A 57,671-nucleotide genomic window follows, 5' to 3' on the forward strand; every position below is an offset into this window, starting at 1 on the left:
CCCGCTCACGAAGGTCCATCGAATAAGGAACTGCCATTCGCTGCGGCCTCCTCCGCCGCAGCTATCTTGAATCACTTCTCAATCGATTTGGGAATCCAACGATTCAACCAAAAATCACCCTGCTCTAAGTCCGCCAAGGCTGTCCGCTCAGTCCTGTGGCGCGTTGGGATCCACCGGCTGGTCGAAGAAATCGGTGCTGCCGTCGCCGGTTTCTGGCGGCAGAGCGGCATCCGGATCAGGCGCCGCCGCCTGTCCCTTCTTGCCCTTGGCAGGCTTGGTATCCGGCTGCGCCGTCACGACGGGCGGAGGCGGTGGATCGCTGGTCTTGCCGCCCTTGCAGTCCTTGAGCCAGACATCGTAGACGGGATGCTCGACACCATTGAGGCCTGGGCTGGAGGCAAACATCCAGCCATTGAACAGGCGCTCGACCTTCTTGCTGAGGGTGAGTTCGTCGATCTCGACGAAACTCGTGGTTTGCGGATCCTCATTGGCCGAGCGGCTGTAGCACACGCGCGGAGTCACGCTGAGCGCCCCGAACTTCACCGTCTGTCCAACCGGTGCCTCGAAGGTACTGATTTCGCCGGAGATCTTGTCGAGGCCGGTGAACACCGCGGTGGGATTGGCGATGCGTTCGGCCCGGGCGGCGGAACTGTCCAGGATCAAGCCGAGGCAGGCCGCGCTTGCCATGGCAAGGCAACGCGAGCGGCCGATCGGGGGAAGGAAGGCAAGCGGACGCAAAAGCAAAGGGATCCGTGTCTGGACGAGTCGAGAAGCGATAGCGCGCCATCGGGGCGAAAAGACGGCCACAGACATGGCCACACCCCAGCCATACGGTGCGTCAGTCCCCGGGCGACCAGGCCTGGTAATCGCCGGTCGCGGCTTGGCGGTGGCCATGGGAAAGCATCGAACCCTTGGGGTGATAGGCGTTCACCGTGCCGGTCTGGTTCGGGCGATGCTGCTTTTGCCATTCGCGCGGCTTGTATTCGGTCTCGCTCGGCGGGGTGTCGATCTGAAGGTGCATCCAGCCCCACCAGCCCGGCGGAATCGCCGTGGCCTCGGCATAGCCGTTATACTGCACCCAGCGGCGCTGCACGCCGATGGTCGGATCCACGGCGCCGCCCTTGGTGCGGTAGTAGACATTGCCGAACTCGTCCTCGCCCACGCGCTCGCCCTTCCGCGAGGTCCAGAAGCGGGTTCCGATCGTGGAGCCGTTCCACCACGTGAAGATCTGCAGAAGCGTTTTCATCGAGGGCTGCCGTTTCGTATTCCGTTGCAAGTCTTATGGCCAAGCGCGGCGGCGATGTCCACCGTTGCGCAACGTGTCATCAGCGATTTCTGACGCAAACGGCACGTCGGCAGGCTCTACAGCCGCGCGATCGCCCGCGCGATCAGGTCGAAATAGCCCTCGGCGTCGATGCCGCCCAGGACGAAGGCATTCTTCGGACGGTCGGTGACGCCCCACCAGTCGATCACCGTCATGCCCTGGGTGAGCTGAGATTCCGTCTCGATCTCGACATTGCAGGAACGGCCGGTGAAGAGCCCAGGCTCGAGCAGCCAGGCGATCACGCAGGGATCATGCAGCGGCCCGCCTTCCGAGCCGTATTTCTGGACGTCGAAACGCTCGAAGAAATCGAGCCAACCGACCGCAGCTTCGGACACTTTCGAACCGATCTTCCGGATCCTGTCGACGCGCGGGCGCGTGGTGAGCGCCTTGTGCGTCACGTCGAGGGGCGCCATGGTGATCGGAACGCCAGCAGCGAAAACCGCTTTGGCGGCATGGGGATCGACGAAAATGTTGAACTCGGCTGCCGGCGTCATGTTGCCGCCCTCGAAGCAGCCGCCGCCCATCAGCACGATCTCCTTGATGCGCGGGGCGATGCGCGGCTCGCGCAGCAGCGCCAGCGCGATGTTGGTGAGAGGGCCGAGCGGGCAGAGCGTGATGGTGCCGGAGGGGCGCGTCATCAGGGTCTCGACGATGAAGTCGACGCCATGGCGCGGGCTGAGCGGCATGGTGGGCTCGGGCAGGTCCGCCCCGTCGAGGCCGGTCTTGCCATGCACATGTTCGGCGGTGACCAGCGGGCGCAGCAGCGGCCGGTCCGCCCCGGCGCAGACCGTGATGTCGCGCCGCCCCGCAAGTTCGCAAACGACGCGAGCGTTGCGGCTCGTCAGGGCCAGCGGCACATTGCCCGCCACCGTGGTGATGCCCAGCACCTCGAGCTCGGGACTTCCAAGCGCCAGCAGCAGCGCCAGGGCGTCGTCCTGGCCGGGATCGGTGTCGATGATGATGGAACGGGGCATGGCAGACTCGGTAGCGATAGGGAGGGCCGGACCATGGACCGGCGACGGCCGGCGTGCAAGGCAGCGAAGACACGGGTCTCAGGCCGGCGGCGCCCCGCCCGCTGCATCGAGCTTCTCCTCCAGTCGCTTGACCAATTGCATCAGCTCCGCGACCTGGGTCTCGCGCAGGAGGTCGATCTTCTCATGCAGCAATTCGATCTCCAGTTCCGCCTTGGTGTTGACGTCGTAGTCATGCGTTGCGGCGGCCCGGTCGATGGCGGCCTGCCGGTTCTGGCTCATCATGATGAAGGGCGCGGCATAGGCGGCCTGGAACGACAGCGCCAGGTTGAGCAGGATGAAGGGATAGGGATCCCAATGCTGCATGAACGCGACGACATTCAGCACCACCCAGGCCGCCAGTACGGCCGACTGCACGATGATGAAAGGCCAGCTTCCCATGGTGGCGGCGACGGCATCGGCGATGCGGGCGCCGAGGGGCAAGCCGGCCGGAGCCGACCGCCGCTGCGCACGCCGCTCCTGGCGCAATCGATGCAGGAGCGTGCGCTCCTCGTCATGGAGCTGATGGGCTTTGGCGGTGAGGCTCATCTTCCCGTTCTTTCCGACTCTGCTTGCGAGAAGGCGATGCTACAAGCTTCTGTGCGCGGACGCAGGATCCTGTCGCGCTTAATCCCATGCGATGGCGTGGGATTAAGCGCGATCTGAAACCATGGAGCAGGAGGCTATATCATGGCGGGAGAATCCCACCGCATCGTGGTGGTCGGGGCCGGCTTCGGCGGGCTGGAGGCCATCCATCATCTCAAGGGTGCAGCGGTCGAGATCACGCTGGTCGACCGGCGCAACCACCATATCTTCCAACCCCTGCTCTATCAGGTCGCCACCGCCTCTTTGTCCACCTCCGAGATCGCCTGGCCGATTCGCCATCTCATGCGCGGGCGACCGGAGGTGACCACGCTGCTCGGCGAAGTCACCGGCGTCGACGCAACCGCGCGCCGGGTGCGCCTGAAGGACGGCGCGCAACTCGCCTACGACACGCTGATTCTGGCGACAGGCGCGCGCCATGCCTATTTCGGCCATGACGAATGGGAGCCCTACGCCCCCGGCCTGAAGGCGATCGAGGACGCCACCACAATTCGCCGGCGCATTCTCATCGCCTTCGAGAAGGCGGAACGCGAGACAGACCCCGCGGTGCAGGATGCCCTACTCACTTTCGTGATCGTCGGCGCCGGGCCGACCGGCGTGGAACTCGCCGGCACCATCGCCGAGCTGGCGCGCGACACGCTGGCTCCCGATTTTCGGCGGATCGACACCCACAAGGCTCGGGTCGTGCTGGTGGAAGCCGGGCCTCGCGTACTGGCAGGTTATCCTGATGACCTGTCCGACTACACGAAACAATCGCTGGAAAGCCTTGGCGTCGAGGTCGTTCTCGGCGCTGCGGTCACCGAATGCACGGCCGACGGTGTCATCTATGGCGGCAAGCTGCTGCCGGCGCGCACCATCGTCTGGGCCGCCGGCGTACGCGCCTCCCCCGCCGCCGAATGGCTCGGCGTCCCGGCGGACCGCAACGGCCGAATCATCGTCGAGCCGGGCCTGACCGTTCCCGGTCACCCCGAGATCTTCGCTATCGGCGACACCGTCAGCCTTGCCGGTCCTGACGGCAAGCCGGTCCCCGGCATCGCGCCGGCCGCCAAGCAGGCCGGTGTCTATGTCGCCCGCGTGATTCGGGCTCGCCTGGCGGGCGACCCTGCCCCACCCCCTTTCCGCTACAAGCATCAGGGCAGCTTGGCGCAGATCGGCAAGAAGCGCGCGGTGATCGACTTCGGCTGGATCAAGCTGCGCGGCGCGCTCGCCTGGTGGATCTGGGGCATCGCCCACATCTATTTCCTGATCAGCGTGCGCTCCCGCCTCAGCGTCGCGCTGAGCTGGCTGTGGATCCACACGCGCAATCAGCGGAGCGCCCGCCTGATCACCCAGGGCGGAGACGAGGACGAATCGCGCGCCCGAAGCGGGTGAAGGAACGAGGCGCCCCGATTCGTCCTTCACGCCCTCCCACGCTTGCCCTTACGGCAAGCCTTCGGCGATCTCTCCACAAGGGCTTGTGTGCCATTTTGGATCAACCGCCGGGGATGGTAAATGAAACATGACCGGAACATGGCAATTCAAAGACAGGTTGAAGGCGGCAATTTCGCCAGAGATTCCGGAACCTTGAAGGCTGTGGCTCAAGCTTGTCCCCGATTTCCACAGCTTCTACTATATGTAGATAGGCACTCATTTTGCCGGCACTAAATCTTGACGCCCATCCCCATGAGTCCTACCTATTGAGTCACAGTCGGAAACGTCGGCGGCGGGGGTGACCTCGCGGGATTGCGGGGCAGGAGCCCGGCATTCGAACGTTGGCAGGGCCATGTACTCACCGACGAGTAAACAGGATGTCAGACAGATTTCGAACCGAGCCGTAACGATGGCACGGCGCGGATTTTTGCGTCTAATTTTCGGGGCAGAACGCAATGCGGATTGAACGGCTTTACACCAAGAAGGGGCAGTCCCCCTACGCGTCCATCGCGTTCCGGACGGCGACGAGCGAGATCCGGAACCCGGATGGCTCGATCGTCTTCCGGCTGGAGGGCATCGCCGTGCCGGAGGCCTGGAGCCAGGTCGCCGCCGACATCCTGGCGCAGAAATATTTCCGCAAGGCGGGCGTGCCCGCCCGCACCAAGCGCGTGGAAGAAAACGCCGTGCCGTCCTGGCTCTGGCGCACCATCCCCGACAAGAAGGCTCTGGCCGCCCTCCCCGAGGCCGAGCGCTATGTTGGCGAGACGGATTCGCGCCAGGTCTTCGACCGCCTCGCCGGCACCTGGACCTATTGGGGCTGGAAAGGCGGCTATTTCGACAGCGAGGACGATGCCCAGGCCTTCTTCGACGAGCATCGCTACATGCTCGCCATGCAGATGGTCGCGCCCAATTCGCCGCAATGGTTCAACACCGGCCTGCATTGGGCCTATGGCATCGACGGCCCCGGCCAGGGCCATTTCTATGTCGACTACAAGACCGGCAAGCTGACCTCCTCGACCTCGGCCTACGAGCATCCCCAGCCGCATGCCTGCTTCATCCAGTCGGTTGCCGACGACCTCGTCAACGAGGGCGGCATCATGGATTTGTGGGTGCGCGAGGCGCGCCTGTTCAAATATGGCTCGGGCACCGGCTCCAACTTCTCGGCCCTGCGCAGCGAGGGTGAAAAGCTCTCGGGCGGCGGGCGCTCTTCCGGCCTGATGTCCTTCCTCAAGATCGGCGACCGCGCCGCCGGCGCCATCAAGTCGGGCGGCACCACGCGCCGCGCCGCCAAGATGGTGGTGGTCGATGCCGACCATCCCGATATCGAGACCTATATCGACTGGAAGGTTCGCGAGGAGCAGAAGGTCGCTGCGCTCGTCACCGGCTCCAAGATCGTGCAGAAGCACCTGAAGGCGGTGATGCGCGCCTGCGTGCAATGCGAAGGCCCGGGCGAGGACTGCTTCGACCCCGAGCGCAACCCTGCCCTCAAGCGTGAGATCAAGGCGGCCCGCCGCGCCCTGGTGTCGGACAACTACATCAAGCGGGTCATCCAGTTCGCCAAGCAGGGCTACAAGGACATCGCCTTCGACACCTACGACACCGACTGGGATTCGGAAGCCTATCTCACGGTATCCGGCCAGAACTCCAACAATTCGGTACGCGTGGACGATGCCTTCCTCAACGCGGTCGAGAAGGATGGCGACTGGGAGCTGAAGGCCCGCATCACCGGCAAGACGGTGAAGACGCTGAAGGCCCGCGACCTGTGGGAGAAGATCGGGCACGCCGCCTGGGCCTCCGCCGATCCGGGCATCCAGTTCCACACCACCATCAATGACTGGCACACCTGCTCGGTTTCGGGGCCGATCCGCGCCTCCAATCCGTGCTCGGAATACATGTTCCTCGACGACACGGCCTGCAATCTCGCCTCGCTGAACCTGCTGCAGTTCCGCAACGCTGACGGCAGCTTCAACCTGGCCTCCTACGAGCATGCCGTTCGCCTGTGGACGATCGTGCTCGAAATCTCGGTGATGATGGCGCAGTTCCCGTCCAAGGCGATCGCGGAACTGTCCTATCGCTACCGCACGCTGGGCCTGGGCTATGCCAATATCGGCGGCCTGCTGATGACTTCCGGCATCCCCTATGATTCCGATGCCGGCCGCGCGCTCGGCGGCGCCTTCTCGGCGATCATGACCGGCGTCGCCTATGCAACCTCGGCCGAGATGGCCAAGGAGCTTGGCCCCTTCCCCGGTTTCGAGCCGAACCGCGAAGCGATGCTGCGCGTCATCCGCAACCATCGTCGCGCCGCCCATGGCGAGAGCACCGGCTATGAGGCGTTGTCCACCACGCCGGTCGCCCTCGACCTCGCCTCCCTCGCCGCTCTCGGCGACAATGGCAAGGCCATCGCCGAACATGCCAAGGCCGCCTGGGACAACGCCCTCGAGCTCGGCGAAGCCCATGGCTACCGCAACGCCCAGGCGACGGTGATCGCGCCCACCGGCACGATCGGCCTCGTCATGGATTGCGACACCACCGGTATCGAGCCCGATTTCGCTCTGGTGAAGTTCAAGAAGCTGGCCGGCGGCGGCTACTTCAAGATCATCAACCGCGCCGTTCCCGCGGCCCTGCGCACCCTCGGTTATTCGGAAGCCGACATCGCCGAGATCGAGGCCTATGCCGTCGGCCATGCCTCGCTGCGTCAGGCTCCGGCCATCAATCACACCTCGCTGGCCGCCAAGGGCTTCACCGAGGAAAAGCTCGCCGTGGTCGAGAAGGCCCTCGCCTCGGCCTTCGACATCAAGTTCGTCTTCAACAAGTGGACGCTGGGCGAGGACTTCATCACCGGTACGCTCGGCGTCCCGGCCGAGAAGCTCAACGAGCCGTCCTTCGACCTCCTCGTCCATCTCGGCTTCGCCAAGGCGGATATCGAGAAGGCCAACATCCATGTCTGCGGCGCCATGACCCTGGAAGGCGCCCCGCATCTGAAGGCCGAGCACCTGCCGGTGTTCGACTGCGCCAATCCCTGCGGACGCCTTGGCAAGCGCTTCCTCTCGGTCGAAAGCCACATCCGTATGATGGCGGCGGCGCAGCCCTTCATTTCGGGCGCGATCTCCAAGACCATCAACATGCCCAACGATGCGACGGTGGAGGACTGCAAGACTTCCTATATGCTGTCCTGGCGCCTGGCGCTGAAGGCCAACGCCCTCTATCGCGACGGCTCCAAGCTCTCCCAGCCGCTGAACTCTCAGCTTCTGGCCGACGAGGATGAGGCCGATGCGGTGGAAGAGCATCTCGAGCGCCCCGTGCCCGCCCGGGCGGCCCAGGTCGCCGAGAAGATCGTCGAGCGCATCATCGAGCGGGTGGAAGTGGCGCGCGAGCGCGAGAAGATGCCCGATCGCCGCAAGGGCTACACCCAGAAGGCGGTGGTGGGCGGCCACAAGATCTATCTGCGCACCGGCGAATATGACGACGGTCGCCTCGGCGAGATCTTCATCGACATGCACAAGGAAGGCGCCTCCTTCCGCGCGATGATGAACAATTTCGCCATCGCCATCTCGCTCGGCCTGCAATATGGCGTGCCGCTGGAGGAATATGTCGAAGCCTTCACCTTCACGCGCTTCGAGCCCTCGGGCTTCGTGCAGGGCAACGACTCGATCAAGAACGCCACCTCCATTCTGGACTACGTGTTCCGCGAGCTCGCCATCTCCTATATCGGCCGCTACGACCTCGCCCATGTCGTGCCGGACGAGGACGGCCATGCCACGCTCGGCCGCGGCGACGGCGAGAGCAAGGCCCCGGCCCAGCCGGTGACCGTGCCGGTCTCGCGCGGCCTGGTGCGCTCCAAGACCGAACGCTTCGTGGTGATGCCGGGTGGAGCGACCGCTGCCTCGAATACGCTCGCCCCTGTTACCAGCGATACCCGCGGCGCCATCACCGCTTTGTCGAGCGCCGTAAACACCGGTCTCAGCCGCGGCGTCGTGGCTGGCCCGGGTGCCCAGACCGTCGGTGCCACGGCACTGAAGGAGGAGCCCGCGCTCGACGCCCTTGCCTGGGAAGCCCCGACAACGCCTGCGGTCAAGCCGGCGTCGGAGCGGCGCAAGGAAGCCAAGCTGCGCGGTTATGAAGGCGAGGCCTGCCCCGAATGCGCCAACTTCACGCTGGTGCGCAACGGCACCTGCCTGAAGTGCGATACCTGCGGGGGCACCACCGGCTGCAGCTGAGGATAGACGGAGAAAGTCCCAAGGTGCGATGGATGTCCTTGAACATCCATCGCCGCCGACGAAGATGGCGTAATTTCAAAGCCTTGAAAAATTCGGATGATGCACCCGCCAAACCTGTTTGGCGGGTGCCTTTTCTTAAGGCAACGCCCGATCGTGGCTCTTGCAGCCGCCGACCGGCCTGCTTACCGCCAACCGAGCGCGGGCGCGATCTTGGTCAAGATCGTCTCGATGACATGGGCGTTGTAGGCGACGCCGAGCTGGTTGGGGACGGTGAGAAGCAACGTATCGGCCTCGGCGATCGCCTCATCCTGCTTGAGCTGTTCGATGAGCACGTCAGGCTCGGCGGCATAGCTGCGCCCGAAGATCGCGCGCGTCCGCTCGTCGATGAAGCCGATCTGGTCCTCTCCATCGCCTCCCCGCCCGAAATACAGCCGGTCCTCATCATTCACCAACGCGAAGATGCTCCGGCTGACGGAGACCCTCGGCTCGCGCGCATGGCCGGCCTCTTTCCATGCCGCACGATAGGCGCGGATCTGCTTGGCCTGCTGGATATGGAAGGCCTCGCCCGTCTCGTCGTTCTTCAAGGTCGAACTTTGCAGGTTCATGCCGAGCCGGGCGGCCCAGACCGCGGTTGCATCCGATGAGGCGCCCCACCAGATCCGTTCACGCAGGCCCTCCGAATGCGGCTCGAGCCGCAGCAGCCCCGGCGGATTGGGAAACATCGGCCGCGGATTGGGCTGGGCGAAGCCTTCTCCGCGCAACAGGTTCAGGAAGACCTCGGCGTGCTGGCGCCCCATGTCGGCGTCGCTCTTGCCCTCGCCCGGCTGGTAGCCGAAATAGCGCCAGCCATCGATCACCTGCTCGGGCGAACCGCGGCTGATGCCGAGTTGCAGGCGCCCTCCCGCGATGAGATCGGCGGAACCGGCGTCCTCGACCATGTAGAACGGGTTCTCGTAGCGCATATCGATCACGGCCGTGCCGATCTCGATACGCTTGGTCCGGGCTCCCACGGCTGCCAGCAAAGGGAAAGGCGAGGCGAGTTGGCGCGCGAAGTGATGGACGCGAAAATAGGCGCCATCCGCGCCCAGTTCCTCTGCCGCGACGGCCAGATCGATCGACTGCAGCAGCGTATCGGCGGCAGATCGCGTTTGCGATTGGGCCGATGGTGTCCAGTGCCCGAACGAAAGAAAACCGATTTTCTTCATCATGCCAAAATGTCTGCCTGCTGTTTCTCAATCTGGCCGGCAACGGGAAACGGTGCCGGCGCCTTCCAGATATAGGGAGTGACGTGGCATTCCAGCAGCCCCCTGAACGGCATGATCGGCTCGGAGTCTGAAACGGCAATGGGTCTCATCAGAAGGGCGGCCTCGCTCCCCGGCCTGCTTTCGCTTTGCCCCTTAACGCTCCCATCCTTGCGTAAACGGGAAACGCTCCGCCCAGATCGCCGTCAGCCGAGAATCAGTATCCACGCGACGGACGACCTCCGCCAGGCCGGGCGCAACCTCATAGAAACGCCGTCGCCCGGGCGACCAGCGCGACGCCGTTGCCACATAGAGGTCGAGAACCGATAAATTCTCGCCGAGGAAATAGTGGCCCGGACGCAACTGCGCGCCCATCAATTCCCAGCAGCGAGCGATGCGGTCGAACAGGCGAGCCTTGACGGTCGCGTGGTGGCCGGCATGTTCGATGATGCGAGAAGGGTTGTCGGCGACCCAATAGAGGGCATAGATGGCCGAAGAGACGAACGTCATCCAACGCAGGAACGTCGGCCGCGCCGGCTCGCTCAAAGCCGGTGCCAACCGCGCCTCGGGATAGCTATCGGCCAACCAGATCAGGATCGCAGCGCTCTCGCTCATCACTTCGCCCGTCGGCAGTGCCAAAGCCGGCACCTGTCGCATGGGATTGATGTCGGCGAGTTTGTTTTCCTCCTGCTGTCCCTCCCAGGGAGCGCATTCCTCCACGCGATACGGCAATTTCAGAAGGCTAAGGGTCGCCTCGATCGGAACGGAGCCCGAGCCTGCCGCTCCATAGACAACAAATGCCTCGTTCACCGTTTTCTCCTTGATACACCGCAGCCAGAAGCCGGCAACATGCCCGCCCGGCCCGAATCAAGGCCGAGGGATTCGCCGACTCCTGCGTGCCCTCGTTGCGGGGATTCGACAACATCTCGGCGGCTAACCCGGCGATATTCCAGGTTTCAAGCCCAAACAAGGGCGTTTCGGCCCCATTTCTACCCCTTCGACCTCGGGCTCTTTACATCCCCTGCCATCGCCGCCATCTTGAAGATGTTCGCAACCCACGAAAGGAGGTGATCCAGTGTCTAACCTTACGAAGATCCTGGAAATTTGCGCTGGCTCAGCCAAGGCGGCCTCCGCCGCTTGACGTTCCAGCTACCAAAGATCTGGATCATCCCCGGATGAGAGGTGAGCGCTTCGGTGCTCCCCTCATCCGCCAAGAACCGGCCGGCGCGCGAAGCAATTCGCGCGCCGGTGCCGTTTAAGCGCTTGGCCGTTGCCATTTTCTGACGATCGGCAAGCGAGATCGCCGGCATATTGCCGGAAACGGCACTGGCCCCCGGACGCATGGTCGCAGAATGGTTCCCCGGCAGAGCCGCTCCTTTACAGAAGAAGGCGCCTTGGCTATCGCAGATCTGGCCGCCCTGCCCGGCTTTCCAACGCTGCATCGGCGACGCGCCTTTCCGAGGACCTCCCATTGAGCTCAGCCGTGATGACCTACGCCGCTTTGGTGATTGCGGTGATCCTCGAAATCATAGCCACTTCACTCCTCAAGGCCTCGGACGAATTCACCCGGCTTTGGCCGACGGTGATGATGGGCCTGTGCTACATGGCCGCCTTCTATTTCCTCTCCTACACGCTGCGGACCATGCCGGTCGGCATCGCTTATGCGCTATGGAGCGGCATCGGCATCGTGCTGATCTCGGTGATCGGCTTCGTCGTCTTCAACCAATCGCTCGATCTGCCGGCCATCATCGGCATCGGCCTGATTCTCGCCGGCGTGGTGATCATCAACCTGATGTCGAAATCGATCAGCCACTGATCGGCGTCAGGCGCCCCAGCGCGCGGGCCGCTTCTGCAGGAAGGCCTCGACGCCCTCACGGGCGTCCTCCTCCATCATGTTGCGGGCCATCACCTCGCCGGCAAAGGCATAGGCCTCGTTCAATGCCATCTGGCGCTGGCGGTAGAACATCTGTTTGCCATAGCGCACCGCTGTGGGGCTCTTGGCCAGGATGTCGGCCGTCTTGGCCGCAATGGCGGAATCGAGCTCGCTTTCGACCACCGCCTGGTTGATCAGGCCCCAATCCGCTGCCGTCTCGGCATCGATGAAACCGCCGGTGACCAGCATGTCGAAGGCGCGCTTGGTCGAGACGTTGCGTGACAGAGCCACCGCCGGCGTGGAGCAAAACAGCCCCACATTGATGCCCGAGACGGCAAAGCGTGCCGCATGCGAGGCGATGGCGAGGTCGCAACTTGCCACCAGCTGGCAGCCGGCCGCCGTGGCAATGCCATGCACGCGGGCGATCACCGGTACCGGCAGCGCCTGGATTGCCTGCATCACCCGGCTGCATTGCGCGAACAGAGCCTGATAATAATCGAGCTGGCGGTTGGCGTGCATCTGACGCAGGTCATGCCCGGCGCAGAAGGCCTTGCCATTGGCGGCCAGCACCACGCAACGCACCGTCCCGTCACCGGCGATCGCGTCGAGCGCCTCCTGCAAGGCCGCAAGCATCCCCTCGGAGAGGGCGTTGAACTGCTGCGGCCGATTGAGCGTGAGCGTGGTCACGCCAGCCTTGTCCTGACGCAGCAGGATCGGTTCGGAGGGATGCTCCAACGGCGTGTTCTGGATCGAGACGGCGACAGTCATGGCAACACTCCGCACAGATCGCCAGTCTACGCGCCCGGCCCGCACCTTCGCAATGTCAGACTGGTTTTTCAGGCCGGTTTGCGGATGCGCAGAACGGTGAACAGGCGGGCGGGAGCGACCTCACGCCGCTCGAGCAACTGCGCCTCGGGGCGGTTGGCCAGCCAGTCGGTGATCACCGCATAGGGGAAATGGGGTCTCCAGCCGAGCCAGCCGCCCGCGCCGATCAGGGCTTTCTCCGCCCGCACGCGCCAGCCGCCTTCAGCCGAAAAATGATTGAGGATGATCATCTCGCCGCCCGGCCGGGTTACCCGCCACATCTCCTCCAGGACCTGCCGGGGCGAAGGCGCCACGCTGAGAAGGTAGGGCGCCAGCACCACGTCGAAACGGCCCTCCTGGAACTCCAGGGCCTGCGCATCCATCACCCGGAGGGCCTTGACTTGGCCGAGTCCCTTGCGCTTGACCCGTTCGCGGGCGATATCGAGCATGGGCCGGGCGAGATCGATGCCGACGATGCGCAGATTATCCGGCATCAGGGCAAGTTCGAGCCCCGTGCCGACGCCCGCGACCAGCACATCGCCCTTGTTGCCGGCGGCCTGGGCGACGGCCCGCGCCGCCGCCAGGCGCCCGGGATGGAACGGCCAGTCGAAAAAGAGATCGTAGAAGCGAGCCCAGCGGTAATAGGTGCGCGCATAGGACGGCTCCGCCGCCGTATTGCTTTCTCTCCCAGCCCATTCCATCGGGAAAAGCCCTTTCACCTTGCCGATCACGGCACCATCCGGTCCTGCCGAAAGGAGCTTGTGATCTCTGGCGCAAAACACGCTTCCTTGAAAACGACGCCTTGCCGCCCCCTTGTTCAACGCCTTGCCGATTAAGCCAATCGCAGGACGCTTTCGCGGGTGATGGCCGGTTCATCCGGCGCCCGCCTCCCGAGCCGAATGCCGATTTCCGGGGCATCCGAAGATATGGCCCTGCTCAACGGCATGGCACTTGGTCTGTTTACGCCTCTTTCTTTTCAAAATATGTCATGGAGAGTCAAGGATTCGAATGCCTGCCTTCGGCGCGATGTCGCGGCCGGGCGCAATATTAGGGACAACTCGTAGGAGCATCTGCGGTTCCCGGGAACCGCAGACACCGCAGCGTCCTCTCCCGGTTCAGCGCGGGAGGCTTCGGCAATCCGGCAAGGGCATTGATCCGTTTCAAACCGGAAGGCTGTTTCAAACCGGGAGGCTGTTTCAAACCACGGCGCTGACCTGGATTTCGACCAGCAGTCCCGGAGCGGCCAGCCGCGCTTCCACGGTGGCACGCACCGGCAAGTTGTCCTTGTCGATCCATTGGTCCCAGACTTCGTTCATCTGGTCGAAATGGGCGATGTCCCGCAGCCAGATGCTCGCACTGATCAAGTTGGACTTGGAGGTGCCGGCTTCGGCCAGCAGCGCATCGATCTGGGCGAGGATATCGCGGGTCTGGCCAATCGTATCGGCTGCCTCGTCGCGGCCGGTGATACCGGCCGTGGTGATGATGCCATTGACGATGACGGCCTCGCAGAACCGCTTGCCGGGATGAAGACGCTTGATCATGGAATTACTCCTGTTGGGTGATGGAATGGATTCGTCGTCCTTTGTCGCCTTCACAAGATCGTCTTGCCGAAGGCGGAGAGGATGAAGTTGGCGCATTCGGCGCCGATGGTTGCCGGCAATCCGCTATCGATGCCCGAGACGCTGAGGGAGCGCAGCCTGCCGCTGAGCGCCGCCATCTCCATGGCCGAATGGGTCTCCCGCACGGTGATGCCGCCGATGCCGCCGCTCCAGTCCGACATGTCGGTGGCGGTCGGCGAATAGCAAAGATGGAAACCGCGCGTGCCGGCGCAGGCGATGGCGATCGCCTCGCGCATGGCGTGGCGCAGGCCCACCGCGTCGATCTCCGCCATGGTGTAGATGCGCATGCGCGAAGCCTTCAGCGCCTCGGCCTCGGCCGGATCCGCCTCGCGCAGGCCAAGAAGAACCACATTTTCTGCCGCGATATGGGGCGGCAGACGGGAGAGCAGTCGGCGCAAAACGGCGTTTTCGGCGGGCGTCCCCTCGCCGTCATCCGGCATCATCGTCGCCTCGGAATCGATCCAGATCAGTCCCAGCGCATCGTAGCGGCGTCCCGCCGCCTCCACGAAGGGCATGATACCCGCGCGCCGGGCATCGGTGGACAGCACGACCGACGCTTCCGCACCCGCCGGCTCGAAGCCCAGGCGTTCGATGCGCTCCGCGACATGATGGGTGGCCAGCAGAGCGCGCCCAGCCTCGTCCGTCTCGATCACATAGCTTCTGGTCAGGCCCTGTTCCATCACGTCCCGCATCGGAACCTTCTCCACATATTCCGACGTCATCACCGTCAGCAATGCTCCGTAATTCAGCCGGAAGCTGACATCCTCGCCGACGGCGAGCGGCGGATCGGCATCGGTGAGGTCGAGCACCAGATGGTCGCTGGAAGCCCCCAAAACGCGCACGCCGGCCCGCGTCGGCGTCAGTCCTTCCGCGATGACGTCCTCGCGCCCGATATTGGCAATGCCCCGGAGGCGATCGCCCTCGTCGATGAAGACGGGTACATTGCCGAAAGCGTCGATGCCGGATTTGCCGATCGGCATGGAGGGCTTCACCTTCACTTCCAGCAGTTCGCCCGTCAGCTCGAAAGCATCGCGGTCGAGGGCCTCCCAGGGTTGCTCCAGGAAGGTGTCGCGTCCGCCCTGCAGGATGGCCTCGCCGATCCTGAGATTGTTGACCCCCGCCGGCATGCCGCCGGCGAGCAGCAGGGGCAGCGAAGAGGAATTGCCGCCCGAAACCCAGTCGAGGTTCCGCCCGGTCACGCTCTCGACCTTGTAGGCATGGGCGACGAGCTGGTCGAGATTCTCCCTGGTGGGAATGATGGCGCCGAAACAGGTGAGATTGGTGCCGACACCGGCAATGCGCACACCGGGCAGCTCCATCACCGCCTCGACGGTGGGGATCAGGTCGCTCGGCCAGATCCCTTCCCGGAGATCGCCGAGGTCCACCATCAGGATGACGTCATGCACCCGCCCCAGCCGCTCGGCCACACGCGAGATCTCCCGCATCAGCTGAAGCTCGGACTGCAGGCTGATGTCCACCGTGCGCACCAGTTCCTCCACCCGCGACAAGGGTGGGCTGCGCAGCAGCATGATGGGGCAGTCGATGCCGGCATCACGCAGCCGGCGGATGTTCTCGAAGCGCGACTCGGCGATGCCGGCAACACCGCCGCGCAGCATTGCCCGCGCCACCTGCGGCATGCCGCAGGTACCCTTGGTCACCCCGAAGGGGGTGATGCCCGATCGGGCGCAGGTCTCGACGATGGTGCGGGCATTGTGTTCGATCCGGGAAAGATCGATGGAAATCTGGGGATCCGGCATCGCGTCAATTCCGGTAGAGCAGGCCTGTCGTGTCGATCTCCGGTCGGCGTCCGGCGATCAGGTCCGCGGTGAGCTTTCCCGAGCCGCAGGCCATGGTCCAGCCGACATGGCCGTGGCCGGTGTCGAGATAGAGATTGGCGTAGCGCGCCCGTCCATGCACCGGCACCGAGCCCGGCATCATCGGCCTGAGACCGGCCCAGAGCACGGCCTTGCTCTCATCGACGGCCCCGGGAAACAGGTCATGCGCCGTCCTGAACATGGCGGCGAAATCGGCAGGCCTGTGCGTGCGGTCATAGCCGGCGAACTCCGCCGTCGAGGCGATGCGCAGGCGATTGCCGAGGCGGGAATAGGCGATCAGCCTGTCCTCGTCGACCCCGCCCATGGTCGGCCCCTTGTCGTCGTCGACCGGGATGGTGGCGGTATAGCCCTTCACCGGATAGACGGGCACATCGATGCCGATCTTGCGGGCGAGCAGCGAACTCTCCGGGCCGAGCGACACCACGACGGCATCGCAGGCGACCGGCCCCTGGTCGGTCAGCACGGCCTTCACCCTGTCGCCCTCGATATCGAGGGCGGTCACGGTGGTCTTGAAGCGGAATTGCACGCCATGGCGCTCGCGAGCGAGTTCGGCAAGGCCGCGGGCGAACAGGCTGGAATCACCGGTCTGGTCCATCGGCGAATAGACGCCGCCGGCGATCTGGTGCTTGACGGCGGCAAGCCCCGGTTCCAGTTCCACCAGGCGCTCGCGATCGACGACCTCGATCTTCAGGCCGCGCTCGGCAATATAGCCCATATGCTTGGCGCCGGCATCGAGACTCTGCTGCGAACGGTAGAAATAGAGGATGCCCTTGCGCTTGTCGTCATAGGCAAGGCCGGTCTCCTCCTGCAACGCGTTGATGCATTGGCGCGCATAGAAGGCCAGCCTGAGCTTCACCTCGGTGTTGGCATTGGCACGGGCCTGCGTGCATTGCAGGAGGAAGCGCCAGGTCCAGGCCAGGAAATGCGGATCGAGATTGAAGCGGACCTTGATGCCCATGTCGGGCTTGTAGAGGGACTTGATGAAGGTCACGAGCGCGACCGGGGAAGCCCAGGCGGTGGAGTCGCCCGGCGATACCAGCCCGGCATTGCTCTGGCTGGTGCCGCAGGCAATATCGGCATGCCGCTCGATCAGCGTGACCGCATGGCCGTCTCTGGCAAGATACCAGGCCGCAGCCGTGCCGACGACGCCGCCCCCTAGAACGACAACTTTCATTGCGCCCTCCCCAAACGGAATTTTATTCCGTATTTTCAATTTATTATCGGCCTCGGCTGATCTTTTTTCCCATCATCGAGGACCGGGGACGCTCAGCTTACCGCCCCATGTTTGAAGGTCGGGGCGAAACCATCGGAATCGCCGTCATTGAACCGGATGAAGCGCGCCTCTTCCCGGAACTCCGCGCAGGATTGACGCCAGATCACGCCGGGCCAGACCAGTTCGACCGAGGCCTCCTGCGGCCGATAGAGCGCCGTGTAGAGCGTACCGTAGCCCCTTCCGTAGGAGGTCTGATAGACGGGCGGACGCAGGAAGCCCGCCAGGACGCTCTCGGTATTCTGATGGGCTGCCAGCGCCTTCTCCAGCGCCGCCTCCCTCTCCACCGATTTGGTGGTCTGGGCATGGCGCGCCCATTCCACGCCGTGCTGATGGTTGGTGCTGACGAGCTTTGCAGCCACCTCGGCCGGACGGTCGGGGTTGACATAGACGGTGGCGTGCCGGCCCGCGCGATCGACCATCGCCACCGAATAGGACATGTGCACCGGGATGCGCCGCAACATCTCGATCGCCTCGGCCGTGTTAGAGGCGAATTCCAGCATATAGCGCAGCACGATCGGAATGCCGAAGCCGGCCCCCGCGGCTGTCCGCCCGCCGAAGGAAAGCGAGACGGCGAGGCCATCCTCGTTGATGCCGTCGAGCACGCCCCACAGGCAATCGACCACGGCCACCACCCGCTTGCCGTTGAGGCGGGTGGCGAGCCACGACCCCTCCAGGAGACGCGGGCTGTAGTCGTAATTGCGGATCAGGGCGGGCTCGGGACCGGTGATGATCGCCTGGGAGCAGCCGCCGACATAGACCGGCGGGCACCACATCGACAGGAAGCGCGCCTCCAGATCGCCATCGCCGGCCGCCGAGACGATCGCCTCATAGGCCGGCAGAAGTTCCGGCATATGGGCACGCATCGCCTTCAAGCTCGCCAGATAGGTCGGGCGCGCCCTGATGCCGTCCCGCATGAACCAGCGGCTATAGGCATGCCAATGTCGGTCGAACAGCCGGCGCCATTTGGCACCGGGCCGGTCCTCTTCCACGGCTTCGAACAGGAGATCCATGATCGCGCTTACAGGATCTTGAACGAGCCGGCGGACGGCGTGTCGTCGCGCTGGACTTCCGTTAGCGGCTTGGTGGCGTAGAGCCGCTTGATGCCCTTGATCCAGTTGAGCGCCCGCTCGTTCAGGTCGAACTCGTCGTTCATCACCCGGCCTCGCGTGATCAGGATGCCGAGATCGGCACCCTCATAGCGATAGTCGCCGGGCCCCGTGATGCGCAGGAAAAAGGCTTCCTGTTCGTTCTCGATGGCCTGGCGGTGATAGTCGAAGCGGTCATAGGACACGCTCCCATCGGGCGCCATGTGATAGATGCCCGATGAGGGGACGTGGGTAACGATATCGACGATGTCGTCGGTCGCCTTGATCACCACCTGCGACCAGGAATCGATGAATTCCTTCTGGGCCCAGCGATTGTTCAGTTCCTCGACATCGATCTTGTACTTGATGCCGGAGAATTCCATCAGGTGGAACAGGAAGAGCGGCGCATCGGCATAGGCGAAGGCGGCGTGATTGGTCATCGAACTGGCGCCGCAGATGCGCGGGTTGAGCTCGCCCAGATAGACTTCGTTGTCCTTGACGTCGATCAGGAAGTCGAGGTCGAAATAACCGCGATACCCTTCCTTCACCAGCTGGTTGCCGAAGCGATAGGCCATGTCGCGCGCCTTGGCGCGGATGGTCTCGGAGAAGGCGCCAGGAAAGATCTCGTTGCCGCACCAGCCGCCCTTATAGGGCGTCAGCTCGGGCTGGCCGACAACTTCGGTGAGCAGCGGACCGACCAGCGTGCCGGATTTGGTGGCGCAGGCCTCCATGGTGGCGCCGCGGCACTTGATCCGCTTCATGATCTTGACCTCGTCCTCGGCCGAGATCTCCTTGGCGTATTTGTTGTAGTCGTCCTCGCTGGCGATGAAGAAGGTGGTGTGCCCGCTGTCGCCGAAAGCGGTCTGCACGACGAGATCGGTGCCGATGCCGGCCTTCTTGGCGGCGGCCAGCAGTTCCTCGTAGCTCTTGGCGCCGGCCAGCGTGTTGGGGACGGACGGCACCTTGGCCTTGTTGCCGATGCGCACCGTCTCCATCTTGTTGTCGCAGCGCTGACGCAGCGACGCCTTGGGGAACCACACCTCGATGCCGAGATCGTTGCAGATCTCCTCGGTCGTCTCGTCGAACATCAGGAAGGTCGCAACCGCACGCCCGCCGCGGCGCTTGATGTAGTCGATCACTTCCTTGTGCTGGAGAAGATAGTTGTTGATGTCCTCGATACTTTCGAATTCAGCGTGGGGAATCTCGCTGGGAACGAAGACATTGGGGTGGCGTCCGTCGAAGCAATCGATATAGCTGATGAATTTGAAGTTCCTTACCCATTCATCAATGCCGATCAGGTTGAAATTCGTTGCCGATATGAAATAGATCGGCTGCTCGTTGCGATGCATGACAACGCGCAGATCGGCAACATTACGAATGGTCTTCATTGCGAACCCCTTATGCTTTCCTGATCTTATCTTGTGCTTCTTCTTATGCTTTTTCTTGGGCATACGGTCAGACCCTAGCAAACCCGCTCGCTATCGTGTCAAGCGCGTCGTGACGTGCTTGACCTCGAGATAGGACGACATCCCCCAGGGGCCGAGCTCGCGGCCGATGCCGCTGGCCTTGAAGCCGCCCCAGGAGGTCTGGACGAAGATCGCCTGCGGGCTGTTGATCCAGACATGGCCGGCCTCCAGCGCATCGGCGACGCGATTGGCCTTGTCCCCATCCTCGCTGACGACGGTGGCCACCAGGCCGAAATCGCTGTCATTGGCGAGTTCGATCGCCTCGGCTTCAGTCTCGAAGCTGCGCACGCATAGCACGGGACCGAAGATCTCCTCGCGCCAGAGCGGGCTGTCGGCTGGGACGTCCCCGAAGATGGTGGGCTCGACGAACCACCCCTGGTCCAACCCGGCCGGCTTGCCGCCGCCGGTCAGCAGCTTGAGCCCATCGGCCTTGCCGCGCCCGATATAGGACAGCACCTTGTCGTGCTGGGGCTTCATGGTGATCGGGCCGATCTGGGTATCCTCGTCAAGCGGATCGCCCGGTCTGAGGGCACGCGCCGCCGCCACCACCGCCTCTACCAGCCTGGGAGCAATCGAGCGCTCGACCAGGAGGCGCGAGGTCGCCGAGCACATCTGGCCGGCGTTGAAGAAGATGCCGCCGAGAATGCATTCCACCGCCTGGTCGAAATCGGCATCACCGAAGACCACGATCGGCGACTTGCCGCCAAGTTCCAGGCTGACCGATTTGGTACCGGGGGCACCGGCCGCCATCACCCGCGCGCCCACTGCATTGGAACCGGTGAAGGAAATCTTCGCTACATCCGGATGCACCGTCATCGGCGCCCCGACCCGCTCACCGGTGCCGGTCACGATGTTGAGCACGCCGGGCGGCAGGCCGATCTCGGCGGCGATGACACCAAGCTCCAGCTCGACCACGGGCGTGATTTCGGATGGTTTCAGCACGACGGTACAGCCAGCCGCCAGCGCCGGCGCCACCTTCCAGGAGGTGGTCACCAGCGGGAAGTTCCAGGGCACGATCAGGCTGGCGACACCCGCCGGCTCGCGGCGCAGACGCGCCCCGAAGGCCGCATCCGGCACCGGCACGGTCCGATCCTGGCTGGCTTCGAGATCGGCCGCCAGTTCGGCGTAATAGGCGAAGGACGCGGCCGCATCCGCCATGTCGATCCGGGCTTCGCCGAGCGGCTTGCCATTGTTGCGTGAGGAGATGCGGGCAAGCTCCTCCGCCCTTTCGGTCAGCCTGTCGGCGATCGCCTTGAGATGACGCCCCCGTTCACGGCCTCCGGCGGCGCGCCAGGCCGGAAACGCCGCCTTCGCTGCCTCGACCGCCTTGGCGACATCGGCAGGACCGCCTGCCGCGACCTGGTGATAGGCAACGCCTCGATAGGGATCGAAGACCGCAATTTGCCCCGGTTCCAGGGGATCCTGCCAGCGACCGTCGATGAAGAGCTGGTGCTGCATGGAGGCCCTCATTGCGCCAATGCGGATGCCAACGACGAGCCCGCCCGGATCTCGATTACGGTGGGCACGTCGCGCGTGGCGGAGGCGGCAAGCTCCTGCGTCAATTCCTCGATGGTGCCAGGCAGCGCCGCCGCGCAGCCGAGCGCGCGGGACAGGCCGACAAAGTCCGGCGTGAAGATGTCAACGCCGATCTGCGGGATATCCCTGTCCGCCATGAAGGCCTTGATTTCGCCATAGGAGGTGTTGTTCCAGATGATCACGGCGGTGGCGATCCTGGATTCGACGGCGCTCGCCAGTTCCTGCAGGGAGAATTGCAGGCCGCCATCGCCGATCAGGCAGACGGACGGGCGGTCCGGCGCGCCGAGCTTGGCGCCGAAGGCCGCGGGAAGACCATAGCCGAGCGTGCCATAGCCGGTTGAGGAGTTGAAAAAGGATCGGGGCTGGGGTGCCTGGTAGAACTGGTTGACGGCATAGACCGGCTCTGTCTGGTCGCCGGCCACAACCGCGTCCGGCAGGGTCTTCGTCACGATCTCCATCAACCTGCCGTGCACGCGGCAGGCAGGCCACAGGCCGGCCTCGACCTTGGCTCGCACGGCCTTGGCGCGTGCCTCGCCCTCACCCGCCGGGCGTCCCTCGCCGAGAGCGGCCGAAAGGGCGCAGGCCGCCAGCTTGGCATCGGCCGCGATCGGCAGGTCGCAGCGCAGGCCGGCCGCGAGCTGGAGCGGATCGATGTCGATACGGATCAGCGGCCCGCCGAAATCGAGCGGCTTGGGCTCGGGGTACATTTCTGTCTCGCCGAACTCGGTGCCGATGGCGAGGATCGCATCGCTGGCTGCGAGTTCCTCCAGCAGAGGCTCCATGCCGAGATTGCCGTTGAGGGCGAGCGGGTGGCCGGGTTTCAGGATGCCGCGGCCATTGATGGTGGTGAAGACAGGCGCATCGAGCTTGCCGGCGATGGCGGTGATCTCGGCCGCCGCATCGGCCGCGCCGCCCCCCGCCACGATGAGCGGGCGTCTGGCGCTCTTGAGGATGGACGCGGCCTTTTCGATATCGACCGCGCCCGCGGAGGCCTTGGCCGGCAGCGGCCAGGCCTGTGTCGGCAGGTGGCCGGCCGGCGCCACGATGACATCGAGCGGAATTTCGATATGTACCGGACGCGGGCGCTGGGAATTGAATACGGTGAAGGCGCGCGCCATCACCTCGGGCAGCTGATCGGGATCGAGCAGCGTATGGCTGAAGGCACTAACCCCGGCCACCAGATTGCGCTGGGAGGGCAGTTCGTGCAGCCGCCCCTGCCCCATCGCCAGCTGCTCCCGCGCGTTCACCGCCGAGATGACCAGCATCGGTACCGAATCCGCATAGGCCTGGCCCATGGCAGTGGCGATGTTGGTCATGCCCGGGCCGGTGACGATGAAACACACGCCAGGCTTGCCCGTCACTCGGGCATAGCCGTCGGCCATGAAGCCGGCGCCCTGCTCATGGCGCGGCGTGACATGACGGATCTTCGTGGCCGGCAGGCCGCGATAGAGTTCCACCGTATGCACGCCGGGAATACCGAAGATCAGGTCGACGCCATAGGATTCCAGCAGCCTGACCAGATATTCGCCGGCGGTGAGGGACGAGCCTGACATGTGATGCACCGCTTCTTGAGGTCTATCGCCGCTGCACGCCCGGGAGCACGCAGAGCATTTCGAACAGGAGATTGGCCGCGGTGATCGCGGTGTTTCCGGCCGGATCGTAGGGCGGCGACACTTCGACGAGATCGCAGCCGACCAGGTTGAGGCCCCAGCAGCCGCGGATGATCTCGAGCGCCTGGATGGTGGTGAGGCCGCCGATTTCCGGCGTGCCGGTACCGGGGGCGATGCTGGGATCGAGGCTGTCGATATCGTAGGTCAGATAAACGGGTCCGCTGCCGACCTGGGCGCGAACTTCCTCCATCAGCGGCGTCAGCGACTTGTGCCAGCACTCTTCGGCCTGTACCACGCGGAAGCCCTGCTCGCGCGGCCAGTCGAAATCGTCGGCGGCATAGCCGGTGCCGCGCACGCCGATCTGCACGCAGCGCTTGGTGTCGAGCACGCCTGCCTCCACCGCCCGGCGGAAGGGCGTGCCATGGGCGATCGGCTCCCCGAACATATGTTCGTTGATATCGGCATGGGCATCGACATGGATCAGGCCGACGGGTCCGTATTTCTCGGCCATGGCGCGCAGGATCGGATAGCTCAGCGTGTGGTCACCGCCCAGCGTCAGTGGCCGGCAGCCATTCCTGATGATCTCGCGATAGGCGTCGGTGATGATGTCGACGCATTTGGGCAGGTTGAAGGTATCGATGGCGACGTCACCGATATCGGCGACCTGCAGGCTGTCGAACGGGGCGGCACGGGTCGCCATGTTGTAGGGGCGGATCATGCAGGATTCGGTGCGGATCTGGCGTGGCCCGAAGCGGGTGCCCGGCCGGTTCGAGGTGCCGATATCCATGGGAATGCCGACGAAGCAGGCGTCCAGCCCCTCCGTGGTCGGCTGCGTCGGCAGCCGCATCATGGTAGCGGGACCGCCGAAACGCGGCATCTCGTTTCCGCCGAGCGGCTGGTTGAAGGATTTGGCCGTCATGATTTCCTCCGATGGAGCCGGCGCTCACTCCTGCGCGACCGCCCACCCCTGAACTTCGAGTAAACTGGGCCCCGAGGACCCAGTTTTTGGTACCCGGTAATGCCCTACTCGTCCACGCGCGGCAGGATGAGGCAGGGTACCGGCGAGTTATGCGCGATCTTGCTGGAGTTGGAGCCGAGGAACACTCGCATCAGAGGCCCCAGGCTGCTCGAGCCCACCACCAGCAATTCGGCATTCGCCCAGAGCAGCGAATCGAAAGCAGCCTTCCAGTTCTTGCCGTCGCCGATCTCCCCGGAGATCTCGACAGGCCCGTCCCAATGATCGAGGACGGCGGCCTGCGCAGCGCTTGCCTGTTCGCGCAGGGTGTTGGAGACGATGTTCTCGGCGTCATAGCCTGCGCCGGTCGGATACATCTGCTTGTCGCGCACCACCAAAGTCACCAGGCGCAGGGGAACGCCGAGCAATTGGGCAAGATCGGCACTGCGCCTGGCCAGCCCCGGCGAAGAGGCACTGCCGGCAAAGGCGCAGCTCAGCCGCCGCACCTGCGTCCTCGCATCGGCTGAATAGCCCCGTGGCGCCACGGCGACGGGCAGATGAGCCGAGCGCAGCACATCCGTGGTGACATGCCCCTCCCCGAAACGGCCGAGCGGGGCGGCACGGGTCGAGCCCAGCACCAGGCAGTCGGCACCGATGTCGGAGGCCACCTGCAGCAGTCCTTCACGGGCGGATGCGGCGGAGACGATGACGAATTCGGCCTGGACATCGGGAGGCAGGCTCGCCTTGGCCTTCTCCTGCGCCTTGGTGGCGTGCTGGTGCAGGAAATTGCCATACTCGCCATCGACACGCGCCGGCGACGGCGGGCCCCAGGTATCGGGCGTGACGGTGCACACGACCAGGGAGGCGCCGCAGGAGCGCGACAGCACCGCGCCGAGGGCGAGCGCCTCGCGCCCGCCCTGGTCGGCGGAAAGGCCAACGAGATATTTCATTGGGCTGCCTCGCCGACGGCGTTGTCAGGGATCTCCAGCCGCGAATGGCGGGCCGAATAGGTGAAGTAGAGCAGCGCCGCGATCGCGATCCACACGCCGGTAATGGCGTAGACGATGCCGCTCAGCCGCAGGATTAGATAGACGCAGGCGATGATCGAGAGGATCGGCAGCACCGGGCCGAACGGGACCCGGTAGCCGCGCTGCATGTCGGGCTGGGTATAACGCAGGATGAGCACGCCGGCAGAGACCACGGTGAAGGCCACCAGCGTGCCCATGCTGGTGAGATCCCACAGCAGCCCGGCCGGAACGAAGGCGGCGATCAGAGCCACGAAGACCGAGACGATGATGGTGCAGGCAACCGGCGTCATGGTGCGCGGGTTCACGTCATGGAAGATGGCCGGCAGCATGCCGTCGCGGGACACCGCGAACAGAATGCGCGACTGGCCGTAAAGCACGATCAGCGTCACCGAGAAGATCGAGATCACTGCGCCGGCCGCAAGGAGATTGGCAGGCCAGGCCGCGCCGGTGATGTTCTGGAGGATGGTGGCGAGGCCCGCTTCCTGCCCGTCGAACTGGCTGGCCGGCTGCACGCCGAGAGCGGCAACGGCGACGAGGACATAGAAGGAGGTGACGATCACCAGGGCCGCAATGATAGCGAGCGGCAGGTTCCGCTTGGGATTGACCACTTCCTCGCCGGCCGTCGACACTGCATCGAGGCCCACGAAGGTGAAGAAGATCGACGCGGCCGCCGCCTGCACGCCGTTAAATCCTTTCTCCCCGAAGAAGGGCGTGAAATTGGCAGCGTTGAAAGCGCTGCCGGCAATCACGATGAACAGCGTCAGCACCGCCAGCTTGATCAGCACCATGATGGCGTTGGTGCGGGCCGATTCCTTGGAGCCGCGCAGCAGCAAGAGGCAGCACAGCGCCACCAGGATCACGGCCGGCAGGTTGATCAGGCCGGAGCCGTCGGCGAAAAACGCCATGGCAAAGGGGTTGTCGCTGTCAGGAAGCGTGATCGGCCCCTTGATCATCCAGCCGGGCAGCACGATGCCCGTCAGATTGCTCAGGAGCTTCTCGACATATTCGGCCCAGCCGACCGCCACCGCGGCGGCAGAGATGCCATATTCAAGCACCAGGCAGGCGGCCACGAAGAAGGCGACGCCCTCGCCCAGCGTGGCGTAGGCGTAGGAATAGGAAGAGCCGGAGACCGGGATCATCGAGCTCATCTCGGCATAGCACAGCGCCGACAGCCCCGCTGCAACGGCAGCGATGACGAAGGAGATCACCACTGCCGGCCCTGCGACGGGTACCTGCTCGCTCAGCACGAAGAAGATGCCGGTACCAATCGTGGCACCCACGCCGAACATGGTGAGCTGGAACAAGGTGATGGAGCGGCCGAGATGGCCGTGGCCATCACCGCTGTCAGCGGTATCGGCGACCAGTCGACTGACCGGCTTCTTGCGGGTGAGCCGCTCGATGAGGGATGACGCCATGGTTTCACTTCCCCTGGATTGCCCTTGCGGGTGCCTTCTTATTGTGCGCCAGTGTAGCGTCGGACCCAGCAAAAGTGCTGCCAAATTTCCGTCACATTTCAACACTTGCTGCTGTCCGAGCATGGCTGCGCGCAAGTTTGTGCCGCCGGGAACCCAGGCCCCGTCTTGACGAGATCACCCGCAGGGTATCCTCATGCCGCCTAGAAAGGCGGGCCCGCTGGAGTCGCGGCGGGAGGTCGAGCGGCAGGGAGCGAAACAATGAAAGACGATGATGGCTCGATCCGGCTCGACCAGGTCGACCTGCGCATCCTGGCGCGCCTGCAAGCCGATGCCCGCGCCACCAACCAGGAACTTGCCGATGCGGTGGGCCTGTCGCCGAGCCCCTGCCTGCAGCGCGTCAAGCGTCTCGAAAAAGCCGGCGTAATTTCGAGCTACCACGCCAGCATCGACATCGCCAAAGTCTGCCGCCATGTCGACGTCATCGCCGCCGTGACCTTGAACAGCCATGGCCTCGACGATTTTCTCGCCTTCGAGAAGATGGTGATGGCCATGCGCTATGTGGTGGAATGCACCAAGGTGAGCGGTCCGATCGACTATCTGGTTCGCTTCGTCTGCCCCGATATCGGTTCCTATCAGATGCTGTCGGACGAATTGCTGAAGCTCGGCCCCAAGATCGGCAATCTGTCGAGCTATATCGTGCTGAAATCGACCAAGCCGTTCAAGGGCGTGGCCCTCGACGATCTCGTCGCTCCACAGCCCCGCTCCGTGCTCCGCTTGGATTCCGCCGCGAAAACCGCTACCCGGCAACTGGAGTGAGTCCATGAGAACCGGAAAAACATGTCAGGCATTCACCCCGAGGTGAACGACGCATCGGCCCCGCTTCCGCGGCGGGACAATTCCCGCTTCCTGATTGCCGGCATCCAGATGCCCGTGCCGGTCACCGGGCAGAACATTGCGGCGATGGCGGCCCAATTGGAAAAGGCGGTCGCGCTCTATCCCGGCGTCGACATGGTGGTGTTCAGCGAACTGGCCGCGCACGGGCCCCTGCACGCCTGTGCCGCCGCCGATCCTCGCGCGGACGAGGCCGTCTTCCAGGCGCTGGCTGCCAAGCATCGCATCTGGATCATTCCCGGCAGCGTTTTCGTGGAGCGTGAAGGCAAGACCTACAACCATGCCGTGGTGATCAATCCTGCCGGCGAAATCGTCGGCCGCTACGACAAGATGTTTCCCTTCATGCCGTTCGAGGCGGGTGTGACGGGCGGCAGCGAGTTCCTGGTCTTCGACGTGCCGGACGTCGGCCGTTTCGGCCTGTCGATCTGCTACGACATCTGGTTCCCGGAGACCACACGCACCCTGACCTCGGCGGGCGTCGAGGTGCTGATCCACCCGGTACTGACGGGCACGACCGATCGCCAGGCCGAACTGGCCATCGTCCAGGCTACCGCGGTGATGTTCTCCTGCTACGTCTTCGACGTGAACGGTCTGGATGGCGGCGGTGTCGGCCGCTCGCTCGTCGTCGATCCCACCGGCGTGGTGCTGCATCAATGCGGCCAGGCCACCGAGATCTTCCCGATCAACATCGACCTCGGGCTCGTCAGGCAGGTTCGCACCGAGGGAGCCAATGGTCTCGGGCAGGTGCTGAAATCGTTCCGCGACAAGAATGTCGTGCTGTCGACCTATGCCGACAATGGAAGCTCGGCCTATCTCGACAGCCTCGGTCCCCTGGTTCCTATGCGCAAGCGCAACTGGGCCTGAGCGGTTCAGAGCATCTCCAATCCCTGCTTGCGGCGCGGCGGCGAAAAGGCGGCGTCGAGGCTGCTGCGATCGGCATCGCTGAGCTTGATCGCCAGCGACCCCAGATTCTCCTTCACCCGTTCGGGATGACGGCTCTTGGGAATGGCAACGATTCCGGGCTTGTCGAGCACCCAGGCGAGCGCGATCTGTGCGGGGGTCGCCCCATGCTCGCGCGCTATCGCTTCCAGCACCCGGTTCCTGGCCAGCGCTCCCTGCTCGATGGGGGAATAGGCCATGATCGGCATGGAGCGTTCGCGGCAATGGCCGATCAGGTCGTACTCGATCCCGCGCCGCGTCAGGTTGTAGAGCACCTGGTTGGCCTGACAGTCCGGGCTGAGTGCTTCGACCTCCTGCATGTCATCCACGTCGAAATTGGAAACGCCCCAGCGCAGGATCTTGCCGGCCTGCTTCAGTTCGCCGAAGGCCGCGATCGTCTCCTCTAGCGGCACGGAGCTTCGCCAATGCAGGAGATAGAGGTCGAGGCGGTCCGTGCCCAGCCGCTTCAGGCTCTCCTCGCAGGCGCGAACCACCTGGCGGCGGCCAGCATTCGAAGGCAGGACCTTGGAGACGAGATAGGTCTGATCGCGCCGTCCCGCGATCGCCTGTCCCACCACCTGTTCGGCACCGCCGCTGCCATACATCTCGGCGGTATCGATCAGGCCAATGCCGAGGTCGAGCCCGGCGCGCAAGGCGGTGACCTCCGCCGCAGCCTCACGCCTCTGCTCCCCCATCCCCCAGGTTCCAAGCCCGAACACGGGCATAGCGGAACCATCCGGCAGCCGGGTGGTGGGAATGTTCGTCATGGCGGACTCCTCGAATTGGCGCCGGGGACAGGACGATCCCCGACGCGGTGGCGATCCTATCGCCCGTTCCGCCGGATTTCGACCCCTGCTCCCGATCATGCGCATCACGCCGCCCCAAGAGAGGAAAATCGACACGGAATGCGGTGACCACCCCGGTGTCCGGCCCCGGTTTTACCGATTTCCCATACCTCTTTGCGGTAGATGGGGAAGAAAAAAGGAGTGAAGGAAAGGCCATGCCGGCGCCCGAAACCGGCGGGCCGTAAACGCCGCTAAACCACTCAAGGCCTCTCCTTACGTCATCTGGCACCGTGACGGCGGCACGACAGCTACGTCTCCTGGCCGCATGGTGGAATGGATTGCTACTTTCGATCGAGGAAAAAATCGATTTTCCTGCATCACCCTAAAAATACCCCGCAAATTTGCCGGTCTGCATTTTGAGATCGATTTCATTAAGTTGTCTCGGAGCAATCTACCTTCCACCCGAACGACCCCAGTGAGCTAGGCATCCATGAAAGAGCCGAAAGACCCGGCCATCGCAGCGGCACTCGAATATGAGTTCGCCACGCATGACGCGATAGCCAATCTCAGGGACCGCAGATCCCCGGCAAAGGTCAAGGCCTGCCTTCGCTGGGCCGATGCCCTGTTGCAGCTCGAAGCCCTACCCGAATCCGATCATCGCCGCGCCGGCGATTTCCTGGCCATGCGCGGCAAGATTCCGATCGAGGCCCGCAGGATCATCACCGATGCCATGGTGCGCCTGGATGCCGCTGCCATGGCCGCCGAGTGCCGCTTCGCCAAGACGCAGACCAAACACTGACCCCCGATACCGTCGAACCGTCTCTGAACGCACCGCGCGCTTGCCGCCCGCGGTGTCGTCTTATTTGACGGTACGCGATCGTGCGACAAGACAGGCAGCAGAGATCGGAATGTCGGGACGACCGGACCAGCCTAGAGTCGTCGTGAGCCCATCATGATGACGAAAGGACGAGCCCATGCCTGGCCATCCCCGCCCCCAACCCGTTTCCCCGCCTGCGCCTGCTTCTTCCGGTGGCGACCGGATCGCCGCCTATGACTGGGAAGGCCTGGCGCAGGAACTCGACGATTATGGCTGCGCCGTATTGGGCGGCCTGCTCTCGCCCGAGGAATGCCGGGGCATTGCCGATCTCTACGATCAGGAACGGCATTTCCGCAGCCACATCCATATGGCCAGGCATGGCTTTGGCCGAGGCGAATATCGTTACTTCGCCTATCCCTTACCAGCGCTGATTGGTGAGCTCAGAACCGCGCTCTATCCCCGCCTCGCCGCCACCGCCAATGCGTGGAACGAGCGCATGGGAATCCAAGAGGCCTATCCGGCGGCCCATGCCGATTTTCTGAAGGCCTGCCATGCGGCCGGCCAGAACCGGCCGACCCCATTGCTGCTGCAATATGGGCCCGGAGACTTCAACTGCCTCCATCAGGATCTCTATGGCGACCTGGCCTTCCCGATCCAGGTCGCCATTCTCCTTTCGCAGCCCGGCCGCGATTTCACCGGCGGGGAGTTCGTCCTCACCGAACAGCGGCCCCGCATGCAGAGCCGGGTCGAAGTCGTGCCCTTGCGCCAGGGCGATGCCGTCGCCTTCGCCGTGCATAATCGGCCCGTCCAGGGCAGCAGGGGCTCCTATCGCGTCAATCTGCGCCACGGTGTAAGCCGTGTTCGCTCGGGACACAGGCACACTGTGGGCCTGATCTTCCATGACGCCCGATAAGACAGCACCGGGGAGACGAGAAGCGCCGCCTTCCCGCAGATGGCGATCAGGGTTGTGCAGAGGCGGAAGAGTGCGGCACGATCTCCTGGCCGTTGGGTGCAGCTCCCAAGCGTTCCACTCTCACTACGTCGCCGGGATAGACCGGATCGGCTTCGTTCGCCTCGATGGTCTGCGTCTTGTCCCCGACCCGCCGGATGATGGCAAAGGTCAGCTTGCTGTTGAGGTTGCCCATCTGGGAGACCACAGCCTGCGGCGCCTGCACCTCGGCGTTGTAAACGAGCCCCTGTGTCGTGGTCGTCTTTTCGGCATTCACGGAGATCTTGCCCCGTACATCGGAGATCTCGGTCAGAATGTCGTTGCGCCGTTTGTTGTGCAGGTCGACGACATCGCGTTCCGCCTTGGAGATGTCCTGCTGGGCACGCAAGATCAGCAGGTCGATATCGAGGCGATTGCTTTCGAATTGCGAGACGTTCTGATCCAGCGCCAGTTTGCGCGAGGCGACGGCCAGGCCTTTGGACACCAGGCCGTTGACGTTATCCAGTTCTTCCTTGGCCAGTTCGAGCTGGCGCTGCAGCGACTGGCTCTTGGCCTTGAGGGATTCGATCTCCGAACCGAGCAGCTTCTTGGTCTGGTTGATCGCATCCTCCTGCGAGCGCAACGCCTGCTTGCGCGCTTCGAACAGGAGCTGCTCCTCCTTCATCATCTGGGCGACCTGCGGCGTATCGGCCTGGCTCATCAGGTCCTTGGGGAAGGTAATGGTATCACTGCCCTGCAGCTCGGCATCGAGGCGCGCCTCGCGCGCCAGCAGCCCCAGCCGTTCCACCGCCAGGGTCCTGAGATCGCCGCGATTGACCAGGCTCTCCCGCTGGAAACTGAGGAGACCGAAATCGGAGACGCGCAGCACGCCTCCCGCCGTGCTGACGGCCTGGAGCACGGTAAGGCCGGGCTTATAGGGATACTGGCCGGGCGTGGTCACCATCCCCAATATATAGAAGGGCCGGTAGGTCGACACTTCCACCGAGGCATCCGGCCGGTTGGAGAGCCCGATGCTGGCCTGCAGTTTCTCACCGATCAGGACAGACAGGTCGCCCGTGCTCTTGCCTGCCGCCGGCACCTCACCAATGAGCGGCAGGGAGACGTTGCCGGACGCGCCCACCACGAATTCGCCGGTCAACGCGGCCCATTCATGCACCTCGCTGGAGGAAGCCCGCCAGTCATAGACTCTGATCTTGAGCTTGTCCTCCGGACCGAGCAGATAGGGCTCCGCCAGCGCCGTCGTTGCGATACCCACCGTGGCGACTGCCGTGGTGAGCACGGCGATCGCCACGCGACGCAGGCCGGAACGTCGTGATTTGCGGGAAATTGCGGCCCTGTGAAATGCTTCGAAACTCATGAGGCTCAATACCGTCCTTCAATGAACGGACCTTGCGGAAAGGCCCGATCCAGTCTGCTTTGAAATAACGCAGCGACGCTGTCACATCGACTATGCCTGCGCGCTCTTTTCATGCACGCGCCGATCGACATAAGCGCGCATCTTCTCGGTGAAGACTTCCTTGCCGAAGCCTGCCGCATGGGCCGTGATGGCTGAGGGATCGATATCCATCGCTTCCAGACGCTCGATGGCATCGATGATGGCTTCCACGCTCTGTGTCTGGAAGAACACCCCGGTCCTGTCGGCAATCACGGTTTCCGTCGCTCCTCCCCGCCCATAGGCGATCACGGGACGCCCGCTGGCCATCGCTTCCACCGGCACGATGCCGAAATCCTCCTCGCCAGGGAACACCAAGGCACGGCAGCGGGCATAATGGTGCTGCAACGCGCCGAAGGGTTGCGGTCCCAGGACCGAAACGGTCGGCCCAGCCATGGCCTTGACCTTGGCGAACATCTCGCCGCCGCCAATGATGACGAGTTTCTTGCGGGTTCGGTTGAATGCCTCCACCGCGAGATCCGGCCGCTTGTAGCGGACCAGCTCCCCCACCATCAGGTAGTAGTCTTCCAGTTCGGACGCCTCGACGGGACGGAATGCCATCGTATCGACGGGTGGGAATATGACATCTGAATCGCGTCGATAATAAGACTGGACGCGCCGGGCCACGGTTTTCGAATTCGATACGAAATGATCGACGCGTGACGCAGAGGCCGCATCCCAGTTGCGAATGTAATGCGCGATCGGCGGCATCATCATGCGCGTGAGGAAACCGCTGCGCTCGCGATAGTCATGGAACATGTTCCAGATGTAGCGCATGGGCGAGTGGCAATAACAGATATGAGTCGCATCGGCTGGCGGAACGATGCCCTTGGCCGGCCCGGACTCGCTGCTGATCACCAAGTCGTAGCCGCGGAGGTCGAGATTTTCGAGGGCCATCGGCATCAGGGGCAGGTAGGACTTATAGAGGCGATGGGCCGCGGGCAGGCGGTCGATAAAGGATGTCGACACCTTGTGCCGGCGGATCACAGGCGACACGGCATCGGCCCGATAGACATGGGTGAAGATGTCTGCCTGCGGGAAAAGCTCGCAGAGCGCCTCGATGACCTTTTCGCCGCCGCGCATGCCGACGAACCAGTAATGTACGATTGCAACTCGCATTGCACCAATTCTTCCTGCGGGGCCCAAGTCGAATGCCCGATTCAAAGCACAAATACAGTTTTCGTCGTCCGCTCCCAAGCATTCGGACGTACGACGAAGGGGGTAATACGCCCCATTCCGCCAGAGCACGAAACGCCCGGCAAACTGCGACGGGGGTGACCGCAAGCGTTGCGGATTAGCATGTGCCGGCCGGCCACGACGTGCGTTCTAGCACACATCCCGCCCGGGTGAGGTATTGGCCATTTTTCGCCCGAAACCCGCCAAATTCCTAGTGAGCCCCGCCATGATTGCGCTTTCGGTACTATCCATTCCCTCCCTTCGAAGGCCCACCCTATGGCGCAGATGCCTCCCCGGCGGCGCCGAAAGCATGGCAGTCCTATTCGAGAGTCTAAGATCGGCTAACACTACCCCTCCCCGGGGTAAGGAAAAATGCGGCCACGATGGGGAGAATTAAGCCAGCCAACCTTCCAAAGAGATAGACGTAACCCCTTTCCGTAACGCGGCTTCCGCCTACCCCTACCTCTTAAACCGTATGGAGTAATTCAAACTCTATCCTTTTTGTATAGGGGTATGCCGCCAACTCACCGCAACGGTAGGTACCAACCCCCCCAAATTCCAACAGCTCTAATCCTTGATTTCCAACACAAAATTCAGCAATTCAGGATCAATAAATTCATCCAAATCAAAACACGTTTCGGCTTGTTTTTTAAGAACGTCGGCAAAAACTTCAAAACGCCGTACCAAGTCCGATTTTGTTTTGGCTGCTGCAGCGCAATATGCTGAACGGCAGTGCCACCCGGGATGAATACCATAACGTAATGCAGCACTCTGACCGAGGCGAGAGATGGAAAACTTGGCTAGCTCGAACAATCTTAGCCGTATACCCGGCAAAGACGATGCTTCCTTGTTCCAATCAAATAGGCAAAAAAGCGGCCTATCCCTGGAATTGGCAAGAGGAGGCAAGCGCGTGCTCGATATCGTCACTGCCTCGGCTGCACTCGTCTTCCTAATGCCACTTTTCGTGCTGCTGCTCGGAGTGCTGCTCGTCCTTCAGGGCCGGCCGATTTTCATTCGGCACAACCGCGTCGGACGTGGTGGCGCACTCTTTCCCTGCCTGAAGTTCCGTTCGATGGTAACCAACTCGGAGGAAGTGCTGCGCGAGCACCTTGCTGCCAACAGTGCTGCCCGCCAGGAATGGGAAGAGACCCACAAGCTCAAGAATGATCCGCGCATCACGCCGCTCGGCCAGTTCCTGCGCAAGTCCAGCATCGATGAGCTGCCCCAGCTCCTCAATGTAATCCGGGGTGACATGAGCCTTGTCGGCCCGCGCCCGATCGTCCGCGATGAAATGGTGCGCTACGGCGCCCATATCGAGGACTATCTCAAGGTGCGTCCCGGCCTCACCGGCTTGTGGCAGGTCAGCGGCCGCAGCGACGTGTCCTACCAGCACCGCGTCAGCCTCGATGTCCGCTATGTGCGGGAATGGAGCCTGTGGAGCGACATCGTCATCATCCTGAAGACGATCCCCGCCGTACTGCGTCCCTCCGGCTCCTATTGAGCTTGGTTCAAGAGTCGGCCGCAGTTCAAGCGATCGAATAACTGTCAGCCTTGCGCCCGAAGCACCACCGACTTCGGGCGTTCTTTTTTTGACTGTTGTGGCTTGTCTCGGCCGACATCCCGCACGCTGGTCCTCAGGTTGCTTGCATCGAAGGGGAATGCCTGCGATGAACATCGACACACTGCCGCAGTCGAGCGCAATTGACACGGCTCCCGCCCCACGAGCTCTTTCGGCCACCATGACCGAGCCGCTTTCCTTTGCGATCAACGGGCGTTTCCTCACCCAACCGGTCACCGGCGTGCAACGTTATGCGCGGGAAATCACCGCGCATATCGACGACCTCCTGCAGGAGCAGGGAGGACGAGCCAGCCTCTATTTGCCCGGCAGCAGCGAGGCGCCTGCCTATCGGGCCATCCAGACCAAGCGATCCCAGCGCCTGCGCGGGCATTTCTGGGAACAGATGACGCTGCCCACGCTCGATCGTCGCTTCCTGCTGAATCTGTGCAATTTGGGACCCGTCGTACGCCGCAGGCAGATCGTCTGCATCCATGATGCGAATGTCGCGAATATGCCGGCGAGCTACAGCAAGGCGTTTCGCGCCGTCTACGGCACGCTCCTGCCGCTGCTGGTCCGGCGCGCCGCCGCGATCACCACCGTCTCGCATTTCTCGGCGGGCGAGCTTGCGCGCCATCTGCCGATCGCTCGCGAAGACATTGTCGTTCTGCCCAATGGCCACGAGCATGTCTTTCGCTGGAATGCATCCCGCTCCTCGATTCGCAGCAAGCACCGGTTCGAGCGTCCCTATGTCTTCATCATCGGCAGCCGCGCCCGCCATAAGAATGTCGCCATGGTGCTCGAGCTCGCCGAAGCCCTTGACGAACTCGGCATCGACATTGTCGTGACCGGCGGCCAATCCAGCATTTTTGCCACGGAAGAACACGGGACTCCCGCTCCGAATGTCCGGTTCATGGGCTTCGTCGACGATGACGACCTGGCAGCCTTGCTGCAAGGCGCGCTGTGCCTGCTGTTTCCCTCCTTTACCGAAGGGTTCGGTCTGCCGATCATCGAGGCCATGGCACTCGGCTGCCCCGTGATTTCATCCGATCGGGCCAGCATGCCGGAAGTATGCGGTGAGGCCGCCTTGCTGGCGCCGCCCGACCAACCCGCGACTTGGCTCCGGCATATCCAGAGCCTGGCCTCCTCCGACACTTTGCGCTCCGCCTTCGTCGAACAGGGGCGCAAGCGTGTCGAAGCCTTTTCATGGCGAAAATCGGCCCAAGGCTATCTCGACCTCATCCGCGAGAGGCAGGCCGGAAAAGCATGACATCTTTTTTGGAAAGTCATGCCATCGCCGCAACATGTTTTCAGTATGTGATTTGAGCTTGGCGCGCTGCGAACGCCAATCGGCCAAACCTTTCGTGATCATGACCAATAGTATTGCGAGCCAAGCATTGCGACATTCCTTCCCTAACTCTATAAGCGCGGCATTCGACCTGAACTCTGCACTGCCGGCGCGGAACTGGTCGCGCGGCAGCGCTCTGCTTCCGGGCTTTCTACAAAGTGAAACGTTCGAGCGCGCTCGAACCGGATCGTTGGGATTGCACGCGGTCCCGTCGTTCTAATGTCGCCCTGTTCATGGATTTTGTTGAAGGTTCGAGGCCGCTGACATGCTCTATCTCAGGCCGCTGAATGATCAGCCCACGAGTTTCGGCTTGCGCGACATTCTCGTCGAGATCATGCGCTATGCCCGGGGCCTGGTGCTGTGGTTCATCCTCTGCGTCGTCGCCGCGATCATCTATATCGTCAGCACGCCGCCGGAATTTTACGCGGCCTCCTTCGTGATTCTGGAGCCGAGAAGCTCGTTCTCGAGTTCCCAGGGGGTCGATCCCGGCCTCCTGCAGACCAACCTCGATAATTCGCAGATCGAGAGCCAAATCCAGATCGTCAAGTCTGAACGGGTTCTGCGCCTGGTGTTCCAAACGCTCAATCTGCAGAACGACCCCGAGTTCGTTGGTCCGCTGCCGGCCCAGGGCGTGACGCCGGATCTGGTCAAGCGTCACGACGCGGCCGCCTTCGCCACTTTCAGCGACCGCGTCACGGTGCGCCGAATCGGCCAATCCCTGGTGCTGGAGATCGGCTACCGGTCGAAATCCGCGACCAAGGCCGCCTCGATCGCCAATTCGATCACTGCGGCCTTCATCCGCGACCAGATCGACGCCAAGTCGCTGTCGATGCAGCGCAACAATGAATGGCTGCAGGGGCGCATCGACGAGATCAAGGGCCAGCAACAGGCTATCGAGGAAGCGGTACGCAAGGGCGTCCTGCCTGACCGCCAGTTCTCGGCCTCCGACGCCCGGATCATCAGTTCCGCGGCTGAACCGCTTTCCAAAAGCTTTCCGCAAACCAGGCTGATCCTGCTGCTGGCAGCTTCGTTCTCCCTGCTGACGGGCCTTGGCGCGGTCAGTATCTTTCATACGCTCAACCGCACGCTGCGGGCCAAGCGGCATGTCCAGCGGGAGCTCGGTCTCAATTGCATCGGCATCATCCCCTTTGCGACCGACAAGCGCGGCGCCGGTTTGCCGCACAGTTTCGCGGATTTCCGCCGGTATCTGGCCAGATTGCCAAAAACGCTGGTGGAAGCGATCAAATCGCTGCGGCTCAAGCGGCGCCAGGCCAGTTCGGGCGAGAACTACTTCGCCTATGCGATCTCGCAGGCCGGCATGCTCTCTCCCTTCGCCGAAAGCCTGAGAGCCGTGCGAACGGCGATCATGGGCAAGGAGCAGAGTTCCGGGGCGCGTGTCATCGGCATTGCATCGTGCCTGCCCCATGAAGGCAAGTCCACGATCGCCGCCAACCTGGCTCACCTGTTTGCCGCGAGCGGCCGCCACACCATGCTGATCGACTGCGATCTGCGCGACGACGCGCTGAGCCGCCACTATGCCCCTGACGCCCGCTACGGGCTGAGCGAAGTTCTGCAACAGCGTGGCAAGCAGATCACGGCGTCCGCGATCAACCTGGCGCCTCGACTCGACTTCATTCCCGCGAACAGGGCCGGCGGCTCGGTCGATATCGATCTTTTTATCGGCTCATCCGTCATGCAGGAACAGCTCAAGGCGCTGAATGCCTATGATTGTGTCATCGTCGATCTGCCAGCCATGAGCCTGTCTTCCGACGCCAAGGCGGTAGCGCCACTTCTCGACACGATGATCTTCGTCATCGAGGCAGGCCGCACCACCAGCGACGACGTGACGGAGGCGCTCGATACCCTACAGCAGGCCAATGGCAAGGTGATGGGCGCGGTGCTCAACAAAGTGCCGAGGCGCGACTGGCCAGTGCTCCTGCGTCGCCCGCGTTCCTGACCCGAAACACCAAGTTTATCGCGACCTCGCTTCCTTGCGCAGTACTTTTCAGGGAGCCTGATTCGTCGCTTCGCCGCCCTTGCGATTTCCGGGAGCCCCCCTCTTGGGAGGAGCGGGCTCACCCGACCGGCGCGACAAGGAAACCGGCCGGCTGCCCGGAAAAACCTATCGATGCCGGCGGCAATACCATTTGTCGCCGCCACCACGCCAATCGGCGTCTCTCTCTACCCCAGCCCTCGCCGCGATCCAGCTCGGGGTACCGCCTTCGAATTAGATAGTACCTAAATCGGTCCCACCTTCCGCTCACGAGCTATCAACATTGCTAGATTGAATTGGAGCAGAGCTTGCAACATTCTGCAGGTGCTCATGATGGCATTGCAGTGCTCTAGACCAAGGAAATACCGGACTGAATCGCCGAGGTGGCGGCAATTCACAAGTCTTTCCTTCGCGGAACATCCTGCTTTTGCCAGGCATGACCAGCGGATAACGGGCGAATTCATGATCCAGGGGACGTTTTGTTCAGTCCGGCATCCCCGGCAGTAGTTGTCTGCCCTTTGGCTAGAGTTCGGTCCTACCCTGTCCGTCCATACGTTTTGTGAAGTGTCCAAATTGCGTCCGATAGATCTATCTTCCTCGGTGCCCTTGAGGCAACCTGGTCAATCATATGGCACCACCATGGTAGTAAGCAGTCCACCAGGACAAATCGCCATCGTCAATAATAAGACATTACAGCGCGACTGCTTAAGTCGCGTCTTGGCGGTAGAATTTCCTGAACGAAAAATTCTTCCGTTCGCCAGGCTGGACGAATGGAATGCCGCCGCGGACAAACACGAAGAAGTTTCGCTTGTCATCATCTGCGAGGGTGAGGCTCCGAGTGATCTGTCCTCCCTGGCCGCAGCAACCGCGCATACCCCGCCGGCTGCTATCATCATCCTGTCGGACTCCGAGGATCCCGCCAGCATTTTCAGGGCTCTCGATCTCGGTGTGAAGGGCTACATTCCCAGCACACTCGGCGCCGAAGTGGCGATCGAGGCAACGCGGCTGGTCATCGCCGGCGGGGTCTTCGTGCCCGCCGCCAGTCTGATCCGGGCCGCGTCCGAGCCTTCCCTCGCTCGCCAGGAACAGCCCGGCCGAAACTATCCGCGCATTTCCCCACGGCAATTGTCGATCATTGCAGCCGTCAGCCGAGGCAAGTCCAATGCCGCCATTGCGATGGAGCTCAACCTGCGCGAGAGCACCGTCAAGGTCCACATCCGCAACATCATGAAGAAGTTGAAGGTGAAGAGCCGCACGGCAATTGCGCATAAATCCCGCGAAATCCTGCGCGCCGAGGGTTATGAGCTCCATAATGCAGCGGACATGCAACGCCTGAGCCTGGATATTGCCCGGTCTTCTTGACGAGGGACTGCTTTTCGTCGGCAAGTGTCCGGCCAGGAAAGCCCGGGGGAGAACGACGGCTCGGCTCCCCCTCCATCGGAGCCGCAGCTGTTTCGGCGGCCGGCTCCGTTCTTCATTTGAACGACCGGCATTTCCGCCCTCCGCATCCTGCACTCATCCGGCGCTTTCCGGTGGTTTGCTCGCCATGCCCTGCCCCAACGGAAGGAAGAGCCCTTCCTTTTGCCCCTGCCAGACCAGCACCCGGTTGCGTCCCTGCTGTTTGGCCCGGTACAGCAATTTATCGGCCCATCCCAGCAATGCGGCAGGCTTATCCGTCTGCGATACGAAGGCCACCACCCCGCCACAGCTGATGGTCACCACCTCGGCCGTACGGGACCGGGCGTGCGGCAGATTGAGGTCGAGCACCGCGCGTCTCAGCCTTTCAAGCAACGGCTCCAACTCGTGCAGGCCGGGCAGCAGCATCACGAACTCCTCGCCGCCATACCGGGCCACCACGTCATAGGGCCGCCCGGCCGCACGCTCGAGGGCCTGGGCGACCTGCCGGAGCGCCTCGTCGCCGGCACCGTGACCATAATGGTCGTTATATTCCTTGAAGTGGTCGACATCGATCATGCCGACACTGAGCGGCTCACCGGAACGAATGGCATGTCGCCACGCCAATTCGAAGGCCTTGTCGAAATAGCGCCTGTTGGCAATGCCGGTCAGGCCGTCCTTTTCCGACAGACGCTCCAGTTCGTTGCGCTGCGCCACCAATTTGAGATGGTTGCGCACGCGGGCTTTGACGATGGCAGGACTGATCGGCTTGACGACATAGTCGGCAGCGCCCAGCGAAAGCCCTCGCTCTTCGTCCTGTTCATTCGTGAGGGCGGTGATGAAGATCACCGCAATATTGGCGGTCTGGGGCTCGGAGCGCAGCCGACGAAGCACCTCGTAGCCGTCCATGCCCGGCATCGAGACATCGAGCAAAATCAAGTCGATGCTGCGTTCGTCCCGCGCGCGCTGAAGAGCGGTCTCCCCATCCTTCGCCAGGAGTATTCGGCATTCACGCTGCAGCAGCTCAGCCAATACTGCCCGATTGATCCGGTCATCGTCGACGATCAGCACCGTTTGCAGAAAAGCGTCACTCACCTTGAGATCTTTCAAACACCTGTTGTTCCAGATCGGCATGCAATTGCTGCAAGAGGTTTTCCGCCTCGGCCAGTTCGAGCTCCTCGAAATGACCGAGGATTGCCCTCGCTCTTTCGATCTCGACGCTGCCGGACAACTCGGCGATGATCTGATCCAGGATGGCATAGGCGGCATAGTCACCGCTTTGCAGCAAGGGCTTGGCCGCTGCAATGAGCCCTATGACCTTGCGAAAACCATCGTGCCCCGGCTCTGCCCTTCCTGCCACAGCTTCTGTGGCAAGGCGATCGAGCTGGCCGAGCAGCACTGCCAGGCTGTCGCGGAATGCGGGAAGAAGAAGCCGGAGCTCGTCGAGGTCGCCACGACGGGAAACCTCCTCGATATCGGCTGCAGCCGCACACAGCTCCTGGGCATCCAGATAGGAAGCCGCCCCTCTGACGGCATGCGCCAGCGCTGCAACGGCTCCGGTATCCCCCCGCAAGGCGGATTGATGGAGTTGCGCGGGAGCCTCCCTGAAATCACGAACGAACCCCTGGAGCAGACGCTGCAGCCGTTCGCGGCTGCCGCCCAGACGCTTCTGAGCCGCGGACAGATCGGCCCCGCTGACGGATGCGAAAATGTCCTGACCGCCATCTGCCTGCGCAGTGCGGGGGGCCTGCCCGTCTTCGGAATCCTGTGATGGAGAGGGCGCGGGAAGCAAGTCCGCCAACGTCCGAAAGAGGGCTGTCTCGTCGATCGGCTTGGTCAGATGCGCATTCATGCCCGCCGCGAGACTGGCCTCGCGATCCTTGGTGAGGGCCTGGGCAGTCAGGGCAATCAGGGGCAGCGAAGCCCAGCGTTCCTGCGCGCGTATCCTGCGAGTGGCGGTCAGACCGTCCATTTCCGGCATGTGAACGTCCATCAGGACGGCATCATAGGTGGCCGTTTCCAGCTTCTCCAGGGCATCGCGACCGTTCACCGCGGTATCCACCCTCATGCCGGCCAATTGCAGGAAATCGCCGACCACCTCCCGATTGAAGGCATTGTCGTCAACCACCAGAATGTGCCGGCCAGCCAGAGCCTCCAGGAATTCGTCCTGCGGCTGCGGCGGCAAGACCCTGTCCGCCTGCTCGTCCCAAGCGGTGGCGGCCTTGCTCGTGGTCCCGTGAAAGACCCCGACGATGGTGTTGAACATCACCGACACGGTGACCGGTTTGACGAGCACGCCATGCAGGCCGAGCTGCTCGGCCCGCCGGAGCACTTCCTCGCGGCCATAGGCGGTCACCATCAGAACGGCCGGCGTGCTCTTCAGCCTCGCGTCGTTCTTGATGTGCCCCGCGGTTTCCAGGCCATCCATTCCGGGCATACGCCAATCCATCAGAACCACTTCGAAAGGCCGCTGCTGTTCACAGGCCTGGCTCAGCGCCGTCAATGCGGCCTTGCCGGACCCGACGACATGGGTCTCCATGCCGAAATCATGCACCATCCCCGCCAATGTTTCGCGGGCACTGGCATTGTCATCGACGATCAGGACCCTTTTGCCCTTCAATTCACTGGAACGCAGAACACCGTCATACGAAGCAGCGCGTTGAGGCGACCTGAATTCGACCGTGAAATAGAAGGTGCTGCCCTTGCCCAGTGTGCTCGAAACCCAGATCTGCCCATTCATGCCTTCGACGAGGCGCTTACAGATGGCCAGTCCCAGGCCCGTTCCGCCATATTGGCGCGAGACGTGTTTCTCCGCCTGCGTAAAAGCCTGGAACAAACCGGCGACCTGATCGGCATCGAGACCGATCCCGGTATCCTGTACAGCAAATTGCAGCCGGATGGCGTTGGTGGCCGTCGCCTGTTCGACATCGACCGACACCACGATCTCGCCCTTGTGGGTGAACTTGACGGCGTTGTTCACCAGATTGATCAACACCTGTCCGAGCCGGAGCGAGTCGCCGACCAGGCGCGTGGGCACATCGGGCGCCACGGCATAGATGATCTCGATGCCTTTCTCCTCGGCTTTCATGGCGGTCACGGCGGAGACCGATTCGAGAACGGCTTCCAGCTTGAATTCGCTTTCCTCCAGCTCCAGCTTGCCGGCCTCGATTTTGGAGTAGTCGAGAATGTCGTTGAGGATGGAGGTCAGCGTCTGCGCCGAGGCACTGATCTTTTCGAGATAATTGCACTGCCTGGGATCCTGCTCGGCCTGGAGCGCCAGCCGCGTCATGCCGAGCACCGTGTTCATCGGCGTACGGATTTCGTGACTCATCACCGCCAGGAATTCGCCTTTGGCTTCCTGAGCCGCTTCGGCGGCCTTGCGCGCCTGGATCAGAGCCTGGGCTGTCCGCCTTTCCTCGGTGACGTCCTGGTTGATCCCCAGAGCGCGCAATACCGAGCCATCATCGGCGCGAAAGACCTTGGCTTGCCCCCGAATGTACCGGATGGCGCCACTGGGATGCACGATCCTGAATTCGCTTTCGAATGCGCCCGTCTCCGTGGTGGCCTCCTGCCATTGTGCAAACACCCGGTCGACATCCTCCGGATGCAGCAAGGAGAGCCAGCGCTCGATGCTGCCGTCGAAAGCGCCGTGCTCCAGCCCGTAGAGGACGTACATCTGGTCGTCCCAGATATATTTCTGCTCCTGGGCGTTCATATCCCATATGCCGACGCCGCCGACCCTGATCGCAAGTTCCATGCGCTCCTTGAGCGCAACGATGAGATCCTCCGCCTGCTTGCGGGCGGTGATGTCCTGCATGACGCCGTCCCAGATCACCGTGCCATCGGCCTGATAGCGCGGCCCGGACCGGCAATGCAGCCAGAGAACCCGGCCATCGCGCGTCCTGCATCTGAATTGGCAATCGAAGACGTCGCCACGCGAGAGCGAAACTTCCAGCATCGCGTTGTAGCGGGGCAAATCGTCTTCATGGATCGTTTGAGTGAAGGCGCCTCGCCGTTCCATGATCTCGCTGGCCGGCACGCCGGTCAGAGCCAGGATGCCGGCGCTCACATAGGGCAGTGACAATTTTCCGTCGGGTGTCTGCACCAGGCGATAGACAGCGCCATGCGGCAGATTGTCGACGAGGGAACTGAGCTGGGCTTCCAGCTCCTTGTTGTCCGTAACGTCGCGCATGAGCCAGATGGCGTGGTCGCCAACCCTGGCAGCGGCCACTTCGGCCAAGCGCAGCATGCCGTCCTTGCGAAAGAAACTGTGCTGCCCGGTGTGATAGGTCCGGCCCGCGCGATCGCCGTTCTCCCCGGAGGCGAGAGCCTCGAACAGATCATCGCCAAAATGCCTGGACCATGCATCCGGCTTCGACAGCTCTTCCCTGCCGTAACCGGTAAGGTCCTCGATGGCACGGTTGACCAGAATGCCGTCATCGGTCACGAAAGCGGCTCCGATCGGCAAGTTTTCCATCATCTCCGACAGCCAGCGGACGCGCGCCGACAATTCCATTTCGATCTGCTTGCGCGCGGTGATGTCGGTATGGGTTCCGATGATGCGCAGGGGAGAGCCGTCCTCATCGCGCTCGATGGCTTTGCCGCGATCGAGAATGGTGCGCCAGGACCCGTCCTTGGCCCGCATGCGCAGTTCGATGACGAAATCGGGCGCCTCGCCGCGCATGTGCCGTTCCACCGCTTCCCAACTCGCCTGCAGGTCGTCCGGATGGATGCGATCGACGAATTCGTTGAGGGTGGGCCCTATCTCGCTCTCGGCATGCCCCAGCATCGCCTTCCACTGCCGGGAGTAGAAGACGTGCCCCGTGCGCAGGTCCCAGTCCCACAAACCGTCGCCCGCGCCATTGAGCGCGAATTCCCAGCGCGCTTCGCTGTGACGCAGCGCCGTTTCCGTGGCGCGGATGTCCGTGACGTCACGCGAAACGCCAATCAGGCCGATCACATCGCCATTCTCGTCGCGCCTTGGAACCTTGGTCACGAAGAAATGGCGCCTGACGCCATTGACGATGAAGCTTTCCTCCATGGTGACGGCCTTGCCGCGCGCCATGATCTCCCGATCGGTCCGCAGGATGCGGGCCGCATTTTCCGGATCGACCACGTCCCTAAGATCCCGCTCCAGAATCTCGGCCGCCGGCCGGCCGAGGAATCGGGCCGTCGCCTGATTCAGCATCACGAACCGGCCTTCGAGATCCTTCAGGAAAATGGCATCCGTGGTGCCATCGAAAACCGCCTGCAGCAGATCGGTGCTCTTGCGCAATTCGGCCGTGCGTTCGGCGACCCTGACCTCGAGCTCGGCGTTGTGCCGGCGATTGGCGTCCTCGGCCTCTATCCGCTCGCTAATGTCGCGCACGGTGGCAAAAAAAGTCTTCCTGGCCTGATGGAGATGGCAGGAAAGCCGGACCTCGACCGGAAAAAGCGAACCATCCTTGCGGCGATGCCTTGCGTAGAGCGTCTGCGCCACGCCCGGTTCGGCCTCGGCCCATACACCCTTGGCCCATTCCAAGTCTAAATCCTCGACGATATCGGGAACCGACATCTGCAGGAGCTCTTCCCTGCTGAAACCGGTGCTGAGCGTCACGTGATGGTTGACGTCGAGGAATCTTCCCTGATCGTCATGGACGAAGAAGTCGTCAGCCACATGTTCCAGCAACAAGTTGAAACGATCGTCGCCGAGCCGCCTTTCGGTTTCGATCCGTTTGTCGTCGCGTGGCATGTCGCTGCCAGTGTGGAACAGCAATCTCACGTCACGCTCGATCTCGTTTCGAAAACGGATCAGCAGGCGCTGATAGGCTGGCGGGAATCCGGCTTCATCCTGCTTTTGAACCACCAGCGCCCCGAAAATCTCTCCCTTCGGCCCATAGATCGGTGCACCAAGAAAGGCCTGCCCTGCCCCGATGTCGGTGACTGTTTCCGTTTGTCTGTCTCCGCCGGCGGAAGCGTCGGAGGCGCGTGCAACCACTTTACTGAAATGCTCCAGGGCGCTTCGGTGCGGCACCGGACCAGGACGATGACCGTCATCGGCCTCCCGGCCGACGGCAACGATCTCACTGCCTTGGCCGACGCCTTGCATGACAAATGCGACGGTGTGCTCCAGGAGCCTCGCCAGAATATCGGCGATGGCGGCCCATCCCTCCAGGACGGCAGCAGGAATGGCCGGCTTGATCTCGCCCGCATCACCCATTTGCCGCTCGCCGCTCCGCCTATTCGAAGACATGCCTGCTTTCCTTTGAAACACATTGCGTGAAAAAGCTGTCCATCACGCAAGACACAGCATCATCGCCAATCGATCGTGACACCGAGCCACCGTCACCTGAAGCCGCGCGCCTTCAAGTCTGAATGCGCTTTGCTCCGTTACGTCATGTGATGGCGTGAGTGTGATTCCAGGCGGTTCCGTCAAATCGCAAAACGCTTCAGCTTCCCAAAGCCCGGAGCCAGCGCTCGAACGATGGCAAGCCGTCCGCGTCCAGCGTCCCCTCTTTCATCACACGGCTCGGCGCGGGCGCGCTGCGGGCCTGCCGCGGACTGTAGCCGAACTCCCGGCTGAAGGCGCGGCTGAAATCGGCAGCGGAGGCAAAGCCGAAACTCTCGGCGATTTCGGCGATCAGGCGACGGTCCGATGGATCACTGAGCGCCGCATGAGCGGCAAGCAGGCGCTGTTTCTGAATATAATGAACCACGCCCCCGCTCGGCTCGAACAATTGATAGAGATGGGTTCGCGAAATGCCGAGTTCCCGGCACAGCAGCTCAGGGGTAATGGTGGTCGTCTGCAGATTGTTGCGGATGAAGCGCCGGGCACGTTCCATCGCGGCCACCGTTCCATGCTTGGTGGCCACCGCCGCCCACTCCTCCGTGGAGGCCATGCAAGCCAGGATCATGTCCCTGGTGGCGTTGACCACACCGGGCAGGTCATCTTTGCTGAACTCGCTCAGCCGTGCCTCCAGGCTGTCGACGTAGCTGATCAGCAGGCCGGCAAGGTTACGCGACAGGATCCGATTGTTGTTTGCGTCGAGCATCGCAGAGGAATCAGCAAAAAGATCGCGCGGCAAGTAGAGCGTCAGGCTCTGCGAGTCCAGCATCCTCCCCCGGAAGGCATGGGCAAGGGAGCGAATCTCGACCGTTCCCGGCTGGCTCTCGGCGACGCGCCCGCCGACTTCGGTCCAGGCTTTTCCCTCGCGCCTGAAGATGATCACCCAGTGATCGACAAGACTGGAGCGAAGCTTGGCCGCGGAACGATGATAGCTGTGGGCGGATGCCTTCTGCTGCACGACCAGCATGCCGCCGAGATTCCACGCGACCTGGCGGGCCGCAAATCCATCCTGCGCCGTCACCCCGTCGGGCAGCGTCAGATCGACAAGCGGTGCATTGAGCCCTTGCCAGGCAGCGAACTGGTCACCCGCCGGAAACGCCTCTGTCGAAAAAATCAGAGGCGTCAGCGCCGGAGGCGGCGGCGGAATGTCATGTTGCTGCCCGCTGGGTTGCCGCGACCAACGACGACGCTCCTTGCCTGAGCGTGGAGCCGGAGCTCCGGAAGCCGGATGCTGGTCGTTGCGGGGCGCACCATCGTCCATTTTGCTTTCCTCGCTTTCGCGGCAGGCTCACAAAGTCCGGAGCTCTTATACCTTGCCGACGGCGCCTCGAGGTGGCGGCCGCACTCGTAATTATGAACAACAACGGAAATCTTCAAAAGAGACTTTTCAGACTATTTTGTCCTCCCTTTTTTACCTTGCGCACAAGTGGATTCTCGCATCCTCCGTGTTGCCATAGGCCGCATGTCGCACGGTAAGGTTGCAGCCTGCCCAAGGGATATTTCATAAAATCATACCGCCTTTCGGATTGGATGCAGAAATTGCTTCCAATTATACAGAAGCACATCTCTATCGCAAATGCCGCCTTCTCTGTCGCCCGCCTCGTGGCTGGCACGCTCAAGCAGTAGGCACGCATACGGCAAAAGGCCCGAATCCTCGATCTCTGCCGCCGCCCCTGCCCGGGCAAGGTGTATGGGCGCCTACGCCGTTAGAGTCATTTCTCTACCACGTCCGAGCCAGATTGCCCCAGAATTTGTACTCATTGCTATGTCTGCGGACTCCGAGCTAACGACCAAATCATCGATCTCGCATAACTTGCCCCTTAGTCAGCATAGTACCAACACGTTGCGGATTGAACATGAACATCGCCCTCACAGACGCTTCCACCATCCTCGACAGGCGGCGGCCCCTGCAGTACCAGCGCGACAGGCGGGTCTTCGACGTGGGTAGCAAGGAAGCTCCGTCCGTCCGCGAGGACAAGGACATCGTGGCAGAAAAAGCCGCGATCAGCATTATCAACGACAACACCTTCACCCGCGATTGCCTGACCCGTTGCCTGGGTGATGCCGTCAGCGAGTTCGAAATCCGCGCCTATGAAAACATCCGGGAATGGCAGAATGCCGCGGCGAAAATCACTGCGCCAATCATTCTGCTGTGTGCGACCGGGCGCCAAGCGACCGAGGCTGCGCTCCACCAGGGTTTGGATACAATCCTGGAAGCTGCGGCCGATGCCCGCGTCATCGTGATTTCCGACGTGGAAGATCCTTCCGGCATGGTGGCGGCGCTGGAACGTGGCGCCAAGGGCTATGTTCCGATGAGCCTGGACCTCGACGTGACCATCGGCGCCGTCAATCTCGTCAATGTCGGCGGCACTTTCATTCCGGCCAGCAGCCTGCTTTCCGCCCGTGGCGCCAGTTCGCCTGCGGCCGAGGCCAAACCGCAGAAGCGCGCCTCTGCCCTGCTGACCGAGCGCCAGCTGACCGTGCTTGAAAATCTTCGTAAGGGTGATCCGAACAAGGTCATCGCTCACAAACTCAATATGAGCGAGTGCACTGTGAAGGTTCACGTCCGCAACATGATGAAGAAGATTCAGGCCCGCAACAGAACCGAACTCGTCTGCATGACCAGTGAACTCTTTCAGTCGCCATAGAAGGGTAAGAGATTATCGAAGCCTGATGCTCGAGAGCAATGGAAGTATCGTATAGCCTGACAGCCACTGTTCCAATCTCGGGTCCTGACGTGTCCAATGTCGATCGCCAATGAAGACTTAACAAGATCGCTGGAGTGCTATAGCATCGTTACCGACCTCAATTGCGATGTCTGTTGCACTGGGACGCGCCAATGATCGTCAGGCACAAGGACACATTGGGAAGAAGCATGCCACTGACGCGTGATAGAGGCATTCAGCTCCTCGGACGCTCTGTCCAAGAGAGTGACAAGGCGGTGGCGGTCCTCAATGCCCGGCGCGAAATCGTCTGGATCAATCCGAGCTTTACCAAGATGCTCGGATATCAGTCCGAGGATGTGATCGGTCGGCCGCTCGTTTCGGTGCTCGTCAGCAAGGCCACGCCTTCGGCGACCCGTCTCAGTCTCGAGCGCCTTGTCAATGCCAAGCGTGGCGGCCTGGAGGAGATCAACGGTCATGATAAATTCGGCAATGAAATTACGTTACTGATTTATACTGATCATATTCGTGACATCGACGAGAACGTCACGGAGACGATCGTCACCATTCACAGCAATACCCCCGCGCGCATGATCCAGACGCTGCAGAACACCGTGCTGGAGGAATTGGTATCCGGCGCTTCGCTGGAAAATGTATCGGAATTTATTTGCAAGAAGGCTGAATTCATCACGCGGGACGTGATCTCGACCATTCTGAGGGTGGATCAGAATGGCCTGCTGCGTCCCCTCGCCGCTCCGAGCCTGCCCCAATATTATTCGGATGCTCTGGACGGAATCGCCATCGGTCCCAGCGTCGGTTCCTGTGGGACGGCCGCCTATTTCGGTGAGCCCGTGCTCGTCGATGACATCGAGACCAATCCGCTCTGGGCGCCTTACAAGGGCCTGGCGTTGCCGCTGGGCCTGCGAGCCTGCTGGTCCGTCCCCATCAAGCTACGGGATGGTCGGGTGGCGGGGACCTTCGCCTTCTATTTTCGCGAAAAACGCGGCCCCAGCTATCTCCACGAGGAGATCGTCTCAGCCTGCGTCCATCTCTGCGCCCTGGCAATAGAGCAACACGAGGCCAAGGAGCATATCAATCGCCTTGCCTATTTCGATATGCTGACAGGCTTGCCCAATCGCCGCCAGATCTATCAGAGGGCCAGCCAGACGATCGCGGAAGCCAGCGAGAAACAAGACAAGATGGCGTTGCTGCGCTTGGACATCAAGCGCTTCAAGGACATCAACGACACCTTCGGACACTCCACGGCCGACCAGATTCTCGGTCAGATCGCCACCCGCTTGCAGAACCAGCTCCGCCCCAACGACATCGTCGGACGCTTCGGCGGCGATGTCTTCGTGATCATCCTGCCGGAAGCCGACAGCGTTTACGCCACCATGGTTGCCAAGAAGCTGGTGGACGCCGTCGCCAAACCCTTTGCGATCGCCGACCTGCTGCTGCCGATCTCGATCAGCATTGGCATCAGCCTCTATCCCGACAACGGCACTGATGTCGAAACCCTGCTGAAAAGGGCCGATTCCGCTGCGTGCAAAGGAAAGATGGCCGGGCACGAGGCCGTTTTCCTCTACGAGCACGAAGTCGTCGACGGCGCCCAGGAGCGGGTGATATTGGGCGCGGCCTTGCGTGAGGCAGTTTCGCAGGGGCAATTGCGGTTGCTCTATCAGCCGCAAGTCAATCTCGCGGATGGTTCCCTCCATGGTGTCGAAGCCCTCATCCGTTGGGCTCACCCTGTTTTGGGCAATATTTCCACCAGCCGGTTCATCATGATTGCCGAGCAGATCGGCCTGATCGATGAAATCGGTATCTGGGCTCTCAGTGAGGCTTGCCGCCAGATGTCCGTTTGGCGCGCTGCCGGCAAAAAGATCCCGGCGATCTCCGTAAATCTGTCGCCCTTGCATTTCCGCAATCGCAATCTGCCGGATGTCTTGGCTCATCTGATGCGCCAATACGATATTCCCAAGCATACTTTGATGTTGGAGATAACCGAGGGCGTGATGATGGACGACCATCCGACCACTCTGGCGACCATTGCCGCCATTCAGGCTCTCGGTGTTGGGTTGTCGATGGATGATTTCGGCACCGGCTATTCAAGTCTGAGCCGCTTGACGCATGTCCCCTTCTCCGAGCTGAAGATCGATCGAAGCTTCATCGAAGGGATGGTGACCGACCCGAGCGCGCTTGCCGTGGTGACGGCAATCAACAGCATCGGCCGGAGCCTCAATATCGCGGTCGTGGCGGAAGGCGTGGAAACCGAAAGGCAGCAGCAGATGCTGCGCGAACTGGGTTGCGAGATCGCCCAGGGATATTTGCTGAGCCACCCCTTGAAAGCTGCCGATCTCGAAGCCTGGCTGCAGGACAGGCGAGGTGGCTCGCCGCCGCCTGCTTCGCGGAAAATGAGAGCAGAGACCCTGCCTGCCTGACCTGCCTGGCGGTGAAAGGCGGCACCTCGGAATCGCGGCAGGTGCTGGATTGCACCGGCATCAAGATGCAGCGATCACCCCACAATATGCGATCACGCCGGTACCGGCTTACGCTTTTCGCTTGCGCTCCATAAACGGAACCGGCCCGCCAAAACAGATCCGCCCCGAAACCAATTATGGTCTCGGGGCGGTGCCTATATCGGCGATCACGCGGAATGCGTCAGAACAATTCATTGGTCAAAAAGGCGATCTCGGTGCGGTTGCGCGCCTTGATCTTGCGCATGATGTTACGAACATGCACCTTGACGGTGCATTCTCCCATATTGAGCTTGTAGGCAATGAGTTTGTTCGACTCGCCCTGACGTAAGCGATCGATCACCTCGAGCTGCCTTTGTGTAAAAACGGTCTGACGAGACCGTCCGCTGGTTTCGCCTTCCTCACTCGCCTGGGCGCCTTGAGAACGCGATGACAGCAAGCCGCTAGCCGGCACGAAAGTACCACCGGCGCGCACAAGCCGGATGGCGGCGATTGCGACATCGAGATTGGAGCTCATGGCGATATAGCCTTTCGCGCCCCTTTCCAAAGCCGCAACGATCTCCGTTGGCTCCTCATAATCGGAAACGAGGATGACGCGTGCTTCGGGTGCTGCCTGAATGACAAGATCCAGATCGCGCCTTATAGCCGTGTCCGTTGCTTTTCGTCCCGTCGCGCAGAGAAGGACGATCGACATCGACATGGCCGCCCCCGCAGCCTCCCAATCCGCAATGCGCGAATATCCTTCCGCAACGAAATTTCCTTCGCTCGCAGCAAGACAACGCATCAAGCAGCTGCGAGAAAGAGCATTCTCATCGATGATGACGATCCGGGTCTGCAAATCCTGGTCGAGTTTGCCAGAAGCGGACTCATCCTGAGGGCTGTCTTCCATGGGCCTCTCCCTCTTAAGCTCAACGACAGAGGAAGACGACTTCAACGGCAGCACTGAACCTACCGCAAATGGCATCAAAGCTTGGCTACTCGCGGAATAATCAGTCACAGTCTCAATCTCCAAACAAGTCATCCGACAAACACCACACGCATGCTTGAGGAAGCAGCATTGTGGCAGTCAATATTCTGGCAACCGGCGCACTCAATTCTGAGCATTTTTATTCTATGCTTGTATTGGAACAGCCATATGCCGCATACCCGCGCAGCAACGGTCAAGCATAGTTTTTCAAGCTACTTACTACTATGTATCAGCCTCTTTGTAAACTCCATAAGAATGCGAAGTAGCACATGGAGTTTTGTATTATGCGTTACGTTAGACCCCAGGCTCCGTGACACCGACGTGATACTTTTTAAAGGGCCAATCGGTCCAAAGTACGGCGTCCACGTATTAGCTCGTCTTATGTCGTTAGGGAAGCAATGTGTTACCTATCGAACAGGTAAAACTGCACTTCCTGCCTTTAAAGGCTTCCTGCGTTTTCGCAGGCACGGGATCAAGCATGAGAACAAGCTCAATTTATCGACGCGCCCTAGCAACACTCAGGAAACGCTCTTTCCCTTCAACGAGTTACAATGGACACTTTCTGGAATCACAGCGGCAACCTCCCTGCCCTGCCCGTTTGATTGCCACGCTGACTCCAGATCTCACGGAGAAACGCTTGCTCCTTTTCCGTCATTGACGCGCTGGCGGCCGGCCGCAAGGGCGCCGCCAGACCGGAAAAAGGCTGCTTCATGGCGATTTCGTGTCTCCCGAACGCGAGCCACGAATCGTTTTCGCCTATCGCTCCTGCCCCCTGCAACGCGCAGCCAAGCGCTCTCATTGTGTCGCCTCCACCGCTGGCGGCTTGGCAAATATAACTTTGACGCGATCGTCCCGCGAAGCGATCAACCTTCCGAGGTCGGAAGCTTTACCGGCGACATACTGATCAAGAAAAGCACCGGCATAGCTATTCACAGCCTCGATCGTGCGATTGGCGCTCGGAAGGAGGGAGGCCATCCGCGCCAGGAACGACCGTTGAGAGGCATCGACGAAGCTCTGATGCCGGCTGCCTGTCATGACGAGGAAATATCCGCCATATCGGTCCATATTGGCCCGAACCTGCGTGTAGTCTTCGTCCGTCAGTTTCGACGTCATGCGCAGCACTGTATCGCTTGAATTGAGGTCCGCCGCGGTCGGCAGCCCGCTATCGTCGCTGATTTCGAGGAAGGGGCGTTGCAAGCCGAGCCTGCTGACATCTCCGAACAACCAGCCATCCAGGTTGACCGCGGCCTTGAAGCGCGGATCCTGCCTGCTGGTTTCGGCGGCAACCGCGCCACCGAACGAATATCCCATGATGCCGACCCGGTCGAAATCGAGCCTCTTCAGTACCGACGCGACATCATGATTTTCGCTGCACGGGATGGCAGCCTGCAAAATATCGAGGACAGCGCTGTTGTCCTTGGCAAATGCGCCTGCCTTGAGATCGACAGCCGCCCTGGTACGCTTGAAAGCCTCCTCGTTCGAAAAATCGACGAACGCCTTGTAGGCTTCGGGGCCTTTCTGGTCGATTCCGATCACCACGTAGCCACGCTGAACCAGGGCATCGATCTGGTTCATATGGCCCTCGGCACTGCCGCCCCAACCGGCATTGAAGAATATGACAGGCAACCGAGCCGCGCTTCCAGCGCTTTCGGGTTTCCTGGCATACCAGGCTCTGACCGCGAGGCGCTCGGCAATGTCGCGTTGCGACGCAGCGGATGTGCCGCCGCACAACCCCGACAGCGGCACCAGCGTGACCGCGACTTCGGGATCCCCGGCCCGTGCCAGGCCCGCGACACCGAGACCGACCGCCAGCAATGCCGCTCCCAGGCAAAGCACTCCGACGAGCCCCCTTCTTCTGCTCGACCTTACCGGCAATCGGATGAAAGAGGCTGGCATGGAGATCCTCAGCGACCGGAATTCTGTTTGAGCGTGGCCTTGATGACGTCACCGATCACCCTGGAAGCGGTGCGGCGGATGAGTTCCTCATGGGTTGCAGCCACAGGGACCATGGTGACGCCTTTGGAGGTCAAAGCGCTCCAACCCATGGTTCTGTCGAGAAAATAGCCGAGCGGCATGTTCTCATTGTGAAAGGCAAGGATCGGCATGGGCAAAGGTGTGCCGTCCTCGTCCCGGCCGGCTTCGATCACCCAATGGCCGATCCGGGCGTCTTCGTCCGGCCCGTCCTCGAAGGATTTGCGGCCGAACACGGCTTGCAAGAAGAGCCGAATGCGCCTCAAGGCATGCCGGCGCTCCTCCGCGCCGCCGAGAAGGCAACGGGCATAATAGAGGCCAGACTGGATCTGATAGGAGTATCGCCCCAGCATCCCCTTCAGCCGTGACTGACGCTTCGAATAGCCCGGGGCCCAGGCGTCGAGCGTCACGAACAGCTCGATCGTGTGGCCCTTCTCGATCAGGCGGCGTGCGACAGCGACATTGAGCCGAGCTGCGGCGCAGAAGCCGAGCAGGATATAGGGGCCCTGCGGGCGTGCCTCCTCGATGATGCGCACGCAGTGCTCCACCATCTCTTCCCGGCTGGTTTGCGCTCCTCCCTCGGCGAAAGCCGGCAAGGGGATCGAAATGAAGGGCTGATCTTCCCCCAAATGGTTGACCAGTTCCTGGTAGATGAAGGTGTCGTGCAAGGCGAAGATCGGCGTGCTCGCGCCATGCGGCTGCATGACCACCGCTCCCTTCGCCTCGGTGGTTACGGGGCCGCCCAGGAGCTTTGCCAACTCGCCGATGGTGGGGTGGCTATGCAGTTCGTCAAAGGAAATGCGCTTGCCGAAAACCTTCTCGACGCGCGAAAGCATGCGGAACGCAGAGAGTGAATGTCCGCCAAGCGCGAAGAAATTGTCCTTCGGATTGAGGATCGGCACCTTGAGGATATTGACCCAAATATCCGCAAGCTCGGCCTCGACGCGCACATGGCCATCGGGAGCCATGGTCGGGCGCGTGGGTATCGGCTCCTGAGCCGGCATGGGAAGCGGCGCCGGGCTGGCTCGCTCGCCTATCGGCCGATCCAGATCGGCGACGAAGCCGCCGAGCAGATCCTGCAACTGGGCCAGATATCCTTCCACCGTTTCCTGGTTGTAGAGCGAGGTGTCGTATTCACAGGACATGCGCCAGCCATCGGGGCGCTCTACGAAGAAGAAATTCAGATCGTAAAGGGCGCCCGGCGAAACGGACGGCATATCGACCAGGCTGAGTTCCGGGCGTTCATCGGTCGGTATGAACGAGCGCTGGCAGATCAGATTGACTGAGAACAACGGATTACGGCCGGGCTCGCGCGTAGGCTTGGCGATGGCGATAATGTCTTCGATCGGCATATGCTGGTTGAGCAACGCCCCCTCGATGACGTCATGCATCTGCGCCAGCACCTGGCGGAAACTCTGATTGCCGGCGATCCTGGCGCGCAGGGGCACGGTGTTGATGAAGGGCCCGACGATGTCGTTGAGTTCGATACGGTCTCGCCCCGCGATCTGCGTACCGATCGTAATGTCCTCGGAGCCGCTGCGGCGATACAGCAGACATATCAGTGCGGCCGCCCCGACCATGAAGAACGTACAGCCTTCCGCCGTCGCCAAGGCCGACATCGCATCGGTCAATGTGCGGGGCAGCTGGCGCCCGAGAATGAGGGACGGCGCGGCCCCCGTTCCCCCACGCGGCTTGTCGGAGGGCGGATCGAAGCGCTTGAACCCGGCCAGTTGCGAGGTCCAATAGGCCCGCTCGCTCTTCAGGGCGTTCACCTTCATCCATTCGGTCTGCCACACCGCGAAATCGGCGTATTGCAAAGGAAGGTCGGCTAGTCTGGGGGCCCGCAATCGCAGCCGGGCCTGGTAGAACTCCATCATGTCACGCGCGATGATCCCCACAGACCAGCCATCGCAGGCGATGTGGTGGATGGTGACCAGGATGATGTGCTCATCGTTCGCGACTTTGAGCAGGGTCGCGCGAAGATTGGGCACCTGCGCAAGATCGAAAGGCTTGCGCGCCTCGATCTGGCTGATCCGCTCCCTTTCCTCATGACGGCTCGCTTCCGGCAGCAGGGTCAGGTCGATGACCGGGAGTTGGATGGTCGCTTCGGGATGAACGAGTTGCTCGGGTTCGCCGTCGACATCGCGATAGCTGGTGCGCAAGATCTCGTGTCGATCGATCACCGCATTCAGCGCCTGCTGGAGCGCGCCGACATCCAGCCGGCCCAGCAGGCGCCACCGCACCGCAACGTTCAGGGCCGGGTCCTCCGGCGTGATCTGGTCCAGGATCCAGAAGCGGGCCTGGGCCAGGGAACAAGGAAAGGCGTAGAGGTCCGTGCCGGCACCCTGGGAGCCCATACCGACGTCGCTGCTTGTTTCAAAACCAGCCATCGGCTTCACCGTTCCGGAGATTGCAGGGCGTTGGCGGCAACACGACGGCTACTCCTGGCGACGCGAACGAGTTGCGGGAGATCCGAAGGTTCCTCGGCCGGCGACACCCCAGCGAGCGTAGCCGCCGCCTTGGCGATGGTGCGATGCTGCAGCAGAGTTTTGGCCGACAGGCTCAGGCCAGCCTGGTTCGCCCTCGCCACGATCTGGAAGATATGGATCGAGTCGGCTCCAAGCATGAGCAGATCGTCCGCCACGCTGACCCTCGCCTGGCCGAGAACCTCGGCGCAGATCCCGGCCAGGATGGACTCGGCCTGATTGCCGGGTGCGACATAGCTGGTCGACAGCTCGGTTGCGGTCGACTCGCTTGGCTTGGGCAGGGCGCGCCGATCGAGCTTGCCGCTCGACCCACGCGGCATCGTGTCCAGGCGAACCCACTGGCTGGGTATCATGTAATCGGGCAGGTCCCGGCCAAGGGCATTGCGAAGAGCCTCGATGCTCGGTGCGCTGGATGCAGGGGCCTCGTAATAGGCCACGAGCCTGGGATCTCCCGGATTGTCTTCGCGCAGGATCACCGCATTGACGTCGAGACCGGCCTTTCCGATCGCGGCCTCGATCTCGCCGAGTTCGATACGGAAACCACGCAGCTTCACCTGATGGTCGTTGCGCCCCAGAAGTTGGAGACGGCCACCCGGCATGAGGCGGGCGAGATCTCCCGTGCGATAGAGCCGCGCGCCGGGCATTCCCGAAACATTGTCCGCAATGAACTTTTCGGCTGTCAGGTCGGGGCGGCGGAAATAGCCGCGGGCGACGCCGTCTCCACCGATATGGAGTTCACCCACCACGCCGAGCGGCTGCACGCGATCGAACTTGTCGAGCACATGAAACTGCGTGTTGGCGATAGGATGGCCAACCGTGATCGGATCCGGACCCGGATGGATATGGGCAACCGACGACCAGATCGTCGTCTCGGTCGGGCCGTACATATTCCAAAGCTCGCCGCCATTCTGGACCAACTGATCCGCCAAGCTGCGCGGCAACGCCTCGCCACCACAGAGCATCTTCAGCTTCGGCGAGGGCTTGAAGCCGGATTCCAGCAGGATCACCCAGGTGATCGGGGTGGCCTGCATCACCGTGGCACCACAGTCTTGCAACCGCCTCAGCAAGGCCTGGCCATCCGCCGTCTCGCTCTGAGGCGCAATGACCACGCTGCCGCCGCAAGCCAGCGGCAGATAGAGCTCGAGCGCCGCGATGTCGAAGGAGATCGTGGTGACCGCCAGCAGCCGGTCTTCGGCAGTGA

At 62.3% G+C, this 57,671-nt stretch carries 43 protein-coding genes and 1 pseudogene (1 of these 44 running past the window's edge); 14 read left to right on the top strand and 30 right to left on the bottom strand.

Annotated features, from left to right (window positions below; translation table 11 throughout):
* Window positions 1–303: 303 nt before the first annotated feature.
* The 4 genes and pseudogenes from C5L14_RS26440 to C5L14_RS26455 all read right to left on the bottom strand — a co-directional run.
* Window positions 304–813: pseudogene (locus C5L14_RS26440) on the bottom strand (DUF2155 domain-containing protein); the annotation flags it as partial.
* A gap of 25 nt (window positions 814–838) precedes the next feature.
* Entirely contained in the window at window positions 839–1,246 is a 408-nt protein-coding gene (locus C5L14_RS26445; protein WP_105865054.1) for an NADH:ubiquinone oxidoreductase subunit NDUFA12, read from the bottom strand.
* A 116-nt stretch (window positions 1,247–1,362) separates the two neighbouring features.
* On the bottom strand, window positions 1,363–2,298 hold the full coding sequence (locus C5L14_RS26450; RefSeq protein ID WP_105865055.1) for a nucleoside hydrolase: 936 nt from the start codon (window positions 2,296–2,298) through the stop codon (window positions 1,363–1,365).
* Window positions 2,299–2,376: 78 nt separating this feature from the next.
* Window positions 2,377–2,883 (bottom strand): DUF1003 domain-containing protein, encoded by a 507-nt coding sequence (locus C5L14_RS26455; protein WP_105865056.1) that lies wholly within the window; start codon window positions 2,881–2,883, stop codon window positions 2,377–2,379.
* Window positions 2,884–3,024: 141 nt separating this feature from the next.
* Here C5L14_RS26455 and C5L14_RS26460 point away from each other — a divergent pair, with 141 nt between their 5' ends.
* On the top strand, window positions 3,025–4,308 hold the full coding sequence (locus tag C5L14_RS26460; protein WP_105865057.1) for an NAD(P)/FAD-dependent oxidoreductase: 1,284 nt from the start codon (window positions 3,025–3,027) through the stop codon (window positions 4,306–4,308).
* A gap of 494 nt (window positions 4,309–4,802) precedes the next feature.
* Window positions 4,803–8,564, top strand: coding sequence for a vitamin B12-dependent ribonucleotide reductase (locus tag C5L14_RS26465; RefSeq protein ID WP_105865058.1), 3,762 nt, complete (start codon window positions 4,803–4,805; stop codon window positions 8,562–8,564).
* A 182-nt stretch (window positions 8,565–8,746) separates the two neighbouring features.
* Here C5L14_RS26465 and C5L14_RS26470 read toward each other — a convergent pair whose 3' ends face one another.
* From C5L14_RS26470 to C5L14_RS26480, 3 genes are all read right to left on the bottom strand, one after another.
* Window positions 8,747–9,769, bottom strand: a complete 1,023-nt coding sequence (locus C5L14_RS26470; RefSeq protein ID WP_105865059.1) for an LLM class flavin-dependent oxidoreductase — start codon at window positions 9,767–9,769, stop codon at window positions 8,747–8,749.
* Between the two features lie 192 nt (window positions 9,770–9,961).
* Complete coding sequence (locus tag C5L14_RS26475) at window positions 9,962–10,615, bottom strand: glutathione S-transferase family protein (RefSeq protein ID WP_105865060.1); 654 nt, start codon at window positions 10,613–10,615, stop codon at window positions 9,962–9,964.
* Between the two features lie 275 nt (window positions 10,616–10,890).
* On the bottom strand, window positions 10,891–11,247 hold the full coding sequence (locus C5L14_RS26480; RefSeq protein WP_105865061.1) for a hypothetical protein: 357 nt from the start codon (window positions 11,245–11,247) through the stop codon (window positions 10,891–10,893).
* A 44-nt stretch (window positions 11,248–11,291) separates the two neighbouring features.
* Between C5L14_RS26480 and C5L14_RS26485 the strand changes: the two genes are divergently transcribed.
* Window positions 11,292–11,621 (top strand): DMT family transporter, encoded by a 330-nt coding sequence (locus tag C5L14_RS26485; RefSeq protein WP_146127036.1) that lies wholly within the window; start codon window positions 11,292–11,294, stop codon window positions 11,619–11,621.
* A gap of 6 nt (window positions 11,622–11,627) precedes the next feature.
* On the opposite strand, the gene C5L14_RS26490 is transcribed toward C5L14_RS26485, so the two are convergent.
* From C5L14_RS26490 to C5L14_RS26545, 12 genes are all read right to left on the bottom strand, one after another.
* Window positions 11,628–12,446 carry an enoyl-CoA hydratase gene (locus C5L14_RS26490; protein ID WP_105865063.1) on the bottom strand — a complete coding sequence of 273 codons (819 nt, stop codon included), beginning with the start codon at window positions 12,444–12,446 and terminating at the stop codon, window positions 11,628–11,630.
* A gap of 68 nt (window positions 12,447–12,514) precedes the next feature.
* Window positions 12,515–13,213, bottom strand: a complete 699-nt coding sequence (locus C5L14_RS26495) for a class I SAM-dependent methyltransferase (protein WP_105865064.1) — start codon at window positions 13,211–13,213, stop codon at window positions 12,515–12,517.
* 465 nt (window positions 13,214–13,678) lie between these two features.
* Window positions 13,679–14,023 carry a RidA family protein gene (locus C5L14_RS26500; protein WP_105865065.1) on the bottom strand — a complete coding sequence of 115 codons (345 nt, stop codon included), beginning with the start codon at window positions 14,021–14,023 and terminating at the stop codon, window positions 13,679–13,681.
* A gap of 50 nt (window positions 14,024–14,073) precedes the next feature.
* Window positions 14,074–15,858: an alanine racemase gene (locus C5L14_RS26505; protein ID WP_105865066.1), complete on the bottom strand. Its 1,785-nt coding sequence runs from the start codon at window positions 15,856–15,858 to the stop codon at window positions 14,074–14,076.
* 4 nt (window positions 15,859–15,862) lie between these two features.
* Window positions 15,863–17,110: a D-amino acid dehydrogenase gene (locus C5L14_RS26510; protein WP_105865067.1), complete on the bottom strand. Its 1,248-nt coding sequence runs from the start codon at window positions 17,108–17,110 to the stop codon at window positions 15,863–15,865.
* A gap of 92 nt (window positions 17,111–17,202) precedes the next feature.
* Window positions 17,203–18,219, bottom strand: a complete 1,017-nt coding sequence (locus C5L14_RS26515) for a C45 family autoproteolytic acyltransferase/hydolase (RefSeq protein ID WP_105865068.1) — start codon at window positions 18,217–18,219, stop codon at window positions 17,203–17,205.
* 8 nt (window positions 18,220–18,227) lie between these two features.
* Window positions 18,228–19,682 (bottom strand): biotin carboxylase, encoded by a 1,455-nt coding sequence (locus C5L14_RS26520; protein WP_105865069.1) that lies wholly within the window; start codon window positions 19,680–19,682, stop codon window positions 18,228–18,230.
* Between the two features lie 90 nt (window positions 19,683–19,772).
* Window positions 19,773–21,218, bottom strand: a complete 1,446-nt coding sequence (locus C5L14_RS26525) for an aldehyde dehydrogenase family protein (RefSeq protein ID WP_210203295.1) — start codon at window positions 21,216–21,218, stop codon at window positions 19,773–19,775.
* Window positions 21,219–21,226: 8 nt separating this feature from the next.
* Window positions 21,227–22,849, bottom strand: a complete 1,623-nt coding sequence (locus C5L14_RS26530; RefSeq protein ID WP_105865071.1) for a 5-guanidino-2-oxopentanoate decarboxylase — start codon at window positions 22,847–22,849, stop codon at window positions 21,227–21,229.
* 22 nt (window positions 22,850–22,871) lie between these two features.
* Window positions 22,872–23,825 carry an agmatinase gene (gene speB / locus C5L14_RS26535; RefSeq protein ID WP_105865072.1) on the bottom strand — a complete coding sequence of 318 codons (954 nt, stop codon included), beginning with the start codon at window positions 23,823–23,825 and terminating at the stop codon, window positions 22,872–22,874.
* 104 nt (window positions 23,826–23,929) lie between these two features.
* Entirely contained in the window at window positions 23,930–24,811 is an 882-nt protein-coding gene (locus tag C5L14_RS26540; RefSeq protein ID WP_105865073.1) for a universal stress protein, read from the bottom strand.
* Window positions 24,808–26,304, bottom strand: a complete 1,497-nt coding sequence (locus C5L14_RS26545) for an APC family permease (protein WP_105865074.1) — start codon at window positions 26,302–26,304, stop codon at window positions 24,808–24,810. Before C5L14_RS26545 ends, C5L14_RS26540 begins: the two co-directional genes overlap by 4 nt.
* Before the next feature lie 258 nt (window positions 26,305–26,562).
* Here C5L14_RS26545 and C5L14_RS26550 point away from each other — a divergent pair, with 258 nt between their 5' ends.
* Both C5L14_RS26550 and C5L14_RS26555 read left to right on the top strand, forming a co-directional pair.
* Window positions 26,563–27,120, top strand: a complete 558-nt coding sequence (locus tag C5L14_RS26550; protein WP_105865075.1) for an Lrp/AsnC family transcriptional regulator — start codon at window positions 26,563–26,565, stop codon at window positions 27,118–27,120.
* A gap of 21 nt (window positions 27,121–27,141) precedes the next feature.
* The gene (locus C5L14_RS26555) at window positions 27,142–28,059 is read left to right on the top strand and encodes a carbon-nitrogen hydrolase family protein (protein WP_209431086.1); all 918 of its coding nucleotides are present in this window, start codon (window positions 27,142–27,144) and stop codon (window positions 28,057–28,059) included.
* Between the two features lie 5 nt (window positions 28,060–28,064).
* On the opposite strand, the gene C5L14_RS26560 is transcribed toward C5L14_RS26555, so the two are convergent.
* Window positions 28,065–28,901, bottom strand: a complete 837-nt coding sequence (locus C5L14_RS26560; protein ID WP_105865076.1) for an aldo/keto reductase — start codon at window positions 28,899–28,901, stop codon at window positions 28,065–28,067.
* 508 nt (window positions 28,902–29,409) lie between these two features.
* Here C5L14_RS26560 and C5L14_RS26565 point away from each other — a divergent pair.
* Together C5L14_RS26565 and C5L14_RS26570 are read left to right on the top strand one after the other, a co-directional pair.
* The gene (locus tag C5L14_RS26565) at window positions 29,410–29,718 is read left to right on the top strand and encodes a hypothetical protein (protein WP_105865077.1); all 309 of its coding nucleotides are present in this window, start codon (window positions 29,410–29,412) and stop codon (window positions 29,716–29,718) included.
* Window positions 29,719–29,893: 175 nt separating this feature from the next.
* Window positions 29,894–30,649, top strand: a complete 756-nt coding sequence (locus tag C5L14_RS26570) for a 2OG-Fe(II) oxygenase (protein ID WP_105865078.1) — start codon at window positions 29,894–29,896, stop codon at window positions 30,647–30,649.
* 46 nt (window positions 30,650–30,695) lie between these two features.
* Here the strand turns inward: C5L14_RS26570 and C5L14_RS26575 are convergent, their stop codons facing one another.
* From C5L14_RS26575 to C5L14_RS30490, 3 genes are all read right to left on the bottom strand, one after another.
* Window positions 30,696–32,042, bottom strand: coding sequence for a polysaccharide biosynthesis/export family protein (locus C5L14_RS26575; protein ID WP_105865079.1), 1,347 nt, complete (start codon window positions 32,040–32,042; stop codon window positions 30,696–30,698).
* A gap of 90 nt (window positions 32,043–32,132) precedes the next feature.
* Entirely contained in the window at window positions 32,133–33,236 is a 1,104-nt protein-coding gene (locus C5L14_RS26580; protein ID WP_105865080.1) for a glycosyltransferase, read from the bottom strand.
* Between the two features lie 624 nt (window positions 33,237–33,860).
* Window positions 33,861–34,199, bottom strand: a complete 339-nt coding sequence (locus C5L14_RS30490; RefSeq protein ID WP_181161356.1) for a hypothetical protein — start codon at window positions 34,197–34,199, stop codon at window positions 33,861–33,863.
* Between C5L14_RS30490 and C5L14_RS26585 the strand changes: the two genes are divergently transcribed.
* The 4 genes from C5L14_RS26585 to C5L14_RS26600 all read left to right on the top strand — a co-directional run bounded on the left by C5L14_RS26585 (window position 34,081) and on the right by C5L14_RS26600 (window position 39,551).
* Window positions 34,081–34,794, top strand: coding sequence for a sugar transferase (locus C5L14_RS26585; protein ID WP_105865081.1), 714 nt, complete (start codon window positions 34,081–34,083; stop codon window positions 34,792–34,794). The two genes, C5L14_RS30490 and C5L14_RS26585, sit on opposite strands and share 119 nt — an antisense overlap.
* Before the next feature lie 166 nt (window positions 34,795–34,960).
* The gene (locus C5L14_RS26590; protein ID WP_181161342.1) at window positions 34,961–36,118 is read left to right on the top strand and encodes a glycosyltransferase family 4 protein; all 1,158 of its coding nucleotides are present in this window, start codon (window positions 34,961–34,963) and stop codon (window positions 36,116–36,118) included.
* Between the two features lie 343 nt (window positions 36,119–36,461).
* Window positions 36,462–38,153: a cellulose synthase operon protein YhjQ/BcsQ gene (locus tag C5L14_RS26595; protein WP_105865083.1), complete on the top strand. Its 1,692-nt coding sequence runs from the start codon at window positions 36,462–36,464 to the stop codon at window positions 38,151–38,153.
* Window positions 38,154–38,906: 753 nt separating this feature from the next.
* A complete protein-coding gene (locus C5L14_RS26600; RefSeq protein WP_181161343.1) occupies window positions 38,907–39,551 on the top strand; it encodes a response regulator transcription factor in 645 nt (214 codons plus the stop codon).
* A 153-nt stretch (window positions 39,552–39,704) separates the two neighbouring features.
* Here C5L14_RS26600 and C5L14_RS26605 read toward each other — a convergent pair whose 3' ends face one another.
* Window positions 39,705–40,718, bottom strand: coding sequence for a diguanylate cyclase domain-containing protein (locus tag C5L14_RS26605; protein ID WP_105865085.1), 1,014 nt, complete (start codon window positions 40,716–40,718; stop codon window positions 39,705–39,707).
* Window positions 40,672–45,240, bottom strand: a complete 4,569-nt coding sequence (locus C5L14_RS26610; protein WP_181161344.1) for a PAS domain S-box protein — start codon at window positions 45,238–45,240, stop codon at window positions 40,672–40,674. Before C5L14_RS26610 ends, C5L14_RS26605 begins: the two co-directional genes overlap by 47 nt.
* On the opposite strand from C5L14_RS26610, the gene C5L14_RS30495 reads away from it, so the two are divergent.
* Window positions 45,217–45,846, top strand: a complete 630-nt coding sequence (locus C5L14_RS30495; RefSeq protein WP_181161345.1) for a hypothetical protein — start codon at window positions 45,217–45,219, stop codon at window positions 45,844–45,846. The genes C5L14_RS26610 and C5L14_RS30495 overlap by 24 nt on opposite strands.
* A gap of 166 nt (window positions 45,847–46,012) precedes the next feature.
* On the opposite strand, the gene C5L14_RS26615 is transcribed toward C5L14_RS30495, so the two are convergent.
* Entirely contained in the window at window positions 46,013–47,170 is a 1,158-nt protein-coding gene (locus C5L14_RS26615) for a helix-turn-helix domain-containing protein (RefSeq protein WP_105865087.1), read from the bottom strand.
* Between the two features lie 595 nt (window positions 47,171–47,765).
* Here C5L14_RS26615 and C5L14_RS30760 point away from each other — a divergent pair.
* Both C5L14_RS30760 and C5L14_RS26625 read left to right on the top strand, forming a co-directional pair.
* A complete protein-coding gene (locus tag C5L14_RS30760; RefSeq protein ID WP_245443601.1) occupies window positions 47,766–48,557 on the top strand; it encodes a response regulator transcription factor in 792 nt (263 codons plus the stop codon).
* Window positions 48,558–48,748: 191 nt separating this feature from the next.
* Entirely contained in the window at window positions 48,749–51,010 is a 2,262-nt protein-coding gene (locus C5L14_RS26625) for an EAL domain-containing protein (protein WP_105865088.1), read from the top strand.
* Window positions 51,011–51,230: 220 nt separating this feature from the next.
* On the opposite strand, the gene C5L14_RS26630 is transcribed toward C5L14_RS26625, so the two are convergent.
* The 4 genes from C5L14_RS26630 to C5L14_RS26650 all read right to left on the bottom strand — a co-directional run.
* Complete coding sequence (locus tag C5L14_RS26630; protein ID WP_181161346.1) at window positions 51,231–51,935, bottom strand: response regulator transcription factor; 705 nt, start codon at window positions 51,933–51,935, stop codon at window positions 51,231–51,233.
* Between the two features lie 873 nt (window positions 51,936–52,808).
* The gene (locus C5L14_RS26640; protein WP_181161347.1) at window positions 52,809–53,828 is read right to left on the bottom strand and encodes an alpha/beta hydrolase family protein; all 1,020 of its coding nucleotides are present in this window, start codon (window positions 53,826–53,828) and stop codon (window positions 52,809–52,811) included.
* A gap of 89 nt (window positions 53,829–53,917) precedes the next feature.
* Window positions 53,918–56,374, bottom strand: coding sequence for a condensation domain-containing protein (locus C5L14_RS26645; RefSeq protein ID WP_105865092.1), 2,457 nt, complete (start codon window positions 56,372–56,374; stop codon window positions 53,918–53,920).
* A gap of 5 nt (window positions 56,375–56,379) precedes the next feature.
* A protein-coding gene (locus tag C5L14_RS26650; RefSeq protein WP_105865093.1) for a hybrid non-ribosomal peptide synthetase/type I polyketide synthase crosses the window boundary here: on the bottom strand, window positions 56,380–57,671 show its final stretch. It continues 6,760 nt past the right edge of the window; only the last 1,292 of its 8,052 coding nucleotides appear in the window; its start codon lies beyond the right edge, outside the window; the stop codon is at window positions 56,380–56,382.

The organism is Labrys okinawensis, from assembly GCF_002982075.1.
GTDB lineage: Bacteria > Pseudomonadota > Alphaproteobacteria > Rhizobiales > Labraceae > Labrys > Labrys okinawensis_A.

Excerpts from the sequence above, each read along its gene's own strand:
- C5L14_RS26445 (WP_105865054.1), bottom strand. The coding sequence starts at position 1,246 with ATGAAAACGCTTCTGCAGATCTTCACGTGGTGGAACGGCTCCACGATC.
- C5L14_RS26450 (WP_105865055.1), bottom strand. The coding sequence starts at position 2,298 with ATGCCCCGTTCCATCATCATCGACACCGATCCCGGCCAGGACGACGCC.
- C5L14_RS26455 (WP_105865056.1), bottom strand. The coding sequence starts at position 2,883 with ATGAGCCTCACCGCCAAAGCCCATCAGCTCCATGACGAGGAGCGCACG.
- C5L14_RS26460 (WP_105865057.1), top strand. The coding sequence starts at position 3,025 with ATGGCGGGAGAATCCCACCGCATCGTGGTGGTCGGGGCCGGCTTCGGC.
- C5L14_RS26465 (WP_105865058.1), top strand. The coding sequence starts at position 4,803 with ATGCGGATTGAACGGCTTTACACCAAGAAGGGGCAGTCCCCCTACGCG.
- C5L14_RS26470 (WP_105865059.1), bottom strand. The coding sequence starts at position 9,769 with ATGAAGAAAATCGGTTTTCTTTCGTTCGGGCACTGGACACCATCGGCC.
- C5L14_RS26480 (WP_105865061.1), bottom strand. The coding sequence starts at position 11,247 with ATGCAGCGTTGGAAAGCCGGGCAGGGCGGCCAGATCTGCGATAGCCAA.
- C5L14_RS26485 (WP_146127036.1), top strand. The coding sequence starts at position 11,292 with ATGACCTACGCCGCTTTGGTGATTGCGGTGATCCTCGAAATCATAGCC.
- C5L14_RS26490 (WP_105865063.1), bottom strand. The coding sequence starts at position 12,446 with ATGACTGTCGCCGTCTCGATCCAGAACACGCCGTTGGAGCATCCCTCC.
- C5L14_RS26500 (WP_105865065.1), bottom strand. The coding sequence starts at position 14,023 with ATGATCAAGCGTCTTCATCCCGGCAAGCGGTTCTGCGAGGCCGTCATC.
- C5L14_RS26505 (WP_105865066.1), bottom strand. The coding sequence starts at position 15,858 with ATGCCGGATCCCCAGATTTCCATCGATCTTTCCCGGATCGAACACAAT.
- C5L14_RS26510 (WP_105865067.1), bottom strand. The coding sequence starts at position 17,110 with ATGAAAGTTGTCGTTCTAGGGGGCGGCGTCGTCGGCACGGCTGCGGCC.
- C5L14_RS26515 (WP_105865068.1), bottom strand. The coding sequence starts at position 18,219 with ATGGATCTCCTGTTCGAAGCCGTGGAAGAGGACCGGCCCGGTGCCAAA.
- C5L14_RS26520 (WP_105865069.1), bottom strand. The coding sequence starts at position 19,682 with ATGAAGACCATTCGTAATGTTGCCGATCTGCGCGTTGTCATGCATCGC.
- C5L14_RS26525 (WP_210203295.1), bottom strand. The coding sequence starts at position 21,218 with ATGCAGCACCAGCTCTTCATCGACGGTCGCTGGCAGGATCCCCTGGAA.
- C5L14_RS26530 (WP_105865071.1), bottom strand. The coding sequence starts at position 22,849 with ATGTCAGGCTCGTCCCTCACCGCCGGCGAATATCTGGTCAGGCTGCTG.
- speB (WP_105865072.1), bottom strand. The coding sequence starts at position 23,825 with ATGACGGCCAAATCCTTCAACCAGCCGCTCGGCGGAAACGAGATGCCG.
- C5L14_RS26540 (WP_105865073.1), bottom strand. The coding sequence starts at position 24,811 with ATGAAATATCTCGTTGGCCTTTCCGCCGACCAGGGCGGGCGCGAGGCG.
- C5L14_RS26545 (WP_105865074.1), bottom strand. The coding sequence starts at position 26,304 with ATGGCGTCATCCCTCATCGAGCGGCTCACCCGCAAGAAGCCGGTCAGT.
- C5L14_RS26550 (WP_105865075.1), top strand. The coding sequence starts at position 26,563 with ATGAAAGACGATGATGGCTCGATCCGGCTCGACCAGGTCGACCTGCGC.
- C5L14_RS26555 (WP_209431086.1), top strand. The coding sequence starts at position 27,142 with ATGTCAGGCATTCACCCCGAGGTGAACGACGCATCGGCCCCGCTTCCG.
- C5L14_RS26560 (WP_105865076.1), bottom strand. The coding sequence starts at position 28,901 with ATGACGAACATTCCCACCACCCGGCTGCCGGATGGTTCCGCTATGCCC.
- C5L14_RS26565 (WP_105865077.1), top strand. The coding sequence starts at position 29,410 with ATGAAAGAGCCGAAAGACCCGGCCATCGCAGCGGCACTCGAATATGAG.
- C5L14_RS26570 (WP_105865078.1), top strand. The coding sequence starts at position 29,894 with ATGCCTGGCCATCCCCGCCCCCAACCCGTTTCCCCGCCTGCGCCTGCT.
- C5L14_RS26575 (WP_105865079.1), bottom strand. The coding sequence starts at position 32,042 with ATGAGTTTCGAAGCATTTCACAGGGCCGCAATTTCCCGCAAATCACGA.
- C5L14_RS26580 (WP_105865080.1), bottom strand. The coding sequence starts at position 33,236 with ATGCGAGTTGCAATCGTACATTACTGGTTCGTCGGCATGCGCGGCGGC.
- C5L14_RS26585 (WP_105865081.1), top strand. The coding sequence starts at position 34,081 with ATGGAAAACTTGGCTAGCTCGAACAATCTTAGCCGTATACCCGGCAAA.
- C5L14_RS26590 (WP_181161342.1), top strand. The coding sequence starts at position 34,961 with ATGAACATCGACACACTGCCGCAGTCGAGCGCAATTGACACGGCTCCC.
- C5L14_RS26595 (WP_105865083.1), top strand. The coding sequence starts at position 36,462 with ATGCTCTATCTCAGGCCGCTGAATGATCAGCCCACGAGTTTCGGCTTG.
- C5L14_RS26605 (WP_105865085.1), bottom strand. The coding sequence starts at position 40,718 with ATGCCGATCTGGAACAACAGGTGTTTGAAAGATCTCAAGGTGAGTGAC.
- C5L14_RS30495 (WP_181161345.1), top strand. The coding sequence starts at position 45,217 with ATGGACGAAGAAGTCGTCAGCCACATGTTCCAGCAACAAGTTGAAACG.
- C5L14_RS26615 (WP_105865087.1), bottom strand. The coding sequence starts at position 47,170 with ATGGACGATGGTGCGCCCCGCAACGACCAGCATCCGGCTTCCGGAGCT.
- C5L14_RS30760 (WP_245443601.1), top strand. The coding sequence starts at position 47,766 with ATGAACATCGCCCTCACAGACGCTTCCACCATCCTCGACAGGCGGCGG.
- C5L14_RS26625 (WP_105865088.1), top strand. The coding sequence starts at position 48,749 with ATGATCGTCAGGCACAAGGACACATTGGGAAGAAGCATGCCACTGACG.
- C5L14_RS26630 (WP_181161346.1), bottom strand. The coding sequence starts at position 51,935 with ATGGAAGACAGCCCTCAGGATGAGTCCGCTTCTGGCAAACTCGACCAG.
- C5L14_RS26645 (WP_105865092.1), bottom strand. The coding sequence starts at position 56,374 with ATGGCTGGTTTTGAAACAAGCAGCGACGTCGGTATGGGCTCCCAGGGT.